Origin of the sequence: Gluconacetobacter johannae (genome assembly GCF_014174305.1) — a bacterium.
Taxonomy (GTDB): domain Bacteria; phylum Pseudomonadota; class Alphaproteobacteria; order Acetobacterales; family Acetobacteraceae; genus Gluconacetobacter; species Gluconacetobacter johannae.
Genome location: NZ_JABEQH010000002.1, coordinates 56987 through 112801, shown reverse-complemented (window position 1 = coordinate 112801; position 55815 = coordinate 56987). Strand labels below are relative to the sequence as shown.

Here is a 55815-nt window from a genome sequence, read left to right as displayed (position 1 = left end):
GACATGGCGATAGGCCCCGCCCGGCGCCACCTGCGCCGCGCCGTCCATCCAGTAATCGTACTCGCGCTGCAGTTGCGGCAGGAAGGTGGTGTAGGCGACCTGCCCGTCATGCATCGCCAGCAGATCGACCATCAGCGCGAAGAAGGGCGGTTCGGACCGGCCGAGGTAATAGGTGCGGTTGCCGTTGGGCATGTGCCCGTACCGGTCGATCAGCGAGGCGATGTCGCGCACCATGCTACGCATCAGGTCGATCCTGCCGTCCTCGTACAGGCCGATCATGGTGAAATAGCTGTCCCAATAGTACATCTCGCTGAACCGGCCGCCGGGCACCACATAGGTGTAGGGCAGCGGCAGCAGCGAGGAATGGGCCACCAGCGTGTCGGGCGGGCGGCTGAGGACCTCCCACATGCCGGTGATGTAGTCGCGCACGCTTTCGTTCGGCCGGCGGCGGTAGGACACGGTCCGGCGCGGCGCGACCGAGAAATGCTGGGCCACGAAATCCTTCAGCACGAATCCGGGGCGGGCTTTCTGCGCGTCGTAGTCGGCCAGCAGCGCGTCCGGGGCCTCGTCGGGGATGGCGTCGGCCACGGTCTTGGCGTCGTCGAAGACATGGGCCGCCCCGATGGCGGCGAACAGTCCGTCCAGCGCGATGGAAGGCGGGCGCAGGTCCTGCTGGTCGGCCGAGGGCACCGCCACCGCCGGGCCGGCGGGACGCGGCGCCAGGGGGGCCAGATAGACCGCCGGCGGCGGAAGGGCCGCGCCGAACGGGGCGACGGCGGCGACCGGGGGCGGAAAGGGGGCGGGCAGAAGGGCGGCCTGCGCGGCGCCGTCCTGCATGACATCCTGGGCCGCCGCCGGCGCGACGACGGCCGGCAGGATGGCCAGAAGGCCGGCCAGACAGGGTGCGATGCGGACGCGGGACCATGCGGAGGCGAGGGGACGGGTCGGATCGGGCACTGTCACGGGGCGCGGATTCCTCGGTCGGTCAGGAACTTGGCGAAGTCAGGATGCCTTGCGGCGGCGAGATCGGAAAGAAAAACAGACCGGATGGAGGGAAGTTCACCCCTTCGGCGCCTGCCGGCGCTGGCCAATCGGACGGTTTCGCCCCATGTCGGAATACGACTATGACTTGCGTTGACCGACCGCCGTCCGGAGACCGCCCGATGCCCTCGACCGCTCCTATCCTGAATCCCCCCTTCCTGAATCCATTGACCGCCACCGACCGTCTGTTCTTCGACCGGGCCGGGGCCACCCTGGGGCGCACCGAGGCCGAAAGCCTGGTCCGCCGCACGCTGGAAGGCATGGATGACGGCGAGCTGTTCCTGGAATATCGCGAGAGCGAGATGATCTCGCTGGATGACGGGGTCATCCGGTCGGCCACCTTCGACACCTCGTCGGGGTTCGGCCTGCGCGCCATCCTGGGCGAGGAAACCGGCTTCGCCCATGCCGACGAACTGAGCGAATCGGCCCTGCTGCGGGCGGCGGAAACCGTGACGCAGGTCCGCGCCGGGCGCTCCGGCGTCATGGCCGCCGCCCCGCAGGCGACCAACCGGCACCTGTATGGCGACGCCAACCCGCTGGGCGAGACCGATTTCGCATCGCGCGCCGCCCTGCTGTCGGCGCTGGACGGCTATGCCCGGGGGCGGGATTCCCGCGTCGTGCAGGTCTCGGCCTCGCTGGCCGCGGAATGGCAGGCGGTGCAGATCATCCGCGCCGACGGCCAGCGCGTCGCCGACCTGCGGCCGCTGGTGCGGCTGAACGTGTCGGTGGTGGTGGAAAAGGACGGCCGGCGCGAAAGCGGCGGCCATGGGCTGGGCGGGCGCTATTCCTACACCCGCCTGCTGGACGAGGCCGTGTGGAAGGGCGCGGTGGACGAGGCCCTGCGTATGGCGCTGGTCAACCTGGACGCCGTCCCCGCCCCGGCGGGCGAGATGGAGATCGTGCTGGGGGCGGGCTGGCCCGGCATCCTGCTGCACGAGGCCGTGGGCCACGGGCTGGAAGGCGATTTCAATCGCAAGGGCACGTCGGCCTTCGCCGGCCTGATGGGCAAGCGCGTCGCCGCCCCCGGCGTCACGGTCGTCGATGACGGCACCCTGCCCGACCGGCGCGGCAGCCTGACCATTGATGACGAAGGCACGCCCTCGGGCCGGACGGTGATGATCGAGGACGGGATCCTGACCGGCTACATCCAGGACCGGATGAACGCCCGCCTGATGGGCGTGCGCCCCACCGGCAACGGCCGGCGGCAGTCCTACGCCCACGCCCCCATGCCGCGCATGACCAACACCATCATGCTGGGCGGCGACGCCACGACCGAGGACATGATCCGCTCGACCAGGCGCGGCCTGTACGCCGTCAATTTCGGCGGCGGCCAGGTGGACATCACCTCGGGCAAGTTCGTCTTCGCGGCGTCGGAAGCCTATCTGATCGAAGACGGCAAGGTCACCGCCCCGGTGCGCGGCGCCACGCTGATCGGCAACGGGGCCGACGCGATGACCCGGGTGACGATGATCGGCGGCGACATGGCCCTGGACCCGGGCATCGGCACCTGCGGCAAGGCCGGCCAGGGCGTGCCGGTGGGCGTGGGCCAGCCGACGCTGAAGATGACGGGGCTGACGGTGGGCGGGACAGGGAAGTAAAGGTCGGGCTCCGCCCGAACCCGGCAAGGGCCGCGGCCCTTGCATCCCATTCGTTTATAAGTCCTGGGTTTCCAGGTGGTTAAACCCTTTCCTTCCCCGGTCCATCTCCTGTCGCATTCGCGCGATGACGGCGGGCAGGCCGTCGAAGATCGCCTGGCCGATCAGGAAATGGCCGATATTCAGTTCCACGATCTGCGGCAGGGCGGCGATCGGGCCGACATTGTCGTAGGTCAGGCCGTGGCCGGCATGGACCTCCAGCCCGGCCGCGTCGGCCGCGAGGGCGGCGGCGCGCAGGCGGTCCAGTTCGCCGGCGCGGCCTTCGGCATAGGCGCCGGTATGCAGTTCCACCACCGCCGCGCCGATGGCGGCCGAGGCCGCGATCTGCGCCGGGTCGGGGTCGATGAACATCGACACGCGGATGCCCGCCTCGCCCAGCGCACGGACATGCGGCGCCAGGGCCGCGACCTGGCCCGCGACATCCAGCCCGCCCTCGGTCGTGACCTCGGCCCGGCGTTCGGGGACGATGCAGCACGCATGCGGCCGCAGGGACAGCGCGATGCCCACCATCTCGTCCGTCGCGGCCATTTCCATGTTCAGCGGGGCGGCGACGTCGGCGCGCAGGCGGGCGAGGTCGGCATCGCGGATATGGCGCCGGTCCTCGCGCAGATGGGCGGTGATGCCGTCCGCACCGCATGCCGCGGCCAGGCGGGCGGCCTCCACCGGGTCGGGGTGCGTGCCGCCGCGCGCGTTGCGTACCGTCGCCACGTGGTCGATGTTGACGCCCAGCCGCAGCCCTTTGGGCCGGAGCATGCGGGACGAAGTGGAATCGGTCATGCGGCCCCCCTGTTGCGCGCCATGTCATCCGCCAGGCGCAGGGCGGCCAGCAGGCTGGACGGGTCGGCGACCCCCTGTCCCGCGATGTCGAACGCCGTCCCGTGGTCGGGCGAGGTCCGGACGATGGGCAGACCAAGGGTCACGTTCACCCCACCCGCCATGTCGATGGTCTTCAGCGGGATCAGCGCCTGGTCGTGATACATGCACAGCGCCACGTCATAGCGCGCGCGGGCCGGCGGCGTGAACATGGTGTCGGGCGGCCAGGGACCGGTGACGGCGAACCCGTCGGCACGTAGCGCCGCGATGGCCGGGCCGATGATCGTCTGTTCCTCGTCCCCCATCACCCCGCCCTCGCCGGCATGCGGGTTCAGGCCGGCGACCGCCAGGCGGGGGGACGCGATCGCGAAGTCACGCCGCAGGGCCGCCGCCGCCGTGCGCCCGCAGCGGACGATGTCCGCCGTGGTCAGGCTGTCCAGCGCACGGCGCAGCGACACATGCACCGTCACCGGCACCACCCGCAGTTCGGGACAGGCCAGCATCATGACTTCCTGCCCCGCAACACCACAGAGTTCGGCCAGATATTCCGTATGGCCCGGATGAGGGAACCCCGCCTGCTTCAGCACCAGCTTGCTGATCGGATTGGTGACCATGGCCGCGACCTGGCCGGCCTGCGCCAGGCGCACCGCGCGTTCGATGCTGCCGGTGATGGCCGGCGCGTTGGCGGAATCGGGCTGGCCCGGCAGGGCGGGCCGCACCAGATCGACGGGCAGGACCGGCAGGGCATCGGGGAAGACCGAGGCCGCTTCGGCCATGTCGGAGACCGCGCGCACCGGGGCGTGGGCGGACAGCAGGGCGGCGTCGCCCGGCACGACGAAGGCCGGGCCGTCGCCGACACGCAGGGCGCGCCAGGCGGCGGCGGTGATCTCCGGCCCGATCCCGGCCGGATCGCCCATCGTCAGCGCCAGCATCGTACGCCTGCCGTCTGTCATGGTGCCACTATCCTATGAAATGGGGTCTCTTTCGGGCTCCGCCCGAACCCGCAAGGGGCCGGCGGCCCCTTGACCCCGATCTGTTTCAACGACTGGTTTCCAAAGGCGACTGCCTTTGGCGGGGTGCGGGGCAGAGCCCCGCTTACTTACGCATCGGCCAGCGCCCCCAGCACCCGCACCCACGAACGGATGCCGCGATGGAACGAGGTCAGGTCGTATTTCTCGTTGGGGGAGTGGATGCGGTCGTCCTCCAGCGCGAAGCCGATCAGCAGCGACTCCATGCCCAGGGCCTGCTTCACCTCGGACACCACCGGGATCGACCCCCCGCTGCCGACCGTGACCGCCGGATGGCCCCATTCGGCGCCCAGCGCGGCCAGCGCCGCGCGCAACGCCGGGCCGTCCGACGGCACGACGCTGGCGGACGACCCGCCGTGGGCGGCGAAATCGACGGTGCAGTCGGCCGGCAGCAGCCCGCGCACATGGTCGCGGAAGGCGGCGCGGACCTGGGCCGGGTCCTGCCCCGCGACCAGCCGGAACGACACCTTGGCCGAGGCCTGGGCCGGCAGCACCGTCTTGAACCCGTCGCCGGTGTAGCCGCCGGTCATGCCGTTGATTTCGAAGGTGGGGCGGCACCAGGTCTGCTCGATCGCGGAATAGCCGCGCTCGCCCGCCGGCACCGACAGGCCCACCGGGCCGAGGAAGCCGGCGTCGGACGGCGCGATGGCCTGCCATTGGGCGCGGACTTCGGCCGGGGGGTCCTGCACCCCGTCGTAGAAGCCCGGCAGGACGACGCGCCCGCTGTCGGCATCGCGGACCGAGGCCAGGATGCCGCACAGAAGTTCGATCGGATTGCGCGCGGCGTTGCCGTAGATGCCCGAATGCAGGTCGCGGTTGGCGCAATGGATGGTCACATCCTCGCCCACCATGCCGCGCAGGGCGGTGGTGATGGCCGGCACCCCGCCCTCGAGCATCGAGGTGTCGCAGATCAGCGCCACGTCGGCGCGCAGTTCGTCGCGATTGGCCTCGAGGAACGGCAGCAGGTTGGCGCCGCCGCTTTCCTCCTCGCCCTCGATGACGACCGAGACGCACAGCGGCAATGTGCCCCGTTCGGCCCGCAGGGCGCGCAGGGCCTCGACAAAGGTCATGACCTGCCCCTTGTCGTCGGACGCGCCGCGCGCGACGATCCGCGCCGTGCCGTCGGCATTACGGACCAGTTTCGGGTCGAACGGCGCGGAATGCCACAATTCCAGCGGATCGACCGGCTGCACGTCGTAATGGCCGTAGAACAGCACATGCGGCCCCTCGGCCGCGCTGCGGTCATGGGCGACGACCATCGGGTGGCCCGGCGTGTCGCGCACCGAGGCGTCGAGGCCGATCGCGGTCAGCTCCGCGCACAGCCACTCCGCCGCCCGGCGGCAGTCGCCGGCATGGGCCGGCTGGGCCGAGATGCTGGGAATCCGCAGGAAATCGAACAGCCGGTCCAGGCTGGACTCCAGCGTGCGGTCCACCCTGTCCAGCACCGGGTTCAGGTCGCGTCCGCTCGTCATGCCCATCGTCCCATCCTCGATCCGGCGTCGCGGCGCCTCAGTGCGGCACGACGATCGAGGGGAATGTGCGAACACGGCGCGGGAAATGCAATCCGTGGGCCGTCGGATCACCAGCAGGATGAATTTTAAACCAGCCTCTCAGGCAGCGGCGCGGCGGATGCGATACAGGGCGGCGAAATCCACCTGCTGCATCAGCACCGGCGCGAACCCGGCCTCGCGCGTCAGGTCGGCCAGCACGTTGCGCGCGGCCGGGAAGATCATGGCCGGCACCTCGATCAGCAGCAAAGGTTCCAGCGCGGCCGGGGTCGCGCCCTGCAGGGACACCAGGGCGGCGTAGGCGATATCGGCCTCGAACACCGCACGCGGCGGCCCCTGCCCGGCCGAGGCGTTTGCCCGGCAGCGCAGGGTCAGCGCGACCTCGAACAGGGTGGCCGATCCCTCCACCTGCCGGGCATCGACATCCAGGTCCAGATGCAGGGCGGGCAGCCCCTTGGGGGCGGCATGCACCCCCGGCGCGGCGGGAACCGCGAAGGCGACCGATTTGACGTACTGGCTGACGATCAGCGCGCGGGGCGTCGGCGGGGATGATGACGCCCCGCCGGGAAGGGTGTCGACGGCATGTCCTTCGGTCATGGGGTGCTGCTGCTCCTGCGCGTGAAGCGCAAGCCTGCCGGACGATCATGAACCGAAGGTTTAGGAAACGGGAATCCACCCCCGGGCGCGCACCAGCGCGACGGCGGCCAGGGTGACCATGCAGGTGATTTCGCCGTCGCGGATCATGCGTTCCATCTCGGCCAGGGGAACGGTGTGGCTGGTCATGTCCGCTTCGGTGGCCTCGCGCCGGGGCGGCCCCTGCGTCAGGCCGGTCGCCAGATAGACATGGCCCCGCTGGGTGGAATAGCCCGCCCCCTGGTACAGGATGCCGGCATGGCGCAGGGCAAAGGCGCGCAGGCCGGTTTCCTCCTCCAGTTCGCCATGGGCCACGATTTCGGGGTCGGTGTCGGGGCGGTGCTCCCACATGCCCATCGGCAGTTCCCACAGCCGCGCGCGCACCGGATAGCGATATTGCCGGACCAGCGTCACGGTCGGCCCCTCCGGCCCGTTTCCCAACGGCAGGACCACGACGAATTCGCCGCGTTCGACCACGCCGTACAGACCCTCGCCGCCATCGGGACGGCGGATGATGTCCTCGCGCAGGCGGGTCCACGGGTTTTCGTAGACGATGCGCGACGACAGCGTGACGAACCCGCCCGTGTCGGACCCTTCGGTGTCGTCGGTCATGCGTGCTCCTCTGCTCCGGGTCCGGACGATCATGACGCACGGTGGGGTGGGCGCGTCAACGCCGCGTCCGGTTCTCGCGCGGTCGTGACGGAGCACGGGCAGGTATGGGCGACGATTCCGCAAGACAGGGGGCGGATCGGCCGTCCCGCCACCTTGGCGGCGACCCGGCCAGGGCCCTATGATGTCCGGAAAAGAGACAGGAGCCTCCCTCTCGCCATGACTTCGCCGCGGACGTCCTCGGGTTCTCCCACGCTACGTATCCTGGCGGTCGTACTGTTCAATTTGGTCTGCTACGTCGATATCGGCCTGCCGATGGCGGTCGTTCCCGTGTTCGTCCACCAGACGCTGGGCTACAATACCGTCATCGCCGGCCTGGCGGTGTCGTTGCAATATCTGGCGACGTTCGCCTCACGCGCGACCGCGGGCCGCTACGTCGACAGCCGGGGGGCCAAGCCCGCGGTCGTGATCGGCCTTGCCACCTGCACGGCGGCGGGCGTGGCGCTGATGCTGTCGGGGGCGTTTCCCCACCGGCCGGGCCTGTCGGTCCTGCTGCTGATCGCCAGCCGCATCCTGATGGGCGTGGGCGAAAGCTGGACGGCGACGGGCGCGATCCTGTGGAATATCGGCCGCGTGGGGGCCGAACGCACGGCGCAGGTCATCTCGTGGAACGGCATCACCTCGTATGGCGGGATCGCCCTGGGCGCCCCGGTGGGCGAGATGCTGTCCCACCTACCCGCCCCCTTCGGCGGCCTGCTGGGGGTCGGCCTGCTGTCGGCGGTGCTGGCCTTCGGCGGCCTGCTGGGGGCGTCGCGCTACGCCCCCGTGCCGCCGATGCCCAAGGGCGGGGCGCTGCCGTTCGGCCAGGTCTTCTGGCGGGTATTCCCCCACGGCATCGTGCTGGCGTGCGGATCGGTCGGCTTCGGCGCGATTTCGGCGTGCCTGTCGCTGTATTTTTCGGCCCGGCACTGGCAGGGGGCGGCGCTGGCCCTGACGGTGTTCGGCGTGGTGTTCGTGCTGGTGCGGCTGCTGTTTTCGCGCCAGATCGGGCGACAGGGCGGGCTGAAGGTGGCCGTCGTGTCGCTGCTGGTCGAATCGGCGGGCCTGCTGATCCTGTGGCGCAGCACGGGCGTGCTGTCGGCCGACCTGGGAGCGGCGCTGACGGGGGCCGGATTTTCGCTGGTGTTTCCAGCCCTGGGGGTCGAGGCCGTATCGCGCGTCGGACCACAGAACCGGGGCGCCGCGCTGGGGGCGTTCAGCGTGTTCCTCGATATCGGCATCGGCCTGTCCGGACCGATGCTGGGACTGATGATCCAGAGCCTGGGCTACGGCCCGATGTTTCTGGCGTCGGCCCTGTTTACCGGGGCGGGGGTCGGTGCCACTGTGCTGTTGCGGGGGCGGACCCGGCCCGGCGTCGCTTGAGGCGCGCGCCAGCCCGGGACGCCGCGCGAAGGGTGCGGCCGGACCGCCTGCCTGCTCCGCGCCAGCCGTCCGGATCGTTTCCGCCGCCCGCCCCGAAATCTCGCTCAGGAGGATGAGGATTCATGTCCGTTGCCGCCGTCGCCGTATTCTGTGGATCCCGTTTCGGAACCCGCCCCGCCTTCCTGGCCGCGGCGCGCGAAATGGGGACCGGCCTGGGCGAGGCCGGGATGCGCCTGGTCTATGGCGGGGGCGATGTCGGGCTGATGGGCGCGGTGGCGGACGCCACGCTGTTGGCCGGCGGCCAGGTTTCGGGCGTGATCCCGACCTTCCTGCAATCGCGCGAGGTGATGCATGCGGGGGTGGACGACCTGACGGTCACCGATTCGATGCACAGCCGCAAGCAATTGATGTTCGCGCGGGCCGACGCCTTCGTCGTGCTGCCCGGCGGCCTGGGCACCTTCGACGAGACGATGGAAATCGTGACCTGGCGGCAGCTGAAGCTGCATGACAAGCCGATCTTCATCGTCAACGTCGCGGGATGGGCCGATGCGATGCTGGCGATGCTGGACGCGGCCGTCCACGACGGCTTCGCCGAAACGTCGGCGCTGGCGCTGTTCGAGGTCGTGCCCGATGTCGCCACGGTGATGGCGCGCCTGACCGCGACGCCCCGCCAGCCGACGACCGAGGACGTCAGTCGCCTGTGAATCGGCGGTCGGCGGTGTGATCCGGCGAAAAGAGAGCGGGGGGCCTTGCGGAGAGCCGGGATGGGTTGTATAGCCCCCTCAAGTTCGGAGTGTAGCTCAGCCTGGTAGAGCACTGTGTTCGGGACGCAGGGGCCGGAGGTTCGAATCCTCTCACTCCGACCAGATTTTTCAAGACGTTATACACAAAAGCCGCACTGGTTCAGTTATATAACTGAACCAGTGCGGCTTTCGGCTTGATGACCCCGCCATCCGTGCCCGGATGCGACGCCATCCCGTTGCCGGGTGTCCTGCCGCCAGCGCTGATCCACCGACGCAGTTCGGTCCGAAGCCCGGCGCTGGCCTTGAAGCCATCCCTGTGGGCGCATAGGCTTCAAACCGGAATATCCCCGACATCCGGTGCGGTTCATCCCGAACCGCAGACAAGGTGCATTGCCGTGACGTCACCCCAGAACGAGGACGTGCAGGACTCGATCGTCGTCTTTCCAGGACATGATCTGCCGCACCCTCCCACCGCTGAAAAACTGACCGAGGCGTGTGCGCTTTTCTGTGGCGAAGGGAAAATCATCGAGGCGGTTCGCCTGGTTCTTACGGTCGCGTCTTCTCATCCGGATAATGTCGCTCTCCTCAAGGCCGGCGCGACCGTGATCTGGACTCACACGGGCAGATACGACATCGTGGCGACCTTGCTGCAACAGGCCGTCACCCTTGAGCCGCATGATATGCAGGCGCAACAATTTCTGGCCGATGCGCTGGTGACGCAAGGCGACCTTGCTGGCGGATGCGCGGTTTTTTCCAGGATCATGGATCTGTGGCCCCAGCAGCGCGGCGATACGACCCTGCAAATTTCCAAAACACTCCTTGCCGCCGGATATCCGCTGGAGGCGCTCAAGATTCTTGCCTCGTGGCTTGAGACGGGTGAGCTGACGGCAGGTCTTCTGAACAATATCGCGGTGGCGTTTCTGTACCTCAATCGTTCGACTGAGGCGCTGTCCTGGGCCGAAAAAGCCGTGGCGGCAGAGCCCAAACATCCAGGCCTGTCCTTTACTTACGCGATCGTGCTGCTCAAGGCCGGCCACCATCGGGAAGGCTGGGAACGCTACGCCCTGCGGGAACCTGCCACCGACGACATGGCCCGTCGTTTCACAATGTTGCCGCGCCTGCGTCACGGTGACGATGTAGCCGGCAGGAAGATCATCCTTTATCAGGAGCAGGGGCTGGGGGATACGTTGCAATTCATCCGCTTCGTTCCCTTTCTTCTTGCACGAGGGGCGGATGTCACTATCGCGGTTCCGTCAAGTCTTGCCCGTCTCATGGCGATGTCTTTCCCGTCGGCATCTGTAAGATCGTTGCAGGACTGCGGCACGGCGGAGGGGTACGAGTACGCGGTACCCATTCCGGACCTGCCGTTTATCGCGGGTGTCGCGTCTGAAAGCGACATTCCCGCGCAGATTCCCTATTTGCGGGCTGATGTCGGCGACATTGCGCGCTTTGCCGCCCGGCTTCCGCCCCGCCGTCCCCGGATTGGCATCGTATGGGCGGGGGAACGACGCGCGCAGTACGAAAACGTGACGACCGACAGGCGCCGGTCCGTTACGCTGGCCGAGATGGGCGCGGCCTTCACCCCCATCGAGGCCAGCCTGGTCAGTCTTCAGTTCGGTTCCCTGCGGCAGCAAATTACAGACTGGCACGGGCAGCCTCTGTTCGACCCGATGGGCGACGTCCATGACATGGCGGATACGGCAGCCATTATGGAAAATCTGGATCTGATTATCTCGGTCGATACCTCCCCCGCGCATATCGCCGGCGGGCTGGGGCGTCCGGTGTGGCTTATCAGCCGGCGCGATGCCTGCTGGCGCTGGGGCGACGAGGGGGAGGCGACGCCGTGGTATCCGACCATGCGTCTTTTCCGTTCGCGGGAAAGAACATGCGCTTCCGTTCTGCCGGAGGTCGGAGCCGCACTGCGTCACTGGGTCGAGGCATGGCACACGGCACATGACTCAGGGGCAACGACGCGGGCCACATAGGCCCGTTGATCCATGACCGGGGTTCGGGACACGGCCATTTTCGGAACGGGGTTTTAAGAAAATCTCAACAGTGGGTGACCATGCTGCCGTTGTGCGGCGCGGCGGGCGGCGCGCCGATCCAGCCGATGGTCCACGACACGATCATGTTCCCTGCCTTCCTGCGACACAGCCACCGGGCGGAGCGATCCGGCCCCGACCTGATCGGGATCGCCGATGTCGCGGACTCCGTCACCTGTCTGGAAATCTGTCCCGTCCAACGCGCCCGGTTCGCAGGCGGCGACGCCATGCGGGACCGCGCGACGAATCCGTTTTCGACATGGTCCAGCATGCCGGTCGCGGTGACGCTCCATCATCTGCGCGACGTGGTCTACGATGTCGACCACCGGGTGCTGCTCAAGGATGGCTGCCTGATTGCCGAGACCTGCTACCTGCAGCCGGCGGAGGCGCTGGCCCGGATCGCCGTCCATCCGGCGCGGCTGGGCCGGCTGGCGGGGCCGGGGGTGGCGATTCCGTGCAGCGACCACTGGCCGGGCAATTACTATCACTGGATGACGCACACCCTGCCGGTCATCGCGGCCGTGTCCGACCTGCTGTGGTCCGACCTGCCGACGTCCGGCCTGCCGCACGGGGGGCCGGCGCGGTTGCTGCTGCCGCCGCTGCTGCCGTGGCAACGCCGGACGCTGGACCTGCTGCGGCCCGGACGCTGCGGGATCGAACCGATCGTCCCGGGCGCGCAATATCGGGTCGACCGGGTCGCCTATTGCAATATCGTGGCCGGGGCGGCCGATTTCGCGATGTCGCGGCTGTGCGGGTCGGTCTTCCAGCGCATGGCGGCGGCCGTTCCCGCCACGCGCCGGCCGGGGGTGCGCCTGTACGTGAATCGCGGCGGAACCGGCAATCGCGCCATCCCGAACGAGGGCGCGCTGGCCGCGCGACTGCACGACATGGGCTTCCTGGCGGTACGGCCCGAAACCCTGACGCCGGAAGCACAGATCGACCTGTTCCGGGCGGCGTCAATGGTGGTGGGGCCGCTGGGCGCCGGCATGACCAATATCGGCTTCTGCCGGCCCGGAACCGTGGTGTACGACCTGGTCCCGGACCATCACGCCAATCCCTGCTTCCTGGCCATGGCCATGCACGGAAACCTGGCCTATTGGGCGGACCGCTTCCCCACCGGGGCGGACAGGCAGGACCATGTCGCCAACTGGGCGCACGGGATTGACGTCGGGCAGGTGGCGCGACGGGTCGCCGAATTGATGCCGGCCTGAATGGACCCTTCGGCGGCCCGCTTCGAGGCGGTGTCCCATAGGTACCAAAGCTATATGGGAAAAGGCAGGTCGGGCGCTGCCCGAACCCGGCAAGGGCCTCGGCCCTTGCATCCCATTCGTTTCATGAAGTCCTGGGTTTCCAAAGGGCTTGGCCCCTTTGGTGGGTCAAGGGCCGAGGCCCTTGCGGGTTCGGGCAGCGCCCGGCCTGTCTGCCGGTGCGCCGTCCCGACACTCGGCCAGACGTTTCAGGCGACGGTGGTTTCCGTGCGGCGGCCGGGGACCAGAACGGTGGCGACGGCCACCACGCCGATATTGACCACCAACGCCAGCAGACCGGTCGAAACCGCCTGGTGCAGGCCGCCCAGGGCCAGGACATGGGTGGGTTTCAACCCGTCCTGGAAGCACAGGTACGTCCCGAACACCGTCCCGATCACCCAGCCCAGCAGCATCGCGCCGGCCGAGAAACGGATCCGCGTCAGGCCCAGCACCAGCGCCGGGAAGGTCTGCAGGATCCACAACCCGCCCAGCAATTGCAGGTCGATGGCGAACTGGGCATTCAGGAACAGCACGCAGGCCAGCGCGCCCAGCTTGACGCCGAAGGCGACGATCCGGGCGGCCCCGACGTCCTGCCCCCGCCCGGTGAGGATGTTGCGGGTCACCAGGTTCGCAGCGCCGATGGCCATGACCGCGGCGGGCACCAGCGCGCCGACGGCGACGGCGGCGAAACAGAAGCCGCTGAACCAGGAAGGGAAGATGGCCAGGAACAGCAGCGGCACGACCGACGAGGAATGGGTCGTCACGATTCCCGCGGCATGCGCCATCAGGCCCAGCATCGCGATCAGGCCCAGCAGCAGCGTATAGGCCGGCAGCATGACCGCGTTCTTGCGGATCGTATCGGCCGAGCGTGCGGCCAGCACGCCGGTCAGCGTGTGCGGATACAGGAATGCCGCCAGCGCCGACGACAGCGCCAATGTCGCGTAGGGCACGGCCTGCCCGGCCATCAGCGCGTGGTTGCCCTGGGGTTTGGGCAGGTGCTGCGCGGCGGTGGCGAACATCGCGGCATATCCGCCCAGATGCACCGGAATGACGATCACGGCGGCCAGCACCGCGATATAGATCATGATGTCCTTGATGAACGCCGTCAGCGCCGGGGCGTGCAGCCCGCCCAGCCACGTATAGGCGGCCAGCGACACGAAGGCGACGATCAGCGGGATTTCGCCCGGCAGGCCCAGCGCCGCGATCACGGTGCGGATGCCGATCAGCTGCAGGGCGATATAGGGCATGACCGCGACCAGGCCGCTGCAGGCGATCGCCAGTTCCAGCGGGCGGCTGCCGAAGCGCGCGCGCACGATGTCCGCCGCCGTGGCATGCCGGCCGGCATGCGCGATCCGCCACAGGATGGGCATGACCAGGAACACGAACGGATAGACGATGATCGTATAAGGCAGCGCGAAGAAACCGAACGCCCCGGTGGCGTAGACCAGCGCGGGCACCGCGATCACGGTATAGGCGGTATAGAAATCGCCGCCGACCAGGAACCATGTGACCCAGGTGCCGAATTGCCGGCCGCCCAGGCCCCAGTCCTCGGACTTGTCGGCGCCGTGCGCGGGCCGGTGGGCACGCCACCAGCTGACGGTGCTGCCCAGAAGGATCGTGGCGGCGAAGAACAGGATGAAGACGATCAGGGCCACGGGGCCGGGCGCCTGGGCGGTCATGAACGCGCGCCCTTCTTCCAGACCAGCAGGACCAGCAGCGACGTCAGCGGCACCCAGGCCAGCTGGTACCAGTAGAAGAATGGAAACCCCAGGAACGAGGGTTCGATCCGGTCATAGAATGGAAGCCATAACAGCCCCAGGAACGGCAGCAGCAACGCCAGACGGAGCATTTTCATCCCGATGCGCCTTTTTTCTTGTTGATTAGGGCAGACGTCGCCCATTCGCGTGGGCCTGTCAACCGGACAGGCGCGGGCGTCGTTGCGCCCGGATTGCCGGATTTCCCATGCCCCGGCAGGAAAAATCGGCGGCGTGGGCGGGAAGCAGCCCCCTGCCGCGCGGGGCATCGCGTCGGCATCGAAAGAACAGGCGTCCGGAAAGATCGTTCACAATAATGACGGCCGAAGATGCCCGCCCCGTACGCCCCATCCTGGCGCACGCCGGCCATGCTTGCCACGCAGTCCACATCGGCGCCGGCCGCCGCACCCCGCCCGTACGGCCGCGCAAGCCCAAAAACAGGTCAGGACCAGACAGGTTCCGTCATAATAAAAAGATCGAAATCCGCGATCTGAACAGCTAAGAAGGCAGGGCGGCGCCCGAACAAGCAAGATCAAGAAAAGTTCGGGCCAGAGGAATGCCTACGTTTCACGCAGAAAGAATACGGGGCGCAAGGAGATACCGAGATGACAAAGTGGGTCTATGGGTTCGGAAGCGGCGCCAACGAAGGCAGCGCCGGCATGCGCGATCTGCTGGGCGGCAAGGGCGCCAACCTTGCGGAAATGGCGGCGATCGGCCTGCCCGTGCCGCCGGGCTTCACGATCACCACCGAAGTCTGCACCAGCTTCTATGACAACGGCCGGACCTATCCCGCTGAACTGAAGGCGCAGGTCGACGCGGCCCTGCACGGTATCGAGGCCACGCTGGGCCTGCGCTTCGGCGACCCGGCCGCCCCGCTTCTGGTCTCGGTCCGCTCGGGCGCGCGGGTGTCGATGCCGGGCATGATGGACACCGTCCTCAACCTGGGCCTGAACGACAGCACGGTGGAAGGGCTGGCGGCCTCGTCGGGCGATCCGCGCTTCGCCTGGGACAGCTATCGCCGCTTCATCCAGATGTACGGCTCGGTCGTGCTCGGCGTGTCGCATCACCGTTTCGAGGACCTGATCGAGGAGACCAAGCGCGCGACCGGCGTGCAGGACGATACCCGCCTGTCGGCCGAGGACTGGCAGGACGTCGTCGCGGGCTACAAGGAGATCGTGCTGCGCGAGACCGGGGCCGCGTTCCCGATGGACCCGCACGAACAGCTGTGGGGCGCGATCGGGGCGGTGTTCGGGTCGTGGATGAACCCGCGCGCCAACACCTATCGCCGCCTGCACGACATTCCGGCAAGCTGGGGCACGGCGGTCAACGTGCAGGCCATGGTGTTCGGCAACATGGGCGAGGATTGCGCCACCGGTGTGTGCTTCACCCGCGACCCGTCCACCGGCGAGAACGTCTTCTACGGCGAATACCTCATCAACGCCCAGGGCGAGGACGTGGTGGCCGGCATCCGCACCCCCCAGCCGATGTCCGAGGCCCGCGCCCGTGGCGACGAGGTGTCGATGGAAAAGGCGCTGCCCGACGCCTATCGCGAGCTGCTGGCGGTGCGCGATATCCTGGAACGCCATTACCGCGACATGCAGGACATCGAATTCACGGTCCAGGGCAACCGCCTGTACATGTTGCAGACCCGCACCGGCAAGCGCACCGCCGCCGCCGCGCTGCGGATCGCCATCAGCATGGCCGAGGAAGGGCTGATTACGCATGAGGAGGCCATCCGCCGGGTGCCCCCCTCGTCGCTGGACCAGCTGCTGCACCCCACGCTGGACCCCGACGCCCCGCGCACGCTGCTGAGCCGCGGGCTGCCGGCATCGCCGGGGGCGGCGGCAGGCGCCATCGTCTTCACGGCCGAGGACGTGGAAATCCGCGCCGCCCGGGGCGAGGACGTGATCCTGGTCCGGATCGAGACCTCGCCCGAGGACGTGCACGGCATGCATGCCGCGCGCGGCGTCCTGACAACCCGTGGCGGCATGACGTCGCACGCCGCCGTGGTGGCGCGCGGCATGGGGCGCGTCTGCGTCGCCGGCGCCGGCGGGATCCATGTGGATTATCGCGCGCGCACGCTGTCGGTCGGCGGCACCGTTCTGCACGAAGGCGAGTGGATCACGCTGGACGGCGCGACGGGCGAAGTCTTCGCCGGCCGGGTCGGGACGATCGAACCCACCCTGTCGGGCGATTTCTCGACCCTGATGGGCTGGGCCGACCGCACGCGCCGGATGAAGATCCGCGCCAACGCCGAAACGCCCGAGGACGCCGAGACCGCGCGCCATTTCGGCGCCGAGGGGATCGGCCTGTGCCGGACCGAGCACATGTTCTTCGCCCCGGACCGCATCGGCTTCGTGCGGCAGATGATTATGGCGGGCGACGACGCCGCGCGGACGCGCGCCATCGACGCGCTGCTGCCGTTCCAGCGCGAGGATTTCACGGCGCTGTTCCGCATCATGGCGGGGCTGCCGGTGACGATCCGCCTGCTGGACCCGCCGCTGCATGAATTCCTGCCGCATGGCGATGCCGAACTGGCCGAGGTCGCGGCGGCGCTGGGCGAAAGCGTCGAGGCCCTGGCGGCGCGCAAGGCGGCGCTGTCGGAATCCAACCCGATGCTGGGCCATCGCGGCTGCCGCCTGGGCCTGACCTATCCGGAACTGTACGCCATGCAGGCCCGCGCGATCATCGAGGCCGCCATCGCGGTGTCCGGCGAGAGCGGACAGCAGGTGGTGCCGGAAATCATGATCCCGCTGGTGGGCATGGAAACCGAACTGCGCCGCACCCGCGCGAATGTCGAGGCCGTGGCGGCCGGGGTGGTGGCGGCGGCCGGCGTGGTGCTGGAATACAGCATCGGCACCATGATCGAACTGCCGCGCGCAGCGCTGACGGCCGACCGGATCGCGCAGGACGCGGATTTCTTCTCGTTCGGCACCAACGACCTGACGCAGACCACGTTCGGCCTGTCGCGCGACGACGCGGGCACGTTCATGCCGTTCTATCTGGAATATGACCTGATCCCGCGCGACCCGTTCATCTCCATCGACCAGGAAGGCGTAGGCCAGCTTGTGGCGATGGGGGTCGAGAAGGGACGCCGCACGAAGCCGGGCCTGAAGCTGGGCGTGTGCGGCGAGCATGGGGGCGATCCGGCCTCGATCGCGTTCTTCGAATCGGTCGGGCTGGACTACGTGTCCTGCTCGCCGTTCCGGGTGCCGATCGCGCGCCTGGCGGCGGCGCAGGCCGCCCTGGCCCGCCAGGACGAGCAGAAGCGTCCGCTGCACGCCGATAGCCGCTGACGACAGGCCGGCCGGGCATGCGCGCACCGCGCATACCCGGCCGCGTCGATCATCTCCGCCCCCACGGGGGTTCCGGGGCCATACACGCATGCCATCGCATCATATCGTGCTGCATCTGGCCTCGGACGCGACGGGGCAGACGCTGGATTCCCTCGTTCGCGCCTCGGTGGCGCAGTTCAGCCATGCCGACGTCACCTACCATCGCTGGAACCTGCTGCGGACGCGCTCGCAATTGCGGCGCGCGCTCGAAGGGATCGCGCAGGATCCGGGGCCGGTCCTGTCGTCGGTCGTCGACCCCCGGCTGCGGCACGAGCTGACCGTCGGGTGCGGGCATATCGGCGTCCGGCTGATTAACGTGCTGGACCCGGTCACCAACATCCTGCAGGACGAGCTGGGCGAGGCCGCCATCGCCCGGCCGGGCGGCCAGTATGTGATGGACGATGCCTATTTCCGCCGCATCGACGCCATGCATTTCGTGCTGGCCCATGATGACGGGCAGGAAATGGGCGGCCTGTCGCACGCCGACGTGGTGCTGGTGGGGGTGTCGCGCGCCTCCAAGACCCCGACCTCGTTCTACCTGGCCAATTGCGGCGTCAAGGCGGCGAACGTGCCGCTGATCCCCAACCTGCCGCTGCCGGACGAGCTGGAGCATCTGTCCCGGCCGGTGGTCGGGCTGACCATAGATCCCGACGTGCTGATCGGTATCCGGCGGCACAGGCTGGATGTGATGGCCGACCGGCGGATGGACCTGGTGATGCGTAACAACCCTTATGTCGACCCCGAGCAGGTCGAGGAGGAAGTCCGCTGGGCGCGGCGCGTGTGCGCCCGGCACGGCTGGCCCCTGGTGGATGTCAGCCAGCGTTCGATCGAGGAAACCTCGGCCGCCGTCATGGAAGTGATCGCCCAGTGGGAAGAGCGTCACCGGTCCTGACCCCCCGGGGCCGCGTTACATATCGATACCGGCGCAACCTGAATCGGCCCACATGACCACCTATATGAAGGGGCATGGAAAGGGAGGTCCGGTCATGCGGCGATTTCTGGTTCTGGGGGCGGCAGCCCTGATGCTCGGGACGACGGCCGGAGGGCAGATCGCCTGGGCGCAACATGGCGGCGGCGGTCATGGGGGCGGTGGCGGTGGCTGGCACGGCGGTGGGGGCGGTGGCGGCTGGCACGGTGGCGGCGGTGGCTGGCATGGTGGTGGCGGCGGCGGCTGGCACGGCGGTGGCGGCTGGCATGGCGGCGGCGGTGGCTGGGGATGGCGCGGGGGTGGCTGGCGCGGCGGCGGCTGGGGCTACCGGCCCTATTATGGCGGCTGGGGATGGGGCGGCTATCCGTATTACGGCGGCTATTATGGCGGCTGGGGCTGGCCGCTGGCATTCGGCGCGGTTCTGGGCGTGGCGGCCGGCGCGGCGGCGTCCTCGTACGGGTCGTACGATGGCGGGTATGACGATGGATATGACGGCAGCGCGGGATACCCGCCCGGCTATTACCCCTATTCCCCCGGCACGGCGGCCCCCGGCGCCTACCCGCAGCAGCCCTATCAGCCGTATCAGCAGCCCTACAGCGTCGCGCCGCCGCAGGGTGCGCCGATGCAGTCGCCCGTCGTCACCTGCAGCAAGGGGCTGGTCTTCAACCGCCTGACCGAAAGTTGCGACCGGCCGTGACACGCCACAGCCATGACATATTATGTTACATGATGCCTGTCCGAGGCACGGGACGGGCGGTTCCGTCCCGATGTCCGGCAATCGAAATTGGATACGAGAGATGATGAGTTTGCGGAAATGCGTCGCGCCCGTTCTGATGGCCGCCGGCCTGCTGGCGGCGGGCGTTGCGACCGACGCGCGGGCCGAACCCGGCGGCTGCCTGAAATATGGCGCGGTCGGCGCGGTCGGTGGGCATCTGGCCCATCATGGCGTCCTCGGGGCCGCCGGGGGGTGTGTCGCCGGCATGTATACCCGCCACGAATATCGCAAGGGCCTGCGCGAGAAGGCCGCGCTGTATGACAAGGAACATCCCGCCGACCCGCATATGAGCCTGGCGGAACGTTACCGGAACCGCAAGACGGACGAGCAGAAGGCCACGCTGTATGACGCCGAGCATCCGCCGGCTCCGCCGCCGGGGCATTGAGGCGCCGCGTCGGCCAAGCATCAGGGCGCTGCCCTGAACCCGCCAAAGGGCATTGCCCTTTGGGAACCCAGTCCTTGATCGGGGTCCAGGGCCTCAGGCCCTGGTGGGTTCGGGCAACGCCCGATTTTTCTTCAGGCGGGCTCCAGCCAGCCCGCCAGTTCCCGCCTTGCCAGGGCTTCCAGCAGGTCGATCGCGGCCGGGGCCGCGTTCAGGCAGGGGATCAGCGCGAAATCGGTCCCGCCGGCGGCGATGAATCCGGCGCGGACCTCGTTGCCGATCTCGTCCAGCGTTTCGATGCAATCGGCCATGAAGCCCGGCATGATGACCGCGACACGGGTGATGCCCTGCGCGGGCAAGGCGTGCACCAGCGGCGCGGTATAGGGTTCCAGCCAGCGCGCGGGGCCGAAGCGCGACTGGTAGGTCAGGGGCATGGTCGCCTCGTCCATGTCCAGCGCCCGGCGCAGGGCGACGATCGTGCGTTCGCAATCCTGGGGATAATGATCGCCCCGGGCGACGTAATCGCGGGGCAGCCCGTGGAACGAGGCCACGATCCGCTGCGGCGCGAACGGCAGGTTCGCCAGCGTCTCGCGCACCGATCGGGCCAGGGCGTCGATATACAGCGGATGGTCGGGGAACGGCGGTACGGTCCGGATGGCCGGCTGGTTACGCAGCCGCATCAGCGCGCGAAAGGCCTGGTCGTTGGCGGTGGCCGTCGTGGTGGCGCTGTACTGGGGATAGAGCGGCAGCAGCAGGATCCGGTCGCAGCCACGGCGCAGCAGCCGGTCGAGCCCCGACAGGACCGCCGGCTTGCCGTACCGCATGGCCCATTCCACCGCCACGCCGTCGGCGGCCAGCCGTTCGGCCAGCCCCTCGGCCTGCGCGCGGGTGTGGGTACGCAACGGGCTTTCGTCGCGTTCGGCATGCCAGATGCGGCGATAGGCGGCCCCCGTCCTGCGCGGGCGCAGGGTCAGGATGGGGCCTTGCAGGATGGGTTGCCAGATGGCGGGGCTGGCTTCGATGATGCGACGGTCGGACAGGAATTCCGACAGATAGCGCCGGATGGCCTGATAACCGGTTCCGTCCGGGGTCCCCAGATTGGTCAGCAGAACGCCGATGCGCGCTGGGCCGGGCGTCGCGGGCGCGTCGGGACGGATGGTCAGGAAGGTCATCAGGTCATTCTGCTACAGGATGGCGCGCGTCCTGGCAAAACACCCGCATCCCGACCCCTGCCCCGGCGACGGAGGGGACGGCTGAGACCTGCGCCGCGTCAGCGACGGTCGCGCACCCGCACGGGCACCGCACGAGGTGCGGGCTGGGCGCGCCACGCCTGGATCGCGGCACAGCCCATCAGCACGGACACGCACAGCAGCGGCAGGGATGACGACAGAAAGGCGGAAATGGCGGTCATCGTGCTCTCCATCCCGATCGGGGCGGTCCCCGAAGGCTTGCGCGGCGGAACGGGACCACGAAATCGGTCGTCCGGGCCGCACATTCCAGTGAACCGTGCCGGTTTACGCCCCGTCAACGAAAAAATGACGGGAACCTGTGGCGTATCCCCGACATGGGAACGGCGCGGCGATTCGTCAAGTTTCGCCAGGGTCCGCCCGGCCGGCGAGTTGCAGGCATTTACGCATCAGCGACGGCAGGGCCAGCCCGTCCAGCTCGTGTTCGCCGCAGACCAGTCCACCCTGTTCGGCGATGCTGTTGGGGAAGCGGTCGACGCGCGCCGCGTACACATCCACATGCAAGGTGAAATGGGTGAAGACATGCGTCACCCGCCCCATGGACCGCCATGGCGACAGCCCCCGCCTGGGGGCCAGCGGGACATGAGAGAAAGCCTCGGTCATGGTCCACGCCTCGGCCCGCCAGGCGGTGCCGGGCAGTTCCAGCATGCCGCCCAGCAGGCCCCGCTCCGGCCGGCGGCGCAGCAGGACGTTTCCCGCGGCGTCGGCCAGATGGAAATGCGCCCCGTGGCGGACCGGCCTGGCGGCCTTCGGCGCCTTGGCCGGCAGGCTGGCGGCGATGCCCAGCCGCGCCCCGGCGCAGGCCCCCTGCCACGGGCAGAGCGCGCAGGCCGGAGATTTCGGGGTGCAGATCCCCGCCCCCAGATCGAACAGCGCCTGGGCGAAGTCGGACGGCCGGGCACGGGCCTCGGCCGCGTCGCCCAATGTCGCGGCCCGCAGGGCCACGGCCTTGCGCGCGGCGGGCAGCGGGTCGGTCAGGGCGAACAGGCGGGTGGTCACGCGCTCCACATTGCCGTCGACCGGCACGACCGGATGGCCGAAGGCGATGGCGGCGATGGCGGCCGCGGTATAGGGACCGACTCCCGGCAGGGCCAGCAGTCCCGCCATGTCGCGGGGAAAACCGCCGGCACGGTCCACCGCCTGGGCGCAGGCGTGCAGGTTGCGCGCCCGCGCGTAATAGCCCAGGCCCGCCCACGCGGCCATGACGTCGTCCTGCCGGGCGCGCGCCAGGTCGGCCACCGTGGGAAACCTGTCGAGAAAACGATGGAAATATGGGATGACGGCCGCCACGGTCGTCTGCTGCAGCATGATCTCGCTGAGCCAGACGTGATAGGGGTCGGCAGCCTGGCCGGGCAGGGCCCGCCAGGGCAGCGTCCGCCGGTGGCGGTCGTACCAGCGCAGCAGATCGACGGGTAAGGGAGGCACGGTCCGCTTATGACGAAGGAACCGACGAACGGCAAGCGCGCACGCCCCGCCGCCCCGCCGCCCGAGCCCGCGCGCGCCTGGTCGATGCGCAGCCTGGGCGCGCTGATCCCCAACGTCGCCCGCCCCGCCTTCCGCAAGCAATCGCCGGCGGCGGTGCAGATCATCGCGGACTGGGCCGACATCGTGGGGCCCGAGCTTGCGCGCGCCACCGTGCCGCGCCGCCTGTCGGCCGGGGTGCTGACCCTGGGTTGCGCCGGGCCGGTGGCGATGGAATTGCAGCATCTGGCGCCTGCCCTGATCGGACGGATCAACCGGGCCTGCGGCCATGACGCCGTGCGGTCGCTGAAGCTGGTCCAGGACCTGGTGCCCCGCCCCGCGGCCGCAGCCCCGCCCCCACGGCAGGCCCCGCCGCCGCCGGTGGCCATTCCCGACATGCCCGAGGGGCCGCTGAAGGACGCGCTGGCGGCGCTGGGCGCGCGGGTGCGCGAGCGCGCCGGCCGGCGGTGACGAAACGTCGGCGCGGGGAAACATGACGATCGGCCCCTGCCACAAAAAGGCCGGGATCGCGGCGCTTCCTGCGCCCGGTAGTGACGGGGCGTGGATGGCATAATCCCGCGAATGTGCGCGGCGGACGGGTTTCCCGGACCGTCCGTCCCGCCGAAGACAAGAACGGTTTCTTGCTGAAAGGGAGCATTCCGATGCGCAAGATGGCTTTCCTGCTGGCCCTGTCGCTGGGCGTCGCCGGCACGCTGTCATCGACATCCGCCATGGCATGGGGCGGACGTGGCGGTTGGGGCGGTGGCGGCGGATGGCGCGGCGGCGGTGGCTGGGGCTGGCATGGCGGCGGATGGCGTGGCGGCTGGCGCGGTCCCGGCTGGGGCTGGGGCGGCTTCGGCGTCGGCATGCTGGCCGGGGCGGCGGCCGGCGCGGTGGTGGCGGCGCCGTATTATGGCGGATATCGCTACCGCTATCCGGCCTACGCCTATCCCGCGTATCCGGCGTATCCCGCTTATCCGGCCTATCCGTATCCGGTGTATGGCGCCCCTTATCCGGGCTATTATCCGGGCTGGTAAGAAAGGAAGGTCGGGCGCTACCCGAACCCGGCCTGTCGGGCCGCGCGGATAAACCGTGCGACCAGCGCCGGGTCCTTGCGGCCCGGCGCGCTTTCCACGCCCGACGACACGTCCACCGCGGTCGCACCACCCTGGGCGATGGCGTCGGCCACATTATCGGGGGTCAGCCCCCCGGCCAGGATCCAGGGCGCGGGCGCGACCCAGCCCCGCGTGATCGTCCAGTCGATGGCGTGGGCATTGCCGCCCGGCCGGTCCGAACCCGCGGGCGGGCGGGATTCGATCACCAGCCCGTCCAGGGCCGTTTCCGCCGGCAGGTCCCCTGGCGTCGCCACCCCATGGGCGTGCCAGACCGGCAGGCCGAACCGGTCGCGGATGGCGCGCGCGCGGGCCTGCGGGGCGTAGACCTGCAACCCGTCCAGTTCGGTCGCGTCCAGCACGGCGGCAATGGCGTCGTCGTCCGGCGCCACGAACAGGCCGATGCGCCGGGGGCCGCCCGCCGGCAGGCGCGCGATCAAGGCCGCCGCCTGCGCCGGCGTGACATGCCGGGGCGAACGCGCGAAGAACACGAACCCGACCCAATCCGCGCCATGCGTCACAGCGGCGTCCAGCCCGGCCGGTTCGGTCAGGCCGCAGATCTTGACGCCGATGGGCCGCTCCATCGGGCGGTCAGCCGGCAAGCTCCGCCGCGATGGCGGCGGCGGCGGCGGCCGGGTCGGCGGCGGTGGTGATCGGGCGGCCGACGACGATCCAGTCGGCCCCGGCGCGGCGGGCCTCGGCGGGGGTCATGATCCGCTTCTGGTCGCCGGCGGCGGCCCCTGCGGGCCGGATGCCCGGCACCACCAGCACCGGCCGGTCGCCCAGCCGGTCGCGCAGCGGCGCGATTTCGTGCGACGAGCAGACCAGCCCGTCGGCCCCGGCCGCCATCGCCAGCGCCCCCAGCCGCACCACCTGCCCGCGCGGGGTGTCGGACACTCCGGTTTCGCGCAATGCCTCGGCGTCCATGCTGGTCAGCACCGTGACCGCCAGCAGGATCGGCCGCGCGTCCACGGGAAAGGCGTCATCCACCGCCGCCCGCGCCGCCGCGATCATCGCATGCCCGCCGGCGGCATGGATCGTCAGCATCGCAGGCCGCATCGCCGCCAGGCTGCCGATGGCCGAGGCGACGGTGTTGGGAATGTCGTGCAGCTTCAGGTCCAGGAACAGCGGCCGGTCGCCCGCGACGTCCCGCACCGCGTCCAGCCCGCGCGCATAGGTGAATTCCAGCCCCAGCTTCACGGCGTCGGTGCTGGCCGCCGTCTGCGCGCGCCAGGCGCGGGCCTGCGCGGTATCCTTGGTGTCCAGCGCCACGATCAGGCGCGTGCGCCGCGCGGTCATCGCGGCAGCACCTCGCGATAGGGCGCCGCCGGGGGGGCGGGCGGCGGGACGGCGGGGGGATTGAAGGTTTCGGCCTGCTGGCGGCGCAGTTCGGCGATCTGCTCCTCAAGCGTGCGGATCTGCTGTTCGGCGCGGCGGGCGCGGCCGCGCTGGCGCAGTTCGGCGAACCACAGCGACAGCGCGCCCAGTGCGAAGAAGAACGCCGCGACGATCAGGGTCAGCACGCCGACCGACGATTTCCAGCCCCAGTCCAGGAACCACATCTGGATCGAGTCCTGGTTGCCGGCGCTGAACACGATCAGCGCCAGCAGGAAGGGGATGGTGATGAGAAGACGCAACATGCCTTGCCTCCTACAGTTCCGCATGGCCGGCGGCAAGAAAATCGGCCCCGCGCGTCCGGCGCAGATGGGTCTTGATTCCCGATGGACCGGCGTGGTCTCGTGACAGCAGCCCGAGGCGGAGTTTGCTCTTGAGTGAAATCATCGCGTTTCGCGGTACCGCGCGCAAGGACGACACGCTGTGGGCGGTCATCGCCTCCGCCGGCCGGACCATGCGGATCGCCGATGTCTATCCCGCCCGCGCCGCCGCGATGGCCGACCGGGACTGGCGCGAACAGCAGGTCCGGGCGTACGCGCAGTTCCTGCGCCAGACCCGCCAGCCCGCGCCACGCTACAGCGTCGCCCCCATCCGCCGCGCCGACCTGCCCCGGGCGTGGCGGCCACTGCCGGCGCTGGGCTTCCTGCGGGGGCAGTTCATCTAGCCCGCCAGGGGTCCGAGGGGCTCTGTCCCCCGGCCCCCTGCGCCCTGCTTCAGTGTCCCGTCGCGGGCGGCGGCGGCGGAGCCGCCAGGGTCAGCACATTGTCCGTCCGGTTCAGGTCGGGGATGTCGTGGTCCGGGTCCAGCGTCACCGTCTGCGGCGTGCGGGTGGTGGGGATGGTCAGTTCGATCTCGTTGCGTAGCTGCCAGGTCTCGGTCGGGATGACCAGGCGCGAGGTGGTGCCGTCGGTGTAGGTCAGCATCAGCGTCACCGGCAGGGGCAGCCAGCCCTTGTTGTCGACGGTGACCAGAACGCCGCGCGCCGCGCCGTCGCCGGTCGTCGTCGCGGATTTCACCGCATAGTCCGGGCCCCAGTTGTTGAAATACCAGCCGCGCCAGAACCACGACAGGTCCTCGCCGCCCTCGCTGCTCATCAGGCGGAAGAAGTCGGACGGCGTGGGGTGGCGATAGGCCCACAGCGCGATATAGCGGCGAAAGGCGCGGTCGAAGCGTTCCGGCCCCAGGATCTGCTCGCGCAGCAGCATCAGGCCATAGGCGCCCTTGAAGTAGGTCACAGGGTGGCGATAGCGTTCCGGCACCAGGTCGGACGGCGTCATCAGCCGGGGCGCGGCCGGGTCGCGCAGGACCGACAGGATGTCTTCCGCCGGCTTGCCGGTGGCGGGGGCGAATTCCGCATCGCGCTTGGGCGCGAATTCGCCATTGTTGAAATGCTGGGACGCATAGGCGTCGATGAAGGTGTTGAAGCCTTCGTCCATGAAGGCGTTGCGACGTTCGTTGGAGCCCACGATCATCGGGAACCAGGCATGCCCCAGCTCATGCGTCGTGATCCAGAACAGCTCGGGGTCCTTGTCATGCATCCCGTCGAAGACGATGCCAGGATATTCCATCCCCGCGCCGTGGCCGCCCAGATTGATCGCGTTGGGCCACGGATACGGGTACCATTGGCGCGAGAAATACTCGATCGCGTGCTTCACATAGGCGGTGGAGCGGTCCCACTGGTGCGGGCCCGCGCCCTCGACCAGATAGGCCGACATCGCCAGGCGCGGCGTCGCGGGGCGTCCACCCTCCCCGGCCAGGGGCGGCAGGTCCAGCCGCGCCGCGTCCCACAGGAACGCCGGCGACGCGGCGAAGGCGACGTCGCGCGTGTTGTTCATGCGGAAACGCCAGGTCCTGGTCCCGCTCTGCGCCAGATGGCTCTTGGGGTCGGCGATGTCGGCCTCGGTGCGGATCATCACCCGTTCGTCGCTCTTCGCCGCCTGGGCCAGGCGGTCGCGCTCGGTCTGGGTCAGGACCTCGGCCGGGTTCACCAGCGCGCCCGAGCCCACCACGGTGAAATTCCACGGCACGGTGATGCTGTAGTCGATGTCGCCATAATCCAGGAAGAATTCCTGGCCCAGGTACGGCGCGGTATCCCAGCCGCGCACGTCGTCATAGACGGCCATGCGCGGATACCATTGCGCGACCTCGTAGACATCGCCGTTGCGGCTGGGGGTGACGGCGGTGCGGCCGCCCCATTCGCCGGGGATCGTGTAGTGCCAGACGATCTTCACCCGGATCTTGCCGCCCTTGCCGTCCAGCGGGGTCGGCAGGGGCAGTTGCATCCGCGTGTCCGAGATCACGGGCGTCACCGCGACGCTCCTGCCGTCCTGTTCGACCGACACGCTCTCGATCGCCTCGCCGTCCGTATGGTTGGCGTGGCGCTGGGGGTTGGCGAACCCGCCGCGCGACCCGTCGCGATAGATGTTCTGGTCCAGCTGGACCCACAACACGTCCAGCGCGTCGGGGCTGTTGTTGACATAGGTGATCGTCTCGGACCCCGACAGCAGGCGGTTGGCAGGGTCGATGGCCGCCTTGATCTCGTAATCCGCATTGTTCTGCCAATAGGCGGGGCCGGGCACGCCCGCGCCCGACCGGTAGGGCCCGGACCCCTGCGGATAGGCCAGCGGGGCGAAGATCCGCGCCGGGTCGGGCGGCGGCAAGGCAGGCAGCGCCGGGGCGGATGCCGTGTCGGGGGCCGCATCGGCAGCCCCGGCGGGCGCGCCTCCCGCGCCGCAGGCCAGTATCGCGGCCAGCATCGCCCCGCCGGTCCGAAGGAGACGGCCGGCGGCGGGGCGGCGCGGATGCGGGCGGGAGTTCGGCAAGATCATGACCTTTCCGGAGGAGTCGGAGAACCGACGCTAACGGAATTGCCCGGCGGACGTAACCCACCCAAAGGGGGCCAAGGCCCTTGCCTTCAGGCGATTCCGTCGTGGATCGGGGCGAGATAGCGCGACAGTTTCACGCGCAGCGGCATCAGGTAGACATGCCCGCCCTGGGCGCGGACGGTGCGGATCGCATCGCAGGCGAAGGCGACATTGGCCTCGATCGTGGGGGCGAAATCGCGGGGGAAGACCACGTGATTGGTCGTTTCCCAATACGAGCGCGATTTCGGGCCGATGACCGGCGACAGGCCCCAGAAGACGGTCTCGCCCGCCAGCCAGCCCATGCAGACATCCAGCGTCCGGCGGTCGAACACCGGCTGGGTGAAGAAACCCATGGCCCCGGCGTCCTTCTTGCGCGCCACGGCCTCCAGCTCGCGGTACGGGGCGCGACGATAGGGGTCGAAGGCCGCGTAGACCGTCAGGTGCGGGGCCTCGCGCCGATAGCGGCGGATGACGCTCTCGCTGGAATTGGGGAAGGTACGGCGGCTGATGTCGGCGGGCGGATCGCCGCGCACCACCAGGACCTCGCGCAGATCGTCCTGCTCCAGGCCGGGCAGCGGGCCGTCGGGGTCGATGTCGATGGCGCGGACATGCGGCACCACGCGCGGCATCAGCGGATGCAGCAGCGGCACCGTGTCCCAGCTCCGCAGCGGAAAGCGCATCAGGTCCGGGACGTTGAGGGTGTCGGCGACGGGAAAGCAGTCCCGGACCTCGGCCGCGTCGCGCAGCAGCGCCTCCGCGTCGCGGGGGATCAGTTCGACCGAGATCCGCGTCATGCGCCGCCCACGATCCGCCGCGCGGCGGCCAGCGTGTTGTTCAGCAGGCAGGCGATCGTCATCGGGCCGACGCCGCCGGGCACCGGGGTGATGCGGCCGGCGCGGGTCACGGCCTCGTCGAACGCCACGTCGCCGACCAGGCGCGTCTTGCCGTTGGGCAGGGACACGCGGGTGATGCCGACGTCGATGATCGTGGCGCCGGGCTTGATCCAGTCGCCGCGCACCAGGCCCCGGCACCCCGTCGCCACCACCAGGATATCCGCCTGCCGCGCCAGGGCCGCGGGGTCGCGGGTGTCGATATGTGCGATGGTGACGGTGCAGCCTTCGCGCAGCAGCAATTGCGCCATCGGCCGGCCGACCAGGTTGGACGCGCCGATGACCATCGCATGCAGCCCGCGCAGGTCGCCCAGTTCGGATTTCAGCAGCATCAGGCAGCCCAGCGGCGTGCAGGGCACGATCCCCGGCTGCCCCAGCGCCAGGCGCCCGGCATTGACCTCGCCCAGCCCGTCGACGTCCTTGTCCGGGTGGATCGCGTTGGTCACCGCCACCGGGTCCAGCCCTGCGGGCAGCGGCAGCTGCACCAGGATGCCATGGATTTCAGGATCGGCGTTCAGCCGCACGATCAGCGCCTGCAACTCGGCCTGCGACGTGGTGGCCGGCAGCATGTGCATGAACGAGCGCATGCCCGCGCGATGGGTCTGCAACGCCTTGTTGCGGACATAGACTTCGCTGGCCGGGTCGTTGCCCACCAGCACCACCGCCAGGCCCGGCGTCACGCGATGGCGGTCGTGGAACGAACGGACGTCTTCCGCGATCGTCCGGGTGAGGTTCGCCGCGAACGCCTTGCCGTCGATCAGGCGCGCGGACGGATTGCGGACGGGCGCGGTTTCGGCGAAAGCTGGGTCGGTCATGAACGCTCCGGACACTGGCTTGACGAGGGACGACATCGTGAAAGAGCAGATACGCAAGAATTTCAGCAGCGACAATGTCGTTCCGGTCTGCCCCGCCATCATGACCGCGCTGATGGAGGCCAACGCCGACGCCGCCCCCGCCTACGGCGCCGATGCATGGACCGCACGCCTGCAGGACGCGGCGTCGGACCTGTTCGAGCACCGGGTGCGGGTCTTCCCCGTCGCGACCGGCACGGCGGCGAATGCGCTGGCGCTGGCGGCCACGACCCCGCCCTTCAGCGCCGTCCTGTGCGACGAGAGCGCCCATATCATGCAGTCGGAATGCGGCGCGCCGGATTTCTATACCGGTGGCGCGCGCCTGGTTCCGATCCCGTCCGAGGACGGGCGGATGACGCCCCAGGCCCTCGCCTACACGCTGGACCGCCTGCCGGTGGACGATACGCAGCAGAACCTGCCCGCGACCCTGAGCCTGACGCAGGCCAGCGAATGGGGCACGGTCTACGACCCCGCCACCGTCGCCGACCTGGCGGCAAGGGCCCGCGCCCGGGGGATGGCGGTGCATATGGACGGCGCGCGGCTGGCCAACGCCATCGCGCATCTGGGTTGCACCCCGGCCGAGGCGACCTGGAAGGCGGGCGTGGACGTGCTGGCGCTGGGCGCCACCAAGAACGGCGCGATGGCGGCCGAGGCCGTGGTGTTCTTCGACCCCGGGCGGGCCGAGCATTTCGCCCGGCGCCGCAAGCGCGGCGGCCATGACTGGTCGAAACAGCGGTTCCTGAGCGCGCAGTTGCTGGCCTATCTGCGCGACGACCTGTGGCTGCATAACGCGCGGCAGGCCAACGCGATGGCCCAGCGCCTGGCGGGCGGGCTGTTCCGCCATCCGGGCGCGCGGCTGCTGTACGAAACGCAGGCCAACGAGATCTTCGTCCTGCTGCCCGGCCCGGCGGTCACGCATCTGCGGGCGGCGGGGTTCGTGTTCCGTGACTGGCGCGCGCCGCTGGGGCTGAACGGCACGGTGGTGCGGCTGGTCACCAGCTATTACACGCGCATCGAGGACGTCGATGCGCTGCTGGCCACGCTGTCGGGCGCGTGATGGAAGGCGCCAAAGGGCATAGCCCTTTGGCAACCCAAGGCTTTTAAAACGTATGGGATGCAAGGGCCGAGGCCCTTGCCGGGTTCGGGCAAAGCCCGGCCTTCCCTTCCCGCCGACGGTTACTGGTTATCGTCGGACTCGCCGCTGCTCTCGCCCTCATCCCCCGACCCCGGCGTGACGGCCACGAAGATGTTCTGCCCGTTACGCAGGATCCGCAGCAGCACCGACTGGTTGGCCTTCAGCGCCGCGCGGACGGCGGTGACGGTGGCGCCGGGGTTTTCCACCGGCTTGTTGCCCACTGCCTGGATGACGTCGCCGGCATGGATTCCGGCCTGTTCGGCGGCCGAGCCTGCCTGCACGTCGCTGACGACGACGCCGCGCACCGTGCCGTCCAGGCCCAACTGCTGCCGCAGGTCCGACGTCAGGGGCGCCAGCGAGACGCCCAGGCGCGGCCCGCCCTCGTTCTTGTCGCCCACCGAGCCGTCCGGCGACGCGGCGCCCGACAGGTTGGCGATGGTGACCGAGGCCGTCTGTTCGGCCGAATTCCGCACGAAGCCCAGCGTCGCCTTGGTGCCGGGGGCCACCGACGCCACCTTCACCGCCAGATCGTGCGGGGTGTCGATCTTCTGCCCGTTCAGGGCGGTAATCACGTCGCCGGCCTTGATCCCGGCCTTTTCCGCCGGGCTGCCGTTGCTGACGCTGGCGACCAGCGCGCCGCTGGGCGGCGCGCCCTGCGCCCCGGCCTTCAGGCCCAGCGCCTTGGCCATCGCCGGCGTGATCTGCTGCGCCACCACGCCCAGATAGCCGCGCGTGACGTGGCCCGTCTTTTCCAACTGCGAGACGACGTTCTTCACCACGTCGGACGGGATGGCGAAACCGATGCCGATCGACCCGCCGCCCGAGGGCGACAGGATGGCGGTGTTCACGCCCACGACCTTGCCGTCCTGGGTAAACAGCGGGCCGCCGGAATTGCCGCGATTGATCGGCGCGTCGACCTGGATGAACGAATCATACGGGCCATCGCCGATGTCGCGCCCGCGCGCCGAGACGATGCCCGCCGTCACGGTGCCGCCCAGCCCGTAGGGGTTGCCGACCGCGACCACCCATTCGCCGGGCTCGATCTTGTCGGAATCGCCCAGTTCGATGAAGCGCAGCTTGCTCTGCGACGTCACCTTCAGCAGCGCCAGGTCGGTCTTGGGGTCGCGGCCGACGATCTTGGCCGGCAGGGTCGTGCCGTCATCCAGCGTCACCGTGACCTTGGTCGCGCCCTTCACCACATGGTTGTTGGTCACCACAAAGCCGTCGGCCGAAATGATGAAGCCCGATCCCCGGGCCTCGACCGTGCGGCGCTGCTGCTGCTGCGGCATCATCTGGAACGGGAAGGGGAACGGGAAGGGGGACTGGGGCTGCCCGTCCATGCCGCCTTCGTCGTCCATGGCGTCGGCGCGCAGGCTGGCGGTGATCGACACCACCGCGGGCTTCACCTGCTTCACCAGATTGACGAAATTCGGCAGCGTCTGGATCTGCGTATCCGGCCGGATCACACCGGTGTCGTCGGCGCGCGCACGTGCGACCAGCGCCCCGTCGGCCGCGCCGCCCAGCGCGGTGCCCGCGACCAGCGCGGCCAGCACCCCTGCCCGCAGCCGACGGACGCGGGGGAAAGAAATCGGCTGAAACTCGTCAGACATAGCGTTCCTGATTGTTGCCGGGGCGGCCAGACCGGCGATCCGCCCCGAATCCTCTCTCATCGTGGCAGGATGCGATACCGGAGCGCACACCACCCCTACCTGCCGATGAAAGATGCGTTAACTGCGCGCCGGCCGCAAATCACCGGCCGCGCAGGCGGGCGAAAAAATCGCGCAGCAGGGCGGCGGCCTCGGTCTCGCGCACGCCGCCGATCCATTCGGGGCGGTGCAGGCAATCGGGCCGGGCGAACAGGCGCGGCCCGTGTTCCACCCCGCCGCCCTTGGGGTCGTAGGCCCCGAATATGATGCGCCCGACGCGGAAATGCACCGCCGCCGCCGCGCACATCGGGCAGGGTTCCAGGGTCACCACCAGGGTGCAGCCGGCCAGGCGCGGGCCGCCCAGCCGCCGGACGGCCGCGCGCATGACCAGCATTTCCGCGTGGGCCGAGGCATCGTCCCCGGCCTCCACCGCGTTGCCGGCGTGGGCCAGCACCGTGCCGTCGGGTCCGACCAGCACCGCGCCCACCGGGACCTCGCCCCGCGCGGCGGCGGCCCGGGCCTCGTCCATCGCGATCGACATCGGGTCGCGCGGGTCGCGGGACGGGCTGTCAGCACCCATCGCGCACCGCGCCGAGACAGCAGAAAACCAGGATTTATCCCTCCCGCATCATGCAACCCGGATCGGGCCGGGGACGTTCCGATCCATACCGCAGGCGCCCGGTCCATGCGCCCGTGGCGGCGATACGGTGCAATCACAACATGTTACAGACGCTGCCACATCGCGTACGGCCTCAGGGGCACGACACCCGGAAAAGATATTGATTTTAATGGACAGACAGGAAAACGGGTGACACCCTCGCCGCAATCCGGGTAACGTTTCCTGTAACAATCGAAACCGATATGAACAGGAGGAAGACGATGAATACGCTCACGCTGATCCTGGCCGCCGCGGCAATCGTGATCGGTTTTTCCGCCTGCGAACCCGGACTGATGGGTCACCGCACCCTGACCGCGAGCGTGCATTCGGTCGTCTACGACGGCTGATCGGCCACCCCGGTTGCCTTGACGACTGGATTTCAAAGGCAATGCCTTTGATGGGGTCCAAGGGGCCAGGCCCCTTGTGCCTCGCGGTTCAGAAACGCTCGCCGACCATTTCCTCGCTCCGGCTCCACAGGGCCTCGGCATGCGCCGGGTCCAGGGCATAGCCGCGCACACCTTCGCTGATCGCACTGATCGTCACGTCGTCGGGTACGATCGTGCCGACATGACAGTTCTCGCAATAGCGGCCGCCGACGGCGTCGGCCGGCGCGACCACCCCCGCCCACACCGAGGTCGCGGCGCCCTGGGGGATGGTCTTCCAGGCGAAGGGTGCTTCGCCGCTGGCGGCGCGCTGCTGGTTTATCTGGGCGACCATCGCCTCGAGCTGGGCCGGGTCCATATGGCGGCCAAGTTCGGTCTGGATGCCACCCGGATGCACCGCCGTGGCGCGCACACCATGGGCCCGATGCCGCTGGTCGAAGGCGACCGCAAACAGGATATTGGCGGTTTTCGAGCGCCCATAGGCAACGAACGGGTCGTAGGGCGTGTGCTCAAAATTCGGGTCGTCCAGATCGACGTCGGAAAAGCGATGACCGGACGAGGCCAGAGTCACCAGCCGCGCGCCGGCGCGCATCAGTGGCGCAATCCGGTTGACCAGCACGAAATGGCCGAGATGATTGGTGCCGAACTGCGTTTCGAACCCGTCCGCCGTATGGCCGAACGGCGTCGCCATGACGCCGGCATTGGCGATAACCAGATCGAACGGTTCGGCCCTGGCGTTCAATGCATCCGCGCAGGCGCGCACGCTGGCCAGCCGGGCAAGGTCGAGTTCGACCAGTTCGAAGCCACCGCCCTGTCGCGCATCCGCGCGGACCTGTGCCGTCGCGGCCTGGGCCTTGTGCAGGTCGCGCGCCGCACCGACGACATATGCGCCATGGGCGGCCAGCGCGCGGGCGGTCTCTACCCCCAGGCCCGCCGAGACGCCGGTCACCAGCACGCGCTTGCCGGTCAGGCTCACGCCTGCCAGCACCTCGTCCGTCGTCGAGGTCGCGCCGAAATCGTCTGCCATGATGGCCTCCGTGATCTGTCCGGACTATGGATACGCGGCATGCGCGTTGAAAAGGCGGCGGCATGCGCGCCATGTGGAGAAAGTCTCCGCTTATTTATATACGGAGGATTGCTCCGCTTAACAAGGGGGACCCGCTTGGCCGAGGACAAGAGCGCGCGACGCCGGCCGCGCAGCGACGGGCAGCGCAACCGCGAACGGCTGATCGCCGCCGCCAAGGCCGCGTTCACCGAGGGCGAGACGGAGGTGCGGTTCGACGAGATCGCCCGCCGGGTGGGGGTCGGCATCGGCACGCTGTACCGCCATTTCCCGACCCGGGACGCGCTGATCGAGGCGGTCTATCGCACCGAGGTCGAACGGTTGGGCGCGGCGGCCCAGCATCTGGCCGCGACGCATCCGCCGCTGGAGGCCCTGCGCGACTGGATGCGGCTGTTTGTCGATTACATCGCGGCCAAACAGGTGATCGCGCCGGCGCTCAACTCGCTCGTCGGCGGCCCGTCCGCGCTTTATGCCGCGTCGGGCGACAGCGTGAAGACCGCAATCCGCGACCTGGTCGCCCGCGCCGTCGCCAGTGGCGAAATGCGCCCTGACCTCGACCCCATCGACCTGCTGCGCGCCCTGGTCGGTGTCGCCAACATCGCCTCCGACCCCGGATGGGAGGCCAGCGCCAGGCGTCTGGTGGATATCCTTATCGCGGGGTCGCGGCCGGGGGCCTGATGGGTCGATGCGGGCCGGAAGGCGCGAGAGGCACGCGCGTTTACGCCTTCCGCAGAAACTCGGCCTTGAGCATGTAGCTGCCGGCCTCAACCGCGTGGTCGCCGCCCCGCAGACGGATATTCTTGATCCTGGTGCCCACCTTCAGCGTTGTCGAGGACCCCTTCACCTTGAGGTCCTTGATAACAACGACCGTGTCGCCATCAGCAAGTATGACACCATTGGCATCGCGCACCACATCTTCGGCCGGTGCGGCTTCGGCGATGTCGGCAGGCCATTCGTAACCGCAGACCTCGCAGACATGGTTCGCCCCTTCGATGTGCGTTTCTTCCAGGGTGCATTGCGGGCAGGCGGGTGCGGTGGTGCTCATGAACGGGACTTAACCCCACGGGGCCTGGCACACAATCCCCCGCGCCTGTTGCGTATCCGCCCGCACCGCGTGCGTTTGCTGACAGGCAATACTCTTGTCTTGCTTCAGGCGATCCGGAATTTCTCATTCAGCTTTGCTCCCCATTCCGGCCGTCTATGCGTTCAGATATGAATCTCGTAAGCGGTCATAACCCCATTGCATTTGGACGACAGGTCTGGCGGGAAAGCTGTAGGTCGGCTTTGGGGCTCAAAAACCTGAAAGCGGAAACCCTGTAGATCTCGCGCGGTTCGCTAATAGCACTTAGGTCTAGGGTCAAAACTCCTGCCCCCATTGGCCTGACACCTATGTTGTCAGGAAGACGACTTAACGACAAACTGGTGTAGCTTATCAAGACCACTAAGTTGTCCGACCACGCGGGGGCACTAATTTGTGTTATTTGGTCACGTGCTTAGTCTTTATTGGAAAGACTTACGTGAAAACGTAAAGGGCATAGTTGCGGGGTATGAATTGTAATAAATTTATTATACGAACAGCTATTATATAGCTCTCACAAATCTTCGCAGTGCCGATTTAGTTTCAATTCGAATATTGTTTGGGAAGAAATATCTAGCAAAATCTATAAATAGATTTTCGAGAAATAGTAAGCCCTCTGGGGTGATGGAAGGGTCGTTTGTTACGTCAAAGAAGAAGAACCATAGAGGTGTACCTCTTTGGATTGCCAATGAAATCTCTCTGCTACCGCGACTCCTAGCGTGACGGCTCAATCTACCGCGAATTCCACTGCGTCTATCTCTACTCACTCCGATATATAAAGTTTCGGAGTTTTTTGGCCAATTATATCCAAGATATAAATCCGGATCGTGTGGATCTCCGGTAGGAATAGAACCGTTTTCGCCTGTGCATATGACGTAAAGGCCGGACCTGTTCGGGGCTAGATGATAGTCCCTTAAAGGTATTGGGTCTGACCAATTGATCAAGAAATTTACCCTAAAAAGCAATATTCGATATTATGGACTATTCTCTGAGTTATTTATCACTAACTGAACCAGAAAGAAACCTGATTGATTTTCCGCGGAACTTTGCGAATGTGAGCGATCATGAACCATGCATGGGATGAGGAGATGCTCGCCTCGACATCTCGGGTGAACCGCTCCGAGATTGACTGCGATTATTCCTCTCAAATCGTAAGCCACGTCCGCTTCGAGGAAACCTCACACCCCGTTCTGGCGTCCGAGAAGAAGGCGAAAGCTGCCGGCAGGTACCTGACGCCAACGTCCGCTACTGAGAATTTCGTGCCCGAAAGCGGGGGCGAATGTTCATATAAGACAGCCCAAAACTGCAAGCTGATGCCGCGTCCATGTTCATGACACGCGCAGGATTCAGGAAACCCGTTCCGGGACTGTCCGGCCCATCAGGCCTGACAGGGTCCCGTACGTTTCCGCGTCCTCCATCCGCGACACGTTGAACCGCATGAAGCCGCCCGCAGCACCGTTGGCGCTGAAGGCATTGCCGGGGGCGAGGACGATGTTGCGGGTCAGGGCGCGGCGGGCGAGGTCCGTGGCGTCGCAACCATCCGGCAGGCGGGCCCACAGGAACATGCCGGCCGTGGGTTCCAGCCAGGGGGTGATGCCGATCGCCTTCAGCCGCCGGATGGTCGTGGTCATCGCGCGGGCCAGGCGGGGGCGCAGGGCGGTCAGGTGGCGGCGATAGCCGCTGTCGGTCAGGACCAGGCGCGTCAGCTCGGCGGCCAGGCGACCGCCCGAGATGCCGGTCGCGACCCGCAGGTTGATGAGCCCGTCGATCCAGTCCGGCCGCGCGGCGATATAGCCGCAGCGCAGCGAGGCCGAGATGGTCTTGGAGAAACTGCCGATACGGATCACCCGGTCCAGCCCGTCGAAAGTCGCAAGGCGGGGCGCCGGGGTGTCTTCCAGATCCGCGAAGATGTCGTCCTCGGCGATAATCAGGTCATGGGCTTCGGCCAGTTTCAGCATGCGATGCGCCGTGACCGGCGACAGCATCGCCCCCGTCGGATTATGCAGCGCCGAATTGGTGACGTAGAGCCGGGGCCGGGCCTCCGCCGCCAGGGCCGCGAAACGGTCCAGGTCGGGGCCGTCCGGCGTGTAGGGCACGCCGACGACCCTCACCTGATGCGCGCGCAGCATGGCGTGGAAATTGAAATAGCACGGGTCGTCCACCATCACCGCGTCGCCCGGCCGCAGGAAATAGCGGCAGACCAGATCCAGCGCATGGGTGCCGGAATCGGTCAGCAGGATCTGCGCCGGGGCGGCCATGATGTCCTGGTCCGCCATGCGCCGGGCCAGCAGGCGGCGCAGGGCCGGCAGGCCGAGGGGCGCGTCATATTCGAACAGCCCGCCGCCGGTGCGGGCGATCGTCCGCAGGGCGCGGCGCATGGCGTCCTCCGGCATCCAGGATTCGGGCAGCCAGCCGCAGCCGGGGGCGATCCGCCGGCTGGCGTCCTCCAGCGACTGGCGCAGCACCATCAGCGGGTCGATGTCCCGGTCGCGGGGCGCCGGTTCCATGTCCAGCGACAGGGGCGCCAGCGGCGCGGTCACGAAGAAGCCGGCGCCGGCGCGCGCGCGGATCACGCCTTCGGCGGCCAGGCGGTCATAGGCCTCCACCACCGTGGATTTCGAGACTTCCATCGTCTCCGCCATCAGGCGGATCGAGGGCAGGCGCGCGCCCGGCGTCAACTGGCGGCGGTCGATACGACGGCGGACTTCATGGACGATCCGCGCCACGCGCGTGCCGTCCCGGGGTTGGGAGTTATCCATCCTTGTGCCAATTCGCGTTACGCGCGGCCTGCCTCAGGGCGCTGCCCTGAAACCTGCCAAAGGCCACAGGCCTTTGGAAACCAATCTGTTTATCCATGATCGGGGTCCAGGGCCTCAGGCCTTGGTGGGCTCGGGCAAAGCCCGATCTGTCCTGCCACCTGTGTCATTCCGTACTGTATCATTGATCGGTACAGTACAAGATAATCGTACCGGACTGTCTCTGGAAAGCCTGTTCCCTCCTGCCGCAGAAGGAGGGCGGGAAAGGAGACAGGCGATGGCGCTGAACAAGACGACCGAAGGATGGATCTGCGGCCTGGTCGGCGTGGCGATCTTCAGCGGGTCGATGCCCGCGACGAAGCTGGCCGTGACGGGGTTCGACCCCGTGTTCCTGACCGCCGCGCGGGCCGCCCTGGCGGCTGTGCTGGGGGCGCTGTGCCTGGCCCGCCTGCGCGCGTCGCCCCCGGCCCGCACGGATGGCTGGCCGCTGGTGACGGTCGCGCTGTGCGTCGTCGTCGGGTTTCCGCTGCTCAGCGCCATGGCGTTGCGGCACATGACGGCGTCGCGGTCGATCCTGTTCCTGGGCCTGCTGCCGCTGGCGACGGCCTTCTTCGGCGTGCTGCGCGGGGGCGAGCGCCCCCGTGCGCCGTTCTGGCTGTGCTCGGCCGGCGGGGCGGGGCTGGTGGTGCTGATGGCGGCGCGGCAGGGCGGCGGCGGGTTCGGCATCGCCGATTTGACGATGGGCGCGTCGGTGCTGCTGTGCGGGCTGGGCTATGCCGAAGGCGGCGCACTGGCCCGCCGGCTGGGCGGCTGGCAGGTCATCTGCTGGGCGCTGCTGGTGGCGGCCCCGTTCATGACCCTGGTGGCGCTGATGCTCTGCCCGCCGTCGCTGCACGGCATCCCGCCGGCGGCGTGGCTGGGGCTGGGCTATGTGACGGTGTTTTCCATGCTGGTGGGCTTCATCTTCTGGTATCGCGGCCTGGCGCTGGGCGGAATCGCCGCCGTGGGGCAGGTACAGCTTCTGCAACCGTTCCTGGCCTTCGCCCTGGCGGCCGTCCTCCTGCATGAGGCGATCGGCTGGCCGCTGGTGCTGACGGCCGCGGGTGTCGCCTGCTGCGTGGCCGGGGCGCGGCGTTTCGCCGCCCGCGTTACCCCCATCGAACCCACCAGGGCCTGAGGCCCTGGACCCCCGATCCCCGCATCCATCACGGAGGAAAACGATGTCCGACCCGACGACACGCTGGATCGCGCCCGCGCGGGCTGAAACGGGCGTCTACCTGGCCAACGCGGCCTGCGGCCTGGCCTCGGCCCCCGTGCTGGAAGCGGTGACAGGTCATCTGCTGCGCGAGGCCGAACGGGGCGCGACCTGGGCGGCGGCCGAAGCGCGGGAGCGGCTGGAGGCCGGCTACGGCCACGCCGCGCGCCTGATCGGCGCCCGGCCGGACGAAATCGCCTTTGTCGAAAGCGGCAACGGCGCGCTGCGCGCCCTGCTGCTGTCGGTCGGGCTGCGGGCGGGGGACCGCGTACTGGTCGATCGCGCCTGCTGGGGCGGAACGCTGGCGATGCTGCGGGGGCTGGACGGGGTCTCGATCGACGTGATGGCGACGGACGCGCAGGGCGAGACCGACATCGCGGCGACGCGGGCGGCGGTGCGGCCCGGCACGCGGCTGGTCCTGACGACCTGGTGCCCGGCGGTGAGCGGCCTGGTCAATCCGGCGGACGAACTCGGGGCGCTGGCGGCGGAGATCGGGGCGGTGCATCTGGTCGATGCCTGCCAGGCATTGGGACAAATGCCGGTGGATGTCGGCGCGCTGCGCTGCGACGGGCTGGTGGCCAGCGGGCGGAAATGGCTGCGCGGCCCCCGGGGCACCGCCGTGCTGTATGCGTCCCGCCGGTTCCTGGCGCGCACCCAGGCCGTCATGGCGGATCAGTTCGGCGCCGGACGCGAGGATGCGCGCCGGTACGAGGGCGGCGAGGCCTTCATCGCGGGGCGGCTGGGGCTGGCCGCCGCGATCGAGGGCGCGCTGACGCTGGGCCTGCCGTTCATCCGCGCGCGCATCGCCGACCGGGCCGCGCGCCTGCGTGACGGGCTGCGCGCGCTGCCCGGCGTGCGCCTGCAGGACTGGGGGGCCGTGCTGTCGGGAATCGTGAGCTTCACCATCGACGGGCTGGATGCGGCCGACATCGTGAAGCGCCTGGAGCAGGGCGGCGTGACCGCCAGCGCCGTGCCCGCGCCCTATGCGCCGTTCGAGATGGCGGCGCGCGGCCTGCCCGCGATCGTCCGGCTGGCCCCGCATGTGTTCACGACGGATGCCGGGCTGGATCGCGCGGTGGGGATTGTGAAGGCGCTTGCCTGACTACCCCTTGGGCCCGGATTTCGGCCACGGACCACCGGGGCGATTTCCTTCACCGCGATATTCCTCTAGGTCAGGCGGGATGACCCGATCCCGCCCCCTGATCGGCGTGACCCTGGACAGCGAGGACGGCGCCCCCGATGGCGGGGCCTATTCGCGCTATCCCTGGTATGCGCTGCGCCGCAACTACATGGATGCCATCGCCGACGCGGGCGGGGTGCCGGTGGCGCTGGCGCACCATGCGGCGCTGACGGACGACATCATGGCGCGGATCGACGGGCTGGTGATTACCGGCGGGGCGTTCGACGTCGACCCCGCGCTGTACGGCGACAGCGCGCGCCATGCCGCCGTGACGTTGAAGACGGAGCGGACCGGCGCGGAACTGGCGCTGGCGCGGGCGGCGATCGCGCGGCACGTGCCGGTGCTGGGCATCTGCGGCGGGCAGCAGCTTCTGGCCGTGGCGCTGGGCGGCACGCTGATCCAGCATATCCCCGACGCCCGCCCCGGCGCGCTGGCGCACGAACAGCCCAACCCCCGCGACCAGCCCGGCCATGAGGTCGATATCGTCCCCGGCACGCTGCTGGCGCGCGTGACCGGCGCGGCCCGCCTGGCGGTCAATTCCGCCCATCACCAGGCCGTCCGCACGCCGGGGCGCGCGGTGGTCTGCGCGACGGCCGACGACGGTATCATCGAGGCGGTCGAATATCCCCCCCATCCCTTCTGCCTGGGCGTGCAATGGCATCCGGAATTCGCCATATCCCCGGCCGATACACGCCTCTTTCTTGCCCTGACCGACGCCTCGGGATCCAGACGATGAACCAAGACGACCCCCAACACCCCGACCGCGGCGAACGGATCGCCAAATGGCTGGCGCGCTCGGGCGTGGCCAGCCGCCGCGATGCCGAGCGGATGGTCGAGGAAGGGCGCGTGCGCCTGAACGGCGAGGAGGTCACCCATCCGGCGACCTTCGTGGGGCCGGGCGACATCGTGCAGGCCGACGGCGCGGTGATCGAAACGCCCGAGCGCACGCGGCTGTGGCGCTATCACAAGCCGGACGGGCTGGTGACGACCCATCGCGACCCGGAAGGGCGGCCGACGGTCTTCGCGTCACTGCCGGCGGGCATGCCCCGCGTCATCAGCGTCGGGCGGCTGGACCTGAACAGCGAGGGGCTGCTGCTGCTGACCAATGACGGCGAACTGGCCCGGCGGCTGGAACTGCCGTCGAACGGCTGGATCCGGCGCTACCGCGTGCGGGTCTTCGGCGTGGTGGACGAGGCCCGGCTGAAGGCGCTGGCGGGCGGCAGCGTGTTCGAGGGCGTGCGCTACGGCCCGATCGAGGCCGGGCTGGATTCCCGCAAGGGCGACAATGCCTGGCTGACCGTGTCGCTGCGCGAGGGCAAGAACCGCGAGATTCGCAAAGTGATGCGCGGGCTGAACCTGCATGTCAGCCGCCTGATCCGCACGTCCTACGGCCCGTTCCAGCTGGGGACCCTGCTGCGGTCCGAACTGGAGGAGGTGCCCGGCAAGGTCCTGCGCGAACAGGTGCCCGGCCTGGCGGCGCCCACCCGCGCCGGACGCCGCCGCTAGGCCCCCCCCGGACCCCGCCGGGATGCGTATCGTCGCCGGAACCCGTCGCGGGCGCGCGCTGGCCGCCCCGCCGGGCCGCACGACCCGCCCCACCGCCGACCGCGTGCGGCAGGCGCTGTTCGACATGCTGCTGCACGCGCCCTGGGCCGGGACGGACGCGGTGGTGGGCGCGCGGGTGCTGGACGGATTCGCCGGCACCGGCGCCCTGGGGCTGGAGGCCCTGTCGCGGGGCGCCGCCCATTGCACGTTCTTCGAGACCGACCGCGCGGCGCTGGCGGCCCTGCGCGCCAATGTCGCCGCCTGCCGCGCCGAGGCCGCCGCCACCGTCCGCGCCATCGACGTCACCCGCCCGCCGCCCGCCGGCGCGGATGGCGCCTGCGGGCTGGTGTTTCTGGACCCGCCCTACGGGCAAGGCCTGCCGGCGCGGGCGCTGCAGGCGCTGGGGCGCGCCGGATGGATCGCGCCCGGCGCGCTGATCGTCGTCGAGACCGCCGCCGACGAGGAGGTGCCGGCCGGGGCCGGGCCGCTGCTGGCGGAACGCCGGCACGGGGCGGCGCGGCTGTCGATCTGGCGCGCCGCCACGGGTGGGGCCGACTGAGGGGAAGACAAGGATCTAACCCTTTGGAACCCCATGGATTTCTGAAACGAATGGGATGCAAGGGCCGCCGCCCTTGCCGGGTTCGGGCGGAGCCCGACCTTTCCTGATCCATGCCCCCCAGTGCCCATGGGGCGCTGATAGGTATAACTTCCTTCTGTATTCAGGGACCACGGGGCTATAGTTCATCCGGTTCCGCAGCCCCGGCCCGGCGTCGGGGCGTCCACCGGCTTCATCGCGCCTGCCGTCCCCACGGAAACACCCCGTTTCCGCAGGGACGACAGGCCCCCGCACACAGGATCCGAGCCTTTGCCGACCCTTGGCCGCTTCATCCCCGCCTCTCTGGTTTCTCCGCGCATCCGCTCGGCGGCGCGGCAGAGACTGGTCGAACTGGGGGGGATGACGCTGTGGCTGCTGGCGCTGGCGCTGGCCGCCGCGTTGTGGAGCTACAGCCCGCTCGACCCGTCGATGAACACCGCCAGCAGCCAGTTGCCCACGAATCTTCTAGGTATCGCGGGGTCGTACCTGGCCGACGCGTTGCTGCAGAATGTGGGCATCCTGTCGGCCCTGCCGGTGCTGGCGCTGGCGGCGTGGGGCTGGCGCGTCGTCCGTCATGCCGGGCTGGGGTCGGTGGCGCTGCGGATCATCGCCCTGTTGTGCGCCATGCCGGTGATCGGCGCGCTGCTGGCGGCGATGCCGATGCTGGTCCCGTCGCTGCCGACGCCGCGCTGGCCCACCGAATCCGGCCCAGGCGGGGCGTTCGGCCTGTCGATCGCCCATGCCGCGCTCCAGGCCGGGGCGTCGATCCTGGGCCCGGCGGGGCGGCTGGCGGTGTGGGGGCTGGGCCTGCTGCTGACGGTGCTGCTGGTGCCGCTGGCGATGGGGCTGTCGCTGGCCGAATGGATCGCGATCGGCCGGGGCGTCCGTGTGGCGGCCCGCCAGCCGATGCGCCTGGCCCGCCGCAGGTCCGCCCGGCCGGCCGCCGACATGGCGCCCGCCGGCGCCGGACGCTGGGACGGCGCGCTGGACAGTGCACCGGACCATGCCCCACCGCCGCCGCGTCCGGAAATGACCGCCACCGCCCACGCGCCCGCCCCGCCCCCCCGCACGATCCGGGTAGAGCGGCCCGAACCCCGCCCCGCCGCGCGCCCGGCCGCCCCCGCCCGGACGCCGGCCCGCCCGTCGCTGGGCACCGGCTGGGTGCAGCCGCCGGGCATGGGCGACGACGTCGCCGACCCGCCGCCCCTGCTGCTGGGCGGCCCGCGCGCGCAGGAAACCACGGCCTGGAGCACCGAGGAGCCGGCCTTCCCCGACGAGGACGAGGCGATCGCCCTCCCCCCCGCGGCGACCGCCGAGGGACCGCGCGGCACCTTCCTGGACCGCCTGTTCGGCGGCCGGCCCGCCGCCGGCGCGCGGCCGGCCGCGCCCGACACCCATGCCCCCGTCGGCGAGGACCGGCCGGCCGGGCACGGCGGATACGCCCCGCCGCCGCCCGCCGACGGGCGTGACCCGTGGCGCCTGCCCTCGGCCGCGCTGCTGCGGGCCGCCCCCTCGCGCACCGAGACCGGACCGTCGCAGGAGATGTTGCAGGCCAACGCCCGCCTGCTGGAAACCGTGCTGTCCGATTACGGCGTGCAGGGGCAGATCGGGCAGATCCATGCCGGCCCGGTCGTCACGCTGTACGAGCTGGAACCCGCGCCGGGCATCCGCTCGGCCCGGGTGATCGGCCTGGCGGACGACGTGGCGCGGTCGCTGTCGGTGCTGAGCGTGCGTATCGCCACCGTGCCGGGCCGCAACGTCATCGGCATCGAGGTGCCGAACGCGATGCGCGAGACGGTGTACCTGTCCGAACTGTTCACCGACGACGCCTGGCACCATGCGTCGTCGCGCCTGTGCCTGGCGCTGGGCAAGGATATCTCGGGCGTGCCGGTCTATGGCGACTTGGCGCGGATGCCGCATCTGCTGATCGCGGGCACCACCGGGTCGGGCAAGTCGGTCGGCGTGAACGCGATGATCCTGTCGCTGCTGTACCGGCTGTCGCCCGAGGAATGCCGGCTGATCCTGATCGACCCGAAGATCCTGGAACTGTCGATCTACGAAGGCATTCCGCATTTGATGACGCCGGTGGTGACCGAGCCGGCCAAGGCGGTCGCCGCCCTGAAATGGACGGTGCGCGAGATGGACCGCCGCTATCGCGCCATGTCGCACCTACAGGTCCGCAATATCGGCAGCTATAACGAGCGCGTGGCCGAGGCCCGGGCGCGGGGCGAGGTCGTGACCCGCCGGGTGCAGACCGGCTACGACCCCGAAACCGGCCGCCCGACCTTCGAGGAACAGCAACTGGCGCTGGATTCCATCCCCTACATCGTCGTGGTGATCGACGAGATGGCGGACCTGATGATGGTCGCGGGCAAGGAGATCGAGGCCGCGGTGCAGCGCCTGGCCCAGAAGGCCCGCGCCGCCGGCATCCATGTCATCATGGCGACCCAGCGCCCGTCGGTGGACGTCATCACCGGCACCATCAAGGCGAATTTCCCGACCCGCATTTCCTTCCAGGTCATCAGCAAGTTCGACAGCCGCACCATCCTGGGCGAGCAGGGGGCCGAGCAGCTTCTGGGCCAGGGCGACATGCTGTACATGCAGGGCGGCGGCCGCATCACGCGTGTCCATGGCCCGTTCGTCGGCGACACCGAGGTCGAGGACGTGGTGCGCTTCCTCCGCAGCCAGGGCGAGCCGATCTATGACGACGACGTCATCTCGTCCCAGGACGAGGACGGTGGCGGCGGCGGTAGTGGTGGCGGCCGGTCGTCGGGCAACGGGCTGGGCGGCGGCGGCTTCGACGAGGAGACGAGCCTGTTCGACCAGGCGGTGGCCATCGTGGCGCGCGAGGGCAAGGCCTCGACCTCGTTCATCCAGCGCCATCTGTCCATCGGCTACAACCGCGCGGCGAAGATCATCGAGCAGATGGAAAAGGAAGGCATCGTCAGCGAGGCCAACCATGTCGGCCGCCGCGAGGTGCTGCTGCGCCGTCCCGACGAGGAATGAGGACGCGCGCGCCGGGCGGGGCGCTGCCCCGCACCCCGGACCCGTTTCCGATCCTGTTCCGCGACAGCCGTTTCGTGGTGATCGACAAGCCGGCGGGGCTGGCGGTCCATCCGGGGCCGGGCGGCGGCCCGTCGGTCGAGGATGCGTTTCCCCTGCTGTCGCGCCGGCGGGACGGGCCGTGGCTGGCCCACCGGCTGGACCGCGACACGTCGGGCTGCCTGCTGATCGCGTTACGCAAGCAGGCGCTGCTGGCCGCCCAGCAGTGCTTCGCGACGGGCGCCGCCGCCAAGACCTACTGGGCGGTGGTGCATGGACACCCGGCCGCCACGCAAGGCACCGTCGACCTGGCGCTGGCCCGCCGGACGGACCCGGGCGGCTGGCGCATGGTGGCGGCGGCTGACGGCCAGCCGGCGCGGACCGGCTGGCGGGTGCTGGCGTCCGACGGGCAGGAAAGCTGGCTGGAACTGCGGCTGCTGACCGGGCGGACGCATCAGGCGCGGGTACATTGCGCCAGCCTGGGCTGCCCGATCCTGGGCGACCCGGTCTATGGCCGGCCGGACGGCCATCGCCTGCATCTGATGAGCCGCCGGCTGGCCCTGCCCCTGTCGCCGCCCGTCATCGCCGAGGCGCCACCCCCCGCCCACATCCGCGCCACCCTGGCCCGCCACGGCTGGACCATGCCTGAATAACCGGATTTCAGAGGCAAGCCTTTGATGGGGGTCCAGGGCCTCAGGCCCTGGTGGGTTCGGGCAACGCCCGACCTCCCTCGCCCAAAGTGAAGGAAGAAGCGTTACTGGCGCGCTTATGGGACAACGCCCCCTGGCTTGCTCAAGGCCCGTCGAGCAAACGCGGCGCAGTGGCCAGCGGCTGCGGATCATAGACCGCCGAAGCCGGCTGCGGCGGCACCGGCGGCGCGGAGAAAGCCGACACCGGGCCGAACGGCCCACCCTTGACGTGGCGCATCGTCGCCTCGGGCTGCCGGACGCAACCCCGGACGATGGCGGCGCACACGCCGTCCGTGCCGATGAACTTGTCGTCGTCGCCGGAATAATGGACTTCGCTGACGCGGTCGCCGACAAGGCGGATGACGGTCACGCAATAGCTGCCGCTGCCGCCGTAGCTCACTGTCGCCAGGTTCAGCGGGCTGATGCTGAACGAGCCGCTGGCGCCGGGCTTGTAGCTGTACTGGAACACCTTGGTCGTGTCGTTCAGCGTCACCGCCTTTTCGGGCGGGCCGGCGCAGGCCTGCAAATCGTTCGACGTCATGCCGATCATGCCAAGCTGTGCCCAATGGGCAGCGCGGGAATCATCATACCCGCACCCGGCCAGGGCGAGGGGAACGACGATTCCGAACAAAGGGTGACGATACGATCTCCGGGCCAAGATGCCTCCTTCCCTAACTGAAGTCCCGACATGCGGGGGCATCCTGGTACGGCAGCTCGGGCTGGCCTTGTCAAGAAACCGCCCGCATCCGCACAGAGCAGGAGGCGGGGAGGCCCTACGACCCCGTCTTGCCGTTGAGGGCGTTGAGGCAGTCCGCGCCCTGGTCGATCAGGTGGATATCGTGCAGGGCCTCGACCGCGCGGATCGCGCGGTGGCGCCAGGTGGCCGGCATGCCGGCGGGGGCGCAGATCGTCCGGCCGCCCCGCACCGGCCCGTTCCTGGGGTCCAGCGCCGCCACGACCGCGCGCGGATTGCGCGGCAGCGCCTGACGCAGGGCGAGTTGCAGCGACCGGGTGGTCGCGGGGTCGGTGGCCGACATCAGATCGGGCATCAGGTCGATCCAGTTCTGCCAGCCGGTCGCCACCGCACGGCGCATGCGGGGCCACTCCTTGTCCCGGGTCAGGTCCTGTACGGCCTTCCGGGGCCCGTCCTGCTGGATCTGCCGCGCCAGCGTGCGGGCTGTCAGGGTGCGCGTGGCCTCGGTGGGACCAAAGAGCGGCGTCACCGTCCCGGCATGGGCCGAAACGGCCACGACCAGGCAGGCGACACAGGCCAGGCCCCACGAGCGGGCGAAACGGATGAAAAGGGCGGCGCGCATCCGCAAGGCCATTCTCCATGCAGGGGACACAAGGCGAGGGAGCGGAGAAAAGCGGCGGATCATGGCGCGGTCCGGGCGGCAAGGAGACGTTTCGGGGGCAGGCGCGAACGCATGCGGGAATGGTTGCGGGTAGAGGCCCATGTGCCTATAGCGGGCGGCAACCCGGCCGGCACGCCGGATTTCGTCCACCCCGGCCGCCCACATAACAGGCCGGCGCCGGACCGCCATACCCCCAGGGAGCATAAAGTGATGAGCAGCATGTCAGCCTCCGAGATCGCCCGCCTGCAGGTCTGCCTGCGCCGGCTTCTGGGTTCGCCCGAACTGACGGTCAATCCCCCGCCGCGCGCTGGCCTGTCGGTCGAGGTCGCCGTGAAGGGCGAGGTCGTCGGCACGATTCACCGCGACGAGGACGAGGGCGAGATATCCTACGCCCTGCACATGACCATCCTGGAAGAGGATCTGCCCGCCGAGACGACCGCCGCACGGTCCCGCCGCTGAACGGGCCGGCCCTGGCCAGGGAAAGGTCGGGCGTTGCCCGAACCCACCAGGGCCTGAGGCCCTGGACCCCGATCGGGGATAAAGCGACTGGGTTTCCAGAGGGCGGCGCCCTAGCGGGCCAGCAGAACCTTCTGCGCGGACTCGGCCGACGCCTCCATGATCGGATGGTCGGGGTGGGCGGACGGCAGATCCACCCGTGTGATCTTCCAGCGCCAGCCCTGGATACGCATCTGCAGATGCAGGGGGCTTTCATGTTCGTGCCCCGGCACCGCGATGCTGGCCTCGAACATGTCGGGGCGCACGAAACGGACGTGGACGTGATGCAGGATGGCGACCCGTGCTTCCACCGGAATGGCGGGGGCCGCGGGCATGACCTGCCCGACCAGCGACCCGAGATTGTCGGGGTTCACGTTCAGGTCCACGGCGTTGGACACCGCCGCCGTGGCGAAGGACGACCCGAATTCCGGCAGTTCGTCGTCGGCGACCGGCTGGGTGCCGACGACGCTGTCGACAAGCTGCGTCTTCAGGCTGGTGCGGACCGCACGCCAGTTCAGGAAAGACCCCAGCGACCGCATGTCGTTGGCCTGGAGGGCCGAGGAGACGGACCACAGCGTCACGAATGGCGAGGCGACGAACAGGGACAGGGACATCACCAGCGTCACGGCGCAGATCCGGCGGGCCTGGTGCCGACGGACGGCGACCATGTGACCGACAGGCATCAGACGTCCCAAACGGTGCATCAAATCGTCCCCTGATCTTGCCTACGGACCATATCGTAAGCATATCGGGCATGCATGGTTTTCATGTCGCGCGACATAAATTGTCACAAAAAGGTGATCCGAAGGCCGTATTCGTCCGGGCGCGCCGGGTTCATACCATGCGGACAGGCCCCTCCGAGGCAGGACGCATGATCGCCGATTTTTCCGAAACCGAGATCCAGCGCTACGCCCGCCACATCCTGCTGCCTGAAATCGGGGGCGTCGGGCAGGCGGCCCTGCGCGACGCCAGCGTGCTGGTGGTGGGCGCGGGCGGCCTGGGTTCGCCGCTGGCGCTGTACCTGGCGGCGGCGGGGGTCGGGCGGATCGGGCTGGTCGATGACGACGTCGTCGATCTGTCGAACCTGCAACGCCAGATCGCGCATACCACCGACCGCATCGGCCGGCGCAAGGTCGATTCCGCCGCCGAGGCGATCCATGCCGTCAATCCGCTGGTCCGGGTCGACCGCCATCCGATGCGGCTGGACGCGGACAACGCCCGCGCCTTGGTCGCGGGCTATGATCTGGTCTGCGACGGATGCGACAATTTCGGCACCCGCTACCTGGTGGCCGACGCCTGCGCGCTGGAGCGGCGGACGCTGGTGTCGGCGGCCGTCCTGCGGTTCGAGGGCCAGATTTCGACATTCCGGCCGCATCGGGGGGGGCCGTGCTATCGCTGCCTGTATCCGTCCGCGCCGCCCGCCGGCACCGTTCCGTCCTGCGCCGAAGCCGGCGTGTTCGGCGCGGTGACCGGGGTGATGGGAACATTGCAGGCCACCGAGGCGTTGAAGGAGCTTCTGGAGATCGGCGAAAGCCTGTCGGGGCGCCTTCTGGTCTGGGACGCGCTGGCGGCGCGGTTCCATACCATCCGTCTGTCACCCGATCCGGCGTGCCCGCTGTGCGGCCCGCGCGCGACGATCCGCGACCTGTCGGCGCACGAGGCGACGACAATGGGGGCGACCGCGAGGGAGGCCTGCGACATCCATGCCGGATGAGGATTTCCGGGCCTCTGACGCCCCCTCCGCCGGAGGGCTGGCGATCCTGCTGCTGGACGGTGGGTACGAGCGCGCGCACTACGCCTTTGTCCTGGCGGCGGGGGCGCTGGCGGTCGATCGCCCGGTGGTCCTGTTCGCGGCGGGACGGGGGGTGCATGCCCTGGCCCGGGACTGGAGCGGCCTGCATGACGCGGCGCGCGATGCGGCAGTGCGGGCCGGCGGCGTCGCCGGGCTCGACACCCTGCGCGACGCGGTGCGCGAGATGGACGGCGTCCTGCTGGCCTGCGAATCCGGCCTGCGCCTCGCAGGCCTGCCCGCCGACGCGTTGCTGCCCGGGGTCGAGGTGGCCGGCGTTCCGACGTTTCTCGACGCGGCCCGCGGCCGGCAGATCGTCAGCCTGTGAGGCGGGATGACCTGTCCCTTTCCGGCGGATCCCCCTTGCCGAGCGGCGTGGGCCTTGGCAGGGATGCAGCCATGATCCTTTCCCTATTTCCCATCCCGTCTTCCGGCGCGCGCAGCCGCGTCGGCGGCGGTACGCTGTCGATGGCCGTGATGATCCCGGCCGTGCTGTGGGCGACGGGTGCGGCGGCCCAGGGCACCGCATCGGGGGGCGCGGCCCACCACCGCCATCACCATCATCATGCGGGGACTGCCGCGGCCGGGGCGGGCGCACACCGCCACCATCATGGGCCGACCGCGCATCCGGTGTCCGCGTCCGCCCACGCCCGGCACGCCAAGGCCCCGCCGCATCCCTATCACGGCCCGGCGCACCGGTCCGCCGCCGTGACACGGCATGCGCCGGCGATCGCCACGGGGGTTGCCGCCGGCGTCGCGGCGGGGGCGGCGACGGGAGCCGCCGCGTCGGCCGCCACCGCGAACGCGACGGCCCTGCCCGCCAGCGTGCCCCCGGCGGCGCCCGGCGCGCCCGACAGGGACCCGGACAAGGGCACGGTGACCAGCCTGCCGCTGCCGCGTTTCGCGGCGCTGCGCGCCGACGAGGTCAACATGCGCTCCGGCCCCGGGCAGCGTTACCCGATCCAGTGGGTGTACCACCGCCGCAACCTGCCGGTGAAGATCGAGCGCGAATTCGACGTCTGGCGGCTGGTCGAGGATTCGGACGGGCAGAAGGGGTGGGTCCATCAGGCCACCCTGGTGGGCACGCGGACCTTCGTGGTGCCCGGCCTGCCGCCGGTCGATCCGGCGCAGCCGGTCCCCGCCAGCGCGGCCGGCACCCAGCCGGCCGCTGCCCCGGCCGGCCATTCGGACACGCAGATCGTCGGCCGCCTGGCGGACCCGGCCGCGGCCGCCACGATTCCCGGCGCCGTCATGCTGCGCGCGTCGGCCGATGCCGCGTCGTCCATCGTCGCGGTCCTGCGGCCCGGCGCGGTGGGCACGTTCCACGACTGCGCCGCCGGTACCGGCTGGTGCCGGGTCGGCGTGCAACATTATTCCGGCTGGCTGGACCGCAGATCGGTCTGGGGCCTGCTGCCGCAGGAGACAATCCAGCCGTCCTGACTTCCGCGCCCGCCGGTCCGTTTCGAGGACCGGCGGGCCGGTCGAAGAAAAAAATCCAGAAGGAGAAAATGCCCATGACCATCGTCTCCGCGCCCCGGCCCCGGCGAACGAAGATCGTCTCGACGCTTGGCCCCGCCTCGTCCGACATGGCCACGATCCGCGCCCTGGCCGAAGCGGGCGCCGACGTGTTCCGCCTCAATTTTTCGCACGGGACGCATGCGGACCATGCCGCGCGCCACGAGATCATCCGGTCCGTCGAGGCCGAACTGGGCCGGCCGATCGGGATCCTGGCCGACGTCCAGGGCCCCAAGCTGCGCGTCGGCACGTTCGAGAACGGCCGCGTCACGCTGGAAACCGGGGCGGCCTTCCGGCTGGACCTGCACGACGCGCCGGGCAACGCCACGCGCGTGCGCCTGCCGCACCCCGAGATCATCCATGCCGCCACTGTCGGCAGCAACCTGCTGCTGGATGACGGCAAGCTGCGCCTGGTGGTCAGCGCGACCGGGCCCGACCATCTGGACACGATCGTCGCCGTGGGCGGCGTGCTGTCGGACCGCAAGGGCGTGAACGTGCCCGACATCGTCCTGCCGATCCCGGCCCTGACGGAAAAGGACCGCAAGGACCTGGACTTCGCCCTGGAGCTGGGCGTCGAATATATCGGCCTGTCCTTCGTCCAGCGCCCCGAGGATGTCGAGGAAGCCCGCGCCATCGCCGCCGGCCGCGCCTGGATCATGACCAAGGTGGAGAAGCCGCAGGCGATGGACAATCTGGACGAGATCGTCCGGCTGTCCGATGCGGTGATGGTCGCGCGCGGCGATCTGGGCGTGGAACTGCCGCCCGAGGCCGTGCCGCTGGCGCAGAAGCGGATCATCCGCCTGGCCCGCCAGATGGGCAAGCCGGTGGTGGTCGCCACCCAGATGCTGGAAAGCATGATAAGCGCCCCGACCCCCACCCGGGCCGAGGCGTCGGACGTGGCGACCGCCGTGTTCGACGGCGCGGACGCGGTGATGCTGTCCGCCGAGACGGCGGCGGGCCAGTTCCCGCTGGAGGCCGTCGGCATCATGAACCGCATCGTCAGCCGGGTGGAGGACGACGCGGTGTGGCTGTCGATCATGCAGGCAAGCTGCCCCGCGCCCGAGGGCTATGTCGCCGATGCGATCGCCGCGGCGGCGGGCCAGATCGCCACCACCGTCCACGCGCGGGCCATCGTGGCCTTCACGCTGGCGGGCGCCACGGCGCTGCGTATTTCGCGCGAGCGTCCGTCCTGCCCGATCATCGGCCTGACGCCCACCGACGAGATCGCGCGCCGCCTGTGCGTCGTCTGGGGCGTTCTGGCGCAGTCGGTCGGTCAGGAAACCCCCGTCCGCACCGTCGAGACGGTGGTCGACCAGGCGGTCGAAGCCGCCGTGTCCAGCGGCCTGGCCCGGTCCGGCGACAATGTGGTGATCGCCGCCGGCCTGCCCTTCGGCGTCGCCGGCAGCACCAACACGCTGCGCGTCGCCCGCGTGCCCTGAGGCCTCAGGGCGCTGCCCTGAAACCCGCCAAAGGGCATTGCCCTTTGGAAACCCGGTTGTTTTCATTCATGATCGGGGTCCAGGGCCTCAGGCCCTGGTGGGTTCGGGCGAAGCCCGATGCGACCCTTCAAAGCGGGCTGACGTTTTCCAGCCGTTCCAATAGCGGGTGATCGCGAAGATAGAGCAGGAACCCCGCGCCGGTGATGGTCAGCCCGACCAGCGCGATCGCGATCGGCACCGACCGGCTGGATGCCCACGCACCCACCGCCGCCCCGCCGAACAGGCCGAAGATGGCGGCAAGGCGCCGCCAGGTGCCGCGCGCGGGGCCGCCGGCCAGGCGGCTGTCGTGCACCAGCCCATGCAGCAGCAGCGTCGCCGCCGGCAGGGTCAGGTCCGTGACCTGGGCATGGCGGGTGGCCGAGGTCTGCAACCCCATCGCGACGGCCATGATGACCAGGGTGACGTAGTAGCGCCCTACCATGTCGGTCCACCAGACCGCCGCCGCCGCCAGGATCAGCACGCCCACCCCCATCAGCAGGTCGGCCACGGTACGCCGGCGCGAATGCGCGCGCCGCACCAGCCGCCCGCCCAGCGCCGCGCCGACCAGATAGGAGGCGATGGCCAGCAGCCCCGGGCCGAGGATGGATTGGGCCGAGACCAGGTGCACGGCGATCAGGATGACCGTCGCGGTCATATAGCCGGTGAAGACCTGCAGATGCGTCAGCGAAATGGCGTCCAGCGCCCCCATCGCGACGGTCACCATGATGACGGCGATGACCAGCCTGGGATCCTGGGGTTGGGTTTTCACGGCCTGCGTCTTTTCACTCCGGCGGGTTTGCTCGTCGGGGTTTTAGCGGGTGTCGCGAAAAATTGAACAAAAAAAGAGGTGCACCGCACTGCGATGCACCCCTTGTCTAATCAGGTCCCAGGGGCATCACGACCCCTGGCTTTTTTTGTTCCCGCGATCGCATTGCCGCAGGTTTCTTGTTCTCGGGAGCGGGGCCGTTCCGGTCTTCTCGCTCTGGTGAGCCTTTAATGACCGGTTTTTTTCTGGCCGTCAACGGAAATATATAAATAAACGTAGGTAACTGCTTTTGTTGCAGTGCACAATACATTGCACTGCACAATATACGCGGGTCGTGACCATCGGCTATTGCGTAACGTCCTGGCCCGAAACGCGAAAAGGCGGGCCCTGGGCCCGCCTTTGGCAATCGCGCCGTCCGGCACCCCGGCGGTCAGCCGGCGGTGGGACGAGTCCCCCCGGCCGTCCGGGCCGGGGTGGTGGCGACGGGGGCATGTTCCATCCAGCCCCCGCCCAGCGCCCGGTAGACGGTAATCAGGTTCTGGTAGCGCGCTTCCTGCACCACGATCTGGTTCTGCTGCGCGGTATAGAGCGTGCGCTGCGAGTCCAGCGTCGTCAGGTAGGAATCCACCCCCGCGTCGAAGCGCATCCGCGCCAGCCGGTAGGCGTCGGCCGACGATACGACCAGCGCGTCGATCTGGCGGGACTGGTCCAGATAGGTCGATCGGGCGGCCAGCGCGTCCGACACCTCGCGGAACGCGGTCTGGATCGCCTTTTCATACGCCATCAGCCGCTGGTTGCGCCGCGCCTTCGAGACCTGGAGCGACCCCTCGTTCTGTCCCCAGGTCAGCAGAGGCACCTGTATCTGCGGGTTGATCCCCCACGCGGTGCCGCCCGAGGTGAACAGGTTGCGGAACTGCAGGCTGGACACCCCGTCCGACGCCGTCAGGATCAGGCGCGGGAAGAAGGCGGCGCGCGCGGCCCCGATATCGTCATTGGCCGACAGCAGGGCATATTCCGCCGACACGACGTCCGGCCGCCGGTCCAGCAGGTCCGACGGCACGCCGGCCGGCAGGTCGGCCATCACGGTCTGATGGCCGAACGGCGCGGGCGGCGGCAGGTCGGCCGGCAGCGGCGCGCCCACCAGCAGCACCAACTGGTTTTCGTCCTGCGCCACCTGGCGCTGGTACTGGGCGCGGTTCGCCGCCGCCTGTTCGACCTCGGTCTCGACCTGCCGCAGGGTCAGCTGGTCGGTTTCGCCCCGGTCGAAACGCGCCTGGGTCAGGCGCAGGCTTTCCTGCTGCGAGGCCAGGGTCTGTTCCGTCACGCGCAGTTGTTCGTGGTCGGCCAGCCAGGCCACATAGGTCGTCGCGACCTGCGAGATCACGCTGATGAGCACACCGCGCTGGTTTTCCGCCTGGCTCATCATCTCGTCCGTCGCCTCGCGCGACAGGCTGCGGATGCGGCCGAACAGGTCGATCTCGTAGGATGAGAAGCCGATGCCGGCCGAATAATAGCGGAAGGTGCCGACATTGCGCCCCAGCCCCGGCGCGAAGCTGAGGCCCGCGTTGTCGGACGGTCCCTGGTATATCGCCTGGCCGGTCGCGCCGATCTGTGGGAACAGCGAGGCATGCTGCACCCGGTACTGACCCTGCGCCTG

53 protein-coding genes, 1 tRNA gene and 2 pseudogenes (2 of these 56 only partly in view) are annotated in these 55815 nt (G+C 69.3%); 28 read left to right on the top strand and 28 right to left on the bottom strand.

The annotated features are described in order from the left end of the window. A pseudogene (gene treF / locus HLH21_RS02065) lies at window positions 1–963 on the bottom strand (alpha,alpha-trehalase TreF) (its annotated part extends 1077 nt beyond the left edge of the window); the annotation flags it as partial. Between the two features lie 200 nt (window positions 964–1163). On the opposite strand from treF, the gene tldD reads away from it, so the two are divergent. After that, window positions 1164–2639, top strand: a complete 1476-nt coding sequence (tldD, locus tag HLH21_RS02060) for a metalloprotease TldD (protein WP_182940567.1) — start codon at window positions 1164–1166, stop codon at window positions 2637–2639. Between the two features lie 54 nt (window positions 2640–2693). Here tldD and HLH21_RS02055 read toward each other — a convergent pair whose 3' ends face one another. The 5 genes from HLH21_RS02055 to HLH21_RS02035 form a co-directional block, all read right to left on the bottom strand. Beyond that, entirely contained in the window at window positions 2694–3473 is a 780-nt protein-coding gene (locus tag HLH21_RS02055) for a pyridoxine 5'-phosphate synthase (RefSeq protein ID WP_182940565.1), read from the bottom strand. After that, window positions 3470–4462 carry a 4-hydroxythreonine-4-phosphate dehydrogenase PdxA gene (pdxA, locus tag HLH21_RS02050; protein ID WP_246379052.1) on the bottom strand — a complete coding sequence of 331 codons (993 nt, stop codon included), beginning with the start codon at window positions 4460–4462 and terminating at the stop codon, window positions 3470–3472. Before pdxA ends, HLH21_RS02055 begins: the two co-directional genes overlap by 4 nt. 146 nt (window positions 4463–4608) lie before the next feature. Further along, entirely contained in the window at window positions 4609–6015 is a 1407-nt protein-coding gene (locus HLH21_RS02045) for a dipeptidase (protein WP_182940563.1), read from the bottom strand. A 132-nt stretch (window positions 6016–6147) separates the two neighbouring features. Next, window positions 6148–6642 (bottom strand): protein-export chaperone SecB, encoded by a 495-nt coding sequence (locus HLH21_RS02040; RefSeq protein ID WP_182940561.1) that lies wholly within the window; start codon window positions 6640–6642, stop codon window positions 6148–6150. Window positions 6643–6702: 60 nt separating this feature from the next. Beyond that, window positions 6703–7290 carry an NUDIX domain-containing protein gene (locus HLH21_RS02035; protein ID WP_182940559.1) on the bottom strand — a complete coding sequence of 196 codons (588 nt, stop codon included), beginning with the start codon at window positions 7288–7290 and terminating at the stop codon, window positions 6703–6705. 216 nt (window positions 7291–7506) lie between these two features. Between HLH21_RS02035 and HLH21_RS02030 the strand changes: the two genes are divergently transcribed. The 5 genes from HLH21_RS02030 to HLH21_RS02010 all read left to right on the top strand — a co-directional run bounded on the left by HLH21_RS02030 (window position 7507) and on the right by HLH21_RS02010 (window position 12705). Continuing rightward, window positions 7507–8709: an MFS transporter gene (locus HLH21_RS02030; RefSeq protein ID WP_182940558.1), complete on the top strand. Its 1203-nt coding sequence runs from the start codon at window positions 7507–7509 to the stop codon at window positions 8707–8709. A gap of 122 nt (window positions 8710–8831) precedes the next feature. Next, window positions 8832–9413, top strand: a complete 582-nt coding sequence (locus HLH21_RS02025; protein ID WP_182940557.1) for an LOG family protein — start codon at window positions 8832–8834, stop codon at window positions 9411–9413. Between the two features lie 85 nt (window positions 9414–9498). After that, window positions 9499–9575, top strand: a tRNA-Pro gene (locus HLH21_RS02020). A gap of 272 nt (window positions 9576–9847) precedes the next feature. After that, a complete protein-coding gene (locus HLH21_RS02015; RefSeq protein ID WP_264811859.1) occupies window positions 9848–11437 on the top strand; it encodes a tetratricopeptide repeat-containing glycosyltransferase family protein in 1590 nt (529 codons plus the stop codon). 80 nt (window positions 11438–11517) lie between these two features. Next, entirely contained in the window at window positions 11518–12705 is a 1188-nt protein-coding gene (locus HLH21_RS02010) for a glycosyltransferase family 61 protein (RefSeq protein WP_246379078.1), read from the top strand. A 245-nt stretch (window positions 12706–12950) separates the two neighbouring features. On the opposite strand, the gene HLH21_RS02005 is transcribed toward HLH21_RS02010, so the two are convergent. Further along, complete coding sequence (locus HLH21_RS02005; protein WP_182940556.1) at window positions 12951–14420, bottom strand: sodium:solute symporter family protein; 1470 nt, start codon at window positions 14418–14420, stop codon at window positions 12951–12953. Continuing rightward, window positions 14417–14596, bottom strand: a complete 180-nt coding sequence (locus tag HLH21_RS02000) for a DUF3311 domain-containing protein (protein ID WP_182940555.1) — start codon at window positions 14594–14596, stop codon at window positions 14417–14419. The genes HLH21_RS02005 and HLH21_RS02000 overlap by 4 nt, the downstream gene beginning before the upstream one ends. A gap of 504 nt (window positions 14597–15100) precedes the next feature. On the opposite strand from HLH21_RS02000, the gene ppdK reads away from it, so the two are divergent. From ppdK to HLH21_RS01980, 4 genes are all read left to right on the top strand, one after another. Further along, the gene (ppdK, locus tag HLH21_RS01995) at window positions 15101–17791 is read left to right on the top strand and encodes a pyruvate, phosphate dikinase (protein WP_182940554.1); all 2691 of its coding nucleotides are present in this window, start codon (window positions 15101–15103) and stop codon (window positions 17789–17791) included. Window positions 17792–17879: 88 nt separating this feature from the next. Beyond that, window positions 17880–18722: a pyruvate, water dikinase regulatory protein gene (locus HLH21_RS01990; protein WP_182940553.1), complete on the top strand. Its 843-nt coding sequence runs from the start codon at window positions 17880–17882 to the stop codon at window positions 18720–18722. Window positions 18723–18816: 94 nt separating this feature from the next. Continuing rightward, window positions 18817–19455 carry a hypothetical protein gene (locus HLH21_RS01985; protein WP_182940552.1) on the top strand — a complete coding sequence of 213 codons (639 nt, stop codon included), beginning with the start codon at window positions 18817–18819 and terminating at the stop codon, window positions 19453–19455. 100 nt (window positions 19456–19555) lie between these two features. Next, a complete protein-coding gene (locus HLH21_RS01980; RefSeq protein ID WP_373319562.1) occupies window positions 19556–19918 on the top strand; it encodes a hypothetical protein in 363 nt (120 codons plus the stop codon). Window positions 19919–20049: 131 nt separating this feature from the next. Here HLH21_RS01980 and hemH read toward each other — a convergent pair whose 3' ends face one another. From hemH to mutY, 3 genes are all read right to left on the bottom strand, one after another. Next, on the bottom strand, window positions 20050–21087 hold the full coding sequence (gene hemH, locus HLH21_RS01975) for a ferrochelatase (RefSeq protein WP_182940551.1): 1038 nt from the start codon (window positions 21085–21087) through the stop codon (window positions 20050–20052). Window positions 21088–21185: 98 nt separating this feature from the next. Then, window positions 21186–21326, bottom strand: coding sequence for a hypothetical protein (locus tag HLH21_RS01970; RefSeq protein ID WP_182940893.1), 141 nt, complete (start codon window positions 21324–21326; stop codon window positions 21186–21188). A 175-nt stretch (window positions 21327–21501) separates the two neighbouring features. After that, complete coding sequence (gene mutY, locus HLH21_RS01965; RefSeq protein WP_264811600.1) at window positions 21502–22587, bottom strand: A/G-specific adenine glycosylase; 1086 nt, start codon at window positions 22585–22587, stop codon at window positions 21502–21504. Between the two features lie 9 nt (window positions 22588–22596). On the opposite strand from mutY, the gene HLH21_RS16950 reads away from it, so the two are divergent. Together HLH21_RS16950 and HLH21_RS01955 are read left to right on the top strand one after the other, a co-directional pair. Then, complete coding sequence (locus HLH21_RS16950; protein ID WP_246379051.1) at window positions 22597–23094, top strand: DUF721 domain-containing protein; 498 nt, start codon at window positions 22597–22599, stop codon at window positions 23092–23094. Between the two features lie 191 nt (window positions 23095–23285). After that, a complete protein-coding gene (locus tag HLH21_RS01955) occupies window positions 23286–23660 on the top strand; it encodes a hypothetical protein (RefSeq protein WP_182940548.1) in 375 nt (124 codons plus the stop codon). Window positions 23661–23677: 17 nt separating this feature from the next. Here the strand turns inward: HLH21_RS01955 and HLH21_RS01950 are convergent, their stop codons facing one another. The 3 genes from HLH21_RS01950 to HLH21_RS01940 are packed head-to-tail and all read right to left on the bottom strand — an operon-like array spanning window position 23678 to window position 25375. After that, entirely contained in the window at window positions 23678–24319 is a 642-nt protein-coding gene (locus tag HLH21_RS01950) for a phosphoribosylanthranilate isomerase (RefSeq protein ID WP_182940547.1), read from the bottom strand. 7 nt (window positions 24320–24326) lie between these two features. After that, window positions 24327–25034 (bottom strand): orotidine-5'-phosphate decarboxylase, encoded by a 708-nt coding sequence (pyrF, locus tag HLH21_RS01945; protein WP_182940546.1) that lies wholly within the window; start codon window positions 25032–25034, stop codon window positions 24327–24329. After that, window positions 25031–25375 carry a lipopolysaccharide assembly protein LapA domain-containing protein gene (locus HLH21_RS01940; RefSeq protein WP_182940545.1) on the bottom strand — a complete coding sequence of 115 codons (345 nt, stop codon included), beginning with the start codon at window positions 25373–25375 and terminating at the stop codon, window positions 25031–25033. The genes pyrF and HLH21_RS01940 overlap by 4 nt, the downstream gene beginning before the upstream one ends. Window positions 25376–25503: 128 nt before the next feature. Between HLH21_RS01940 and HLH21_RS01935 the strand changes: the two genes are divergently transcribed. After that, on the top strand, window positions 25504–25794 hold the full coding sequence (locus tag HLH21_RS01935; RefSeq protein ID WP_182940544.1) for a hypothetical protein: 291 nt from the start codon (window positions 25504–25506) through the stop codon (window positions 25792–25794). A gap of 49 nt (window positions 25795–25843) precedes the next feature. On the opposite strand, the gene HLH21_RS01930 is transcribed toward HLH21_RS01935, so the two are convergent. The 3 genes from HLH21_RS01930 to folD form a co-directional block, all read right to left on the bottom strand. Continuing rightward, window positions 25844–27886, bottom strand: a complete 2043-nt coding sequence (locus HLH21_RS01930; RefSeq protein ID WP_182940797.1) for a M1 family metallopeptidase — start codon at window positions 27884–27886, stop codon at window positions 25844–25846. Between the two features lie 158 nt (window positions 27887–28044). Next, entirely contained in the window at window positions 28045–28788 is a 744-nt protein-coding gene (locus HLH21_RS01925) for a methylenetetrahydrofolate reductase (RefSeq protein WP_182940543.1), read from the bottom strand. Further along, window positions 28785–29699 (bottom strand): bifunctional methylenetetrahydrofolate dehydrogenase/methenyltetrahydrofolate cyclohydrolase FolD, encoded by a 915-nt coding sequence (gene folD, locus HLH21_RS01920; RefSeq protein ID WP_182940542.1) that lies wholly within the window; start codon window positions 29697–29699, stop codon window positions 28785–28787. Before folD ends, HLH21_RS01925 begins: the two co-directional genes overlap by 4 nt. 19 nt (window positions 29700–29718) lie before the next feature. Here folD and HLH21_RS01915 point away from each other — a divergent pair, with 19 nt between their 5' ends. Further along, window positions 29719–30792 (top strand): threonine aldolase family protein, encoded by a 1074-nt coding sequence (locus HLH21_RS01915; protein ID WP_246379047.1) that lies wholly within the window; start codon window positions 29719–29721, stop codon window positions 30790–30792. 119 nt (window positions 30793–30911) lie between these two features. Here the strand turns inward: HLH21_RS01915 and HLH21_RS01910 are convergent, their stop codons facing one another. Together HLH21_RS01910 and HLH21_RS01905 are read right to left on the bottom strand one after the other, a co-directional pair. Then, window positions 30912–32480, bottom strand: coding sequence for a Do family serine endopeptidase (locus HLH21_RS01910; protein WP_182940541.1), 1569 nt, complete (start codon window positions 32478–32480; stop codon window positions 30912–30914). 139 nt (window positions 32481–32619) lie between these two features. Beyond that, window positions 32620–33096 (bottom strand): nucleoside deaminase, encoded by a 477-nt coding sequence (locus tag HLH21_RS01905; protein ID WP_182940540.1) that lies wholly within the window; start codon window positions 33094–33096, stop codon window positions 32620–32622. Between the two features lie 299 nt (window positions 33097–33395). Here HLH21_RS01905 and HLH21_RS17120 point away from each other — a divergent pair, with 299 nt between their 5' ends. Then, on the top strand, window positions 33396–33521 hold the full coding sequence (locus tag HLH21_RS17120) for a hypothetical protein (RefSeq protein ID WP_264811604.1): 126 nt from the start codon (window positions 33396–33398) through the stop codon (window positions 33519–33521). 88 nt (window positions 33522–33609) lie between these two features. On the opposite strand, the gene HLH21_RS01900 is transcribed toward HLH21_RS17120, so the two are convergent. After that, window positions 33610–34584, bottom strand: coding sequence for an SDR family NAD(P)-dependent oxidoreductase (locus HLH21_RS01900; RefSeq protein WP_182940539.1), 975 nt, complete (start codon window positions 34582–34584; stop codon window positions 33610–33612). 135 nt (window positions 34585–34719) lie between these two features. On the opposite strand from HLH21_RS01900, the gene HLH21_RS01895 reads away from it, so the two are divergent. After that, on the top strand, window positions 34720–35298 hold the full coding sequence (locus tag HLH21_RS01895) for a TetR/AcrR family transcriptional regulator (RefSeq protein WP_246379045.1): 579 nt from the start codon (window positions 34720–34722) through the stop codon (window positions 35296–35298). A 40-nt stretch (window positions 35299–35338) separates the two neighbouring features. On the opposite strand, the gene HLH21_RS01890 is transcribed toward HLH21_RS01895, so the two are convergent. From HLH21_RS01890 to HLH21_RS01880, 3 genes and pseudogenes are all read right to left on the bottom strand, one after another. Further along, window positions 35339–35665, bottom strand: a complete 327-nt coding sequence (locus tag HLH21_RS01890; protein WP_182940537.1) for a zinc ribbon domain-containing protein YjdM — start codon at window positions 35663–35665, stop codon at window positions 35339–35341. 1036 nt (window positions 35666–36701) lie between these two features. Next, window positions 36702–36815 (bottom strand): annotated as a pseudogene (locus HLH21_RS01885) (IS5/IS1182 family transposase); the annotation flags it as partial. 229 nt (window positions 36816–37044) lie between these two features. Next, window positions 37045–38457 carry an aminotransferase-like domain-containing protein gene (locus HLH21_RS01880; RefSeq protein ID WP_182940536.1) on the bottom strand — a complete coding sequence of 471 codons (1413 nt, stop codon included), beginning with the start codon at window positions 38455–38457 and terminating at the stop codon, window positions 37045–37047. 274 nt (window positions 38458–38731) lie between these two features. Here HLH21_RS01880 and HLH21_RS01875 point away from each other — a divergent pair, with 274 nt between their 5' ends. The 7 genes from HLH21_RS01875 to HLH21_RS01845 all read left to right on the top strand — a co-directional run bounded on the left by HLH21_RS01875 (window position 38732) and on the right by HLH21_RS01845 (window position 46724). Then, window positions 38732–39631: a DMT family transporter gene (locus tag HLH21_RS01875; protein ID WP_220789627.1), complete on the top strand. Its 900-nt coding sequence runs from the start codon at window positions 38732–38734 to the stop codon at window positions 39629–39631. Between the two features lie 43 nt (window positions 39632–39674). Then, entirely contained in the window at window positions 39675–40811 is a 1137-nt protein-coding gene (locus HLH21_RS01870; RefSeq protein WP_182940535.1) for an aminotransferase class V-fold PLP-dependent enzyme, read from the top strand. Between the two features lie 79 nt (window positions 40812–40890). After that, window positions 40891–41625 (top strand): gamma-glutamyl-gamma-aminobutyrate hydrolase family protein, encoded by a 735-nt coding sequence (locus tag HLH21_RS01865; protein WP_182940534.1) that lies wholly within the window; start codon window positions 40891–40893, stop codon window positions 41623–41625. Then, on the top strand, window positions 41622–42395 hold the full coding sequence (locus tag HLH21_RS01860; RefSeq protein WP_182940533.1) for a pseudouridine synthase: 774 nt from the start codon (window positions 41622–41624) through the stop codon (window positions 42393–42395). Before HLH21_RS01865 ends, HLH21_RS01860 begins: the two co-directional genes overlap by 4 nt. A 22-nt stretch (window positions 42396–42417) precedes the next feature. Further along, window positions 42418–42993, top strand: coding sequence for a 16S rRNA (guanine(966)-N(2))-methyltransferase RsmD (rsmD, locus tag HLH21_RS01855; RefSeq protein WP_182940532.1), 576 nt, complete (start codon window positions 42418–42420; stop codon window positions 42991–42993). A gap of 306 nt (window positions 42994–43299) precedes the next feature. Then, window positions 43300–46035: a DNA translocase FtsK gene (locus HLH21_RS01850; RefSeq protein WP_182940531.1), complete on the top strand. Its 2736-nt coding sequence runs from the start codon at window positions 43300–43302 to the stop codon at window positions 46033–46035. Then, window positions 46032–46724 (top strand): RluA family pseudouridine synthase, encoded by a 693-nt coding sequence (locus tag HLH21_RS01845; RefSeq protein ID WP_182940530.1) that lies wholly within the window; start codon window positions 46032–46034, stop codon window positions 46722–46724. Before HLH21_RS01850 ends, HLH21_RS01845 begins: the two co-directional genes overlap by 4 nt. A 139-nt stretch (window positions 46725–46863) precedes the next feature. Here HLH21_RS01845 and HLH21_RS01840 read toward each other — a convergent pair whose 3' ends face one another. Beyond that, window positions 46864–47301, bottom strand: coding sequence for a hypothetical protein (locus HLH21_RS01840; RefSeq protein ID WP_182940529.1), 438 nt, complete (start codon window positions 47299–47301; stop codon window positions 46864–46866). A gap of 232 nt (window positions 47302–47533) precedes the next feature. Then, entirely contained in the window at window positions 47534–48076 is a 543-nt protein-coding gene (locus HLH21_RS01835) for a hypothetical protein (protein ID WP_246379043.1), read from the bottom strand. Between the two features lie 249 nt (window positions 48077–48325). On the opposite strand from HLH21_RS01835, the gene HLH21_RS01830 reads away from it, so the two are divergent. Then, window positions 48326–48574, top strand: coding sequence for a DUF3126 family protein (locus HLH21_RS01830; protein WP_182940528.1), 249 nt, complete (start codon window positions 48326–48328; stop codon window positions 48572–48574). Window positions 48575–48684: 110 nt separating this feature from the next. On the opposite strand, the gene HLH21_RS01825 is transcribed toward HLH21_RS01830, so the two are convergent. Continuing rightward, on the bottom strand, window positions 48685–49293 hold the full coding sequence (locus HLH21_RS01825; RefSeq protein ID WP_246379041.1) for a DUF2939 domain-containing protein: 609 nt from the start codon (window positions 49291–49293) through the stop codon (window positions 48685–48687). A gap of 188 nt (window positions 49294–49481) precedes the next feature. Between HLH21_RS01825 and HLH21_RS01820 the strand changes: the two genes are divergently transcribed. The 4 genes from HLH21_RS01820 to pyk all read left to right on the top strand — a co-directional run bounded on the left by HLH21_RS01820 (window position 49482) and on the right by pyk (window position 53353). Beyond that, window positions 49482–50324, top strand: coding sequence for a HesA/MoeB/ThiF family protein (locus HLH21_RS01820; protein WP_182940526.1), 843 nt, complete (start codon window positions 49482–49484; stop codon window positions 50322–50324). After that, window positions 50314–50727, top strand: a complete 414-nt coding sequence (locus tag HLH21_RS01815; RefSeq protein ID WP_182940525.1) for a DsrE family protein — start codon at window positions 50314–50316, stop codon at window positions 50725–50727. The genes HLH21_RS01820 and HLH21_RS01815 overlap by 11 nt, the downstream gene beginning before the upstream one ends. 140 nt (window positions 50728–50867) lie before the next feature. After that, window positions 50868–51839: an SH3 domain-containing protein gene (locus HLH21_RS01810; protein WP_408871347.1), complete on the top strand. Its 972-nt coding sequence runs from the start codon at window positions 50868–50870 to the stop codon at window positions 51837–51839. Window positions 51840–51913: 74 nt separating this feature from the next. Then, window positions 51914–53353 carry a pyruvate kinase gene (gene pyk, locus HLH21_RS01805; protein ID WP_182940524.1) on the top strand — a complete coding sequence of 480 codons (1440 nt, stop codon included), beginning with the start codon at window positions 51914–51916 and terminating at the stop codon, window positions 53351–53353. 127 nt (window positions 53354–53480) lie between these two features. Here the strand turns inward: pyk and HLH21_RS01800 are convergent, their stop codons facing one another. Both HLH21_RS01800 and HLH21_RS01795 read right to left on the bottom strand, forming a co-directional pair. Next, window positions 53481–54161, bottom strand: coding sequence for a YoaK family protein (locus HLH21_RS01800; protein ID WP_182940523.1), 681 nt, complete (start codon window positions 54159–54161; stop codon window positions 53481–53483). A gap of 427 nt (window positions 54162–54588) precedes the next feature. Beyond that, window positions 54589–55815: the 3' portion of an efflux transporter outer membrane subunit gene (locus tag HLH21_RS01795; RefSeq protein WP_182940522.1), read on the bottom strand. Its footprint extends 291 nt past the window's final position; the window shows 1227 of its 1518 coding nt (coding positions 292–1518); the start codon falls outside the window, past its right edge; its stop codon occupies window positions 54589–54591.

Coding starts and splice junctions, on each gene's coding strand:
- tldD (WP_182940567.1), top strand. CDS start 1,164: ATGCCCTCGACCGCTCCTATCCTGAATCCCCCCTTCCTGAATCCATTG.
- HLH21_RS02055 (WP_182940565.1), bottom strand. CDS start 3,473: ATGACCGATTCCACTTCGTCCCGCATGCTCCGGCCCAAAGGGCTGCGG.
- pdxA (WP_246379052.1), bottom strand. CDS start 4,462: ATGACAGACGGCAGGCGTACGATGCTGGCGCTGACGATGGGCGATCCG.
- HLH21_RS02045 (WP_182940563.1), bottom strand. CDS start 6,015: ATGGGCATGACGAGCGGACGCGACCTGAACCCGGTGCTGGACAGGGTG.
- HLH21_RS02040 (WP_182940561.1), bottom strand. CDS start 6,642: ATGACCGAAGGACATGCCGTCGACACCCTTCCCGGCGGGGCGTCATCA.
- HLH21_RS02035 (WP_182940559.1), bottom strand. CDS start 7,290: ATGACCGACGACACCGAAGGGTCCGACACGGGCGGGTTCGTCACGCTG.
- HLH21_RS02030 (WP_182940558.1), top strand. CDS start 7,507: ATGACTTCGCCGCGGACGTCCTCGGGTTCTCCCACGCTACGTATCCTG.
- HLH21_RS02025 (WP_182940557.1), top strand. CDS start 8,832: ATGTCCGTTGCCGCCGTCGCCGTATTCTGTGGATCCCGTTTCGGAACC.
- HLH21_RS02010 (WP_246379078.1), top strand. CDS start 11,518: ATGCTGCCGTTGTGCGGCGCGGCGGGCGGCGCGCCGATCCAGCCGATG.
- HLH21_RS02005 (WP_182940556.1), bottom strand. CDS start 14,420: ATGACCGCCCAGGCGCCCGGCCCCGTGGCCCTGATCGTCTTCATCCTG.
- HLH21_RS02000 (WP_182940555.1), bottom strand. CDS start 14,596: ATGAAAATGCTCCGTCTGGCGTTGCTGCTGCCGTTCCTGGGGCTGTTA.
- ppdK (WP_182940554.1), top strand. CDS start 15,101: ATGACAAAGTGGGTCTATGGGTTCGGAAGCGGCGCCAACGAAGGCAGC.
- HLH21_RS01990 (WP_182940553.1), top strand. CDS start 17,880: ATGCCATCGCATCATATCGTGCTGCATCTGGCCTCGGACGCGACGGGG.
- HLH21_RS01985 (WP_182940552.1), top strand. CDS start 18,817: ATGCGGCGATTTCTGGTTCTGGGGGCGGCAGCCCTGATGCTCGGGACG.
- HLH21_RS01980 (WP_373319562.1), top strand. CDS start 19,556: ATGATGAGTTTGCGGAAATGCGTCGCGCCCGTTCTGATGGCCGCCGGC.
- hemH (WP_182940551.1), bottom strand. CDS start 21,087: ATGACCTTCCTGACCATCCGTCCCGACGCGCCCGCGACGCCCGGCCCA.
- HLH21_RS01970 (WP_182940893.1), bottom strand. CDS start 21,326: ATGACCGCCATTTCCGCCTTTCTGTCGTCATCCCTGCCGCTGCTGTGC.
- HLH21_RS16950 (WP_246379051.1), top strand. CDS start 22,597: ATGACGAAGGAACCGACGAACGGCAAGCGCGCACGCCCCGCCGCCCCG.
- HLH21_RS01955 (WP_182940548.1), top strand. CDS start 23,286: ATGCGCAAGATGGCTTTCCTGCTGGCCCTGTCGCTGGGCGTCGCCGGC.
- HLH21_RS01950 (WP_182940547.1), bottom strand. CDS start 24,319: ATGGAGCGGCCCATCGGCGTCAAGATCTGCGGCCTGACCGAACCGGCC.
- pyrF (WP_182940546.1), bottom strand. CDS start 25,034: ATGACCGCGCGGCGCACGCGCCTGATCGTGGCGCTGGACACCAAGGAT.
- HLH21_RS01940 (WP_182940545.1), bottom strand. CDS start 25,375: ATGTTGCGTCTTCTCATCACCATCCCCTTCCTGCTGGCGCTGATCGTG.
- HLH21_RS01930 (WP_182940797.1), bottom strand. CDS start 27,886: ATGCTGGCCGCGATACTGGCCTGCGGCGCGGGAGGCGCGCCCGCCGGG.
- HLH21_RS01925 (WP_182940543.1), bottom strand. CDS start 28,788: ATGACGCGGATCTCGGTCGAACTGATCCCCCGCGACGCGGAGGCGCTG.
- folD (WP_182940542.1), bottom strand. CDS start 29,699: ATGACCGACCCAGCTTTCGCCGAAACCGCGCCCGTCCGCAATCCGTCC.
- HLH21_RS01910 (WP_182940541.1), bottom strand. CDS start 32,480: ATGTCTGACGAGTTTCAGCCGATTTCTTTCCCCCGCGTCCGTCGGCTG.
- HLH21_RS01905 (WP_182940540.1), bottom strand. CDS start 33,096: ATGGGTGCTGACAGCCCGTCCCGCGACCCGCGCGACCCGATGTCGATC.
- HLH21_RS17120 (WP_264811604.1), top strand. CDS start 33,396: ATGAATACGCTCACGCTGATCCTGGCCGCCGCGGCAATCGTGATCGGT.
- HLH21_RS01900 (WP_182940539.1), bottom strand. CDS start 34,584: ATGGCAGACGATTTCGGCGCGACCTCGACGACGGACGAGGTGCTGGCA.
- HLH21_RS01890 (WP_182940537.1), bottom strand. CDS start 35,665: ATGAGCACCACCGCACCCGCCTGCCCGCAATGCACCCTGGAAGAAACG.
- HLH21_RS01880 (WP_182940536.1), bottom strand. CDS start 38,457: ATGGATAACTCCCAACCCCGGGACGGCACGCGCGTGGCGCGGATCGTC.
- HLH21_RS01875 (WP_220789627.1), top strand. CDS start 38,732: ATGGCGCTGAACAAGACGACCGAAGGATGGATCTGCGGCCTGGTCGGC.
- HLH21_RS01870 (WP_182940535.1), top strand. CDS start 39,675: ATGTCCGACCCGACGACACGCTGGATCGCGCCCGCGCGGGCTGAAACG.
- HLH21_RS01865 (WP_182940534.1), top strand. CDS start 40,891: ATGACCCGATCCCGCCCCCTGATCGGCGTGACCCTGGACAGCGAGGAC.
- HLH21_RS01860 (WP_182940533.1), top strand. CDS start 41,622: ATGAACCAAGACGACCCCCAACACCCCGACCGCGGCGAACGGATCGCC.
- rsmD (WP_182940532.1), top strand. CDS start 42,418: ATGCGTATCGTCGCCGGAACCCGTCGCGGGCGCGCGCTGGCCGCCCCG.
- HLH21_RS01845 (WP_182940530.1), top strand. CDS start 46,032: ATGAGGACGCGCGCGCCGGGCGGGGCGCTGCCCCGCACCCCGGACCCG.
- HLH21_RS01840 (WP_182940529.1), bottom strand. CDS start 47,301: ATGACGTCGAACGATTTGCAGGCCTGCGCCGGCCCGCCCGAAAAGGCG.
- HLH21_RS01835 (WP_246379043.1), bottom strand. CDS start 48,076: ATGCGCGCCGCCCTTTTCATCCGTTTCGCCCGCTCGTGGGGCCTGGCC.
- HLH21_RS01830 (WP_182940528.1), top strand. CDS start 48,326: ATGAGCAGCATGTCAGCCTCCGAGATCGCCCGCCTGCAGGTCTGCCTG.
- HLH21_RS01825 (WP_246379041.1), bottom strand. CDS start 49,293: ATGCCTGTCGGTCACATGGTCGCCGTCCGTCGGCACCAGGCCCGCCGG.
- HLH21_RS01820 (WP_182940526.1), top strand. CDS start 49,482: ATGATCGCCGATTTTTCCGAAACCGAGATCCAGCGCTACGCCCGCCAC.
- HLH21_RS01815 (WP_182940525.1), top strand. CDS start 50,314: ATGCCGGATGAGGATTTCCGGGCCTCTGACGCCCCCTCCGCCGGAGGG.
- HLH21_RS01810 (WP_408871347.1), top strand. CDS start 50,868: ATGGCCGTGATGATCCCGGCCGTGCTGTGGGCGACGGGTGCGGCGGCC.
- pyk (WP_182940524.1), top strand. CDS start 51,914: ATGACCATCGTCTCCGCGCCCCGGCCCCGGCGAACGAAGATCGTCTCG.